Source organism: Streptomyces colonosanans (genome assembly GCF_001866645.1).
In the GTDB taxonomy this organism is placed as follows: domain Bacteria; phylum Actinomycetota; class Actinomycetes; order Streptomycetales; family Streptomycetaceae; genus Streptomyces; species Streptomyces colonosanans.
Genome location: NZ_MLYP01000019.1, coordinates 1 through 41715, shown reverse-complemented (window position 1 = coordinate 41715; position 41715 = coordinate 1). Strand labels below are relative to the sequence as shown.

35 protein-coding genes and 2 pseudogenes are annotated in these 41715 nt (G+C 71.5%); 24 read left to right on the top strand and 13 right to left on the bottom strand.

Going from position 1 to position 41715, the window contains the following annotated elements; genetic code table 11:
• Both BIV24_RS07875 and BIV24_RS07870 read left to right on the top strand, forming a co-directional pair.
• Positions 1-636, top strand: a pseudogene (locus BIV24_RS07875) (hypothetical protein); the annotation flags it as partial.
• A gap of 42 nt (positions 637-678) precedes the next feature.
• Positions 679-1305: an HAD family hydrolase gene (locus tag BIV24_RS07870; RefSeq protein ID WP_079168074.1), complete on the top strand. Its 627-nt coding sequence runs from the start codon at positions 679-681 to the stop codon at positions 1303-1305.
• Between the two features lie 6 nt (positions 1306-1311).
• Here BIV24_RS07870 and BIV24_RS07865 read toward each other — a convergent pair whose 3' ends face one another.
• Complete coding sequence (locus tag BIV24_RS07865; protein ID WP_071365460.1) at positions 1312-1563, bottom strand: hypothetical protein; 252 nt, start codon at positions 1561-1563, stop codon at positions 1312-1314.
• 175 nt (positions 1564-1738) lie between these two features.
• Between BIV24_RS07865 and BIV24_RS35960 the strand changes: the two genes are divergently transcribed.
• Positions 1739-2122 carry a cold-shock protein gene (locus BIV24_RS35960; RefSeq protein ID WP_071365459.1) on the top strand — a complete coding sequence of 128 codons (384 nt, stop codon included), beginning with the start codon at positions 1739-1741 and terminating at the stop codon, positions 2120-2122.
• A 22-nt stretch (positions 2123-2144) separates the two neighbouring features.
• Here the strand turns inward: BIV24_RS35960 and BIV24_RS07855 are convergent, their stop codons facing one another.
• From BIV24_RS07855 to BIV24_RS07840, 4 genes are all read right to left on the bottom strand, one after another.
• The gene (locus tag BIV24_RS07855) at positions 2145-2999 is read right to left on the bottom strand and encodes a 1,4-dihydroxy-6-naphtoate synthase (protein ID WP_071365458.1); all 855 of its coding nucleotides are present in this window, start codon (positions 2997-2999) and stop codon (positions 2145-2147) included.
• Positions 2996-3736 carry a futalosine hydrolase gene (locus tag BIV24_RS07850; RefSeq protein WP_079168073.1) on the bottom strand — a complete coding sequence of 247 codons (741 nt, stop codon included), beginning with the start codon at positions 3734-3736 and terminating at the stop codon, positions 2996-2998. Before BIV24_RS07850 ends, BIV24_RS07855 begins: the two co-directional genes overlap by 4 nt.
• Positions 3706-4173 (bottom strand): DUF2771 domain-containing protein, encoded by a 468-nt coding sequence (locus BIV24_RS07845; RefSeq protein ID WP_071365457.1) that lies wholly within the window; start codon positions 4171-4173, stop codon positions 3706-3708. Before BIV24_RS07845 ends, BIV24_RS07850 begins: the two co-directional genes overlap by 31 nt.
• Positions 4174-4244: 71 nt before the next feature.
• On the bottom strand, positions 4245-5684 hold the full coding sequence (locus BIV24_RS07840; protein ID WP_245766697.1) for an MFS transporter: 1440 nt from the start codon (positions 5682-5684) through the stop codon (positions 4245-4247).
• Between the two features lie 368 nt (positions 5685-6052).
• On the opposite strand from BIV24_RS07840, the gene BIV24_RS07835 reads away from it, so the two are divergent.
• The 4 genes from BIV24_RS07835 to BIV24_RS07820 all read left to right on the top strand — a co-directional run bounded on the left by BIV24_RS07835 (position 6053) and on the right by BIV24_RS07820 (position 12472).
• Positions 6053-6979 carry a DUF3027 domain-containing protein gene (locus tag BIV24_RS07835; protein ID WP_071365456.1) on the top strand — a complete coding sequence of 309 codons (927 nt, stop codon included), beginning with the start codon at positions 6053-6055 and terminating at the stop codon, positions 6977-6979.
• Between the two features lie 134 nt (positions 6980-7113).
• Complete coding sequence (locus BIV24_RS07830; protein WP_071365455.1) at positions 7114-10287, top strand: sacsin N-terminal ATP-binding-like domain-containing protein; 3174 nt, start codon at positions 7114-7116, stop codon at positions 10285-10287.
• Between the two features lie 156 nt (positions 10288-10443).
• Positions 10444-11364 carry a hypothetical protein gene (locus BIV24_RS07825; RefSeq protein ID WP_071365454.1) on the top strand — a complete coding sequence of 307 codons (921 nt, stop codon included), beginning with the start codon at positions 10444-10446 and terminating at the stop codon, positions 11362-11364.
• Positions 11365-11554: 190 nt separating this feature from the next.
• Positions 11555-12472: a hypothetical protein gene (locus tag BIV24_RS07820; protein ID WP_071365453.1), complete on the top strand. Its 918-nt coding sequence runs from the start codon at positions 11555-11557 to the stop codon at positions 12470-12472.
• Positions 12473-12509: 37 nt separating this feature from the next.
• Here the strand turns inward: BIV24_RS07820 and BIV24_RS07815 are convergent, their stop codons facing one another.
• A complete protein-coding gene (locus BIV24_RS07815; RefSeq protein ID WP_071365452.1) occupies positions 12510-14903 on the bottom strand; it encodes an HAD-IC family P-type ATPase in 2394 nt (797 codons plus the stop codon).
• Positions 14904-15021: 118 nt separating this feature from the next.
• Entirely contained in the window at positions 15022-15273 is a 252-nt protein-coding gene (locus tag BIV24_RS07810) for a DUF2530 domain-containing protein (protein WP_071365451.1), read from the bottom strand.
• A gap of 247 nt (positions 15274-15520) precedes the next feature.
• Between BIV24_RS07810 and BIV24_RS07805 the strand changes: the two genes are divergently transcribed.
• Entirely contained in the window at positions 15521-16972 is a 1452-nt protein-coding gene (locus BIV24_RS07805; RefSeq protein ID WP_071365450.1) for an NCS2 family permease, read from the top strand.
• A 36-nt stretch (positions 16973-17008) separates the two neighbouring features.
• On the opposite strand, the pseudogene BIV24_RS34185 reads toward BIV24_RS07805, so the two are convergent.
• A pseudogene (locus BIV24_RS34185) lies at positions 17009-17189 on the bottom strand (ribbon-helix-helix protein, CopG family).
• 196 nt (positions 17190-17385) lie between these two features.
• Here BIV24_RS34185 and BIV24_RS07800 point away from each other — a divergent pair.
• Both BIV24_RS07800 and BIV24_RS07795 read left to right on the top strand, forming a co-directional pair.
• Complete coding sequence (locus tag BIV24_RS07800) at positions 17386-17823, top strand: MarR family winged helix-turn-helix transcriptional regulator (RefSeq protein WP_071365449.1); 438 nt, start codon at positions 17386-17388, stop codon at positions 17821-17823.
• Positions 17824-18189: 366 nt separating this feature from the next.
• The gene (locus BIV24_RS07795) at positions 18190-19458 is read left to right on the top strand and encodes an MFS transporter (protein ID WP_071365464.1); all 1269 of its coding nucleotides are present in this window, start codon (positions 18190-18192) and stop codon (positions 19456-19458) included.
• A gap of 58 nt (positions 19459-19516) precedes the next feature.
• Here BIV24_RS07795 and BIV24_RS07790 read toward each other — a convergent pair whose 3' ends face one another.
• Positions 19517-20032 carry a GNAT family N-acetyltransferase gene (locus BIV24_RS07790; protein WP_071365448.1) on the bottom strand — a complete coding sequence of 172 codons (516 nt, stop codon included), beginning with the start codon at positions 20030-20032 and terminating at the stop codon, positions 19517-19519.
• A 17-nt stretch (positions 20033-20049) separates the two neighbouring features.
• On the opposite strand from BIV24_RS07790, the gene thpR reads away from it, so the two are divergent.
• Positions 20050-20619, top strand: a complete 570-nt coding sequence (thpR, locus tag BIV24_RS07785) for an RNA 2',3'-cyclic phosphodiesterase (protein ID WP_071365447.1) — start codon at positions 20050-20052, stop codon at positions 20617-20619.
• 222 nt (positions 20620-20841) lie between these two features.
• On the opposite strand, the gene BIV24_RS07780 is transcribed toward thpR, so the two are convergent.
• Complete coding sequence (locus BIV24_RS07780; RefSeq protein WP_079168075.1) at positions 20842-21834, bottom strand: aldo/keto reductase; 993 nt, start codon at positions 21832-21834, stop codon at positions 20842-20844.
• Here BIV24_RS07780 and BIV24_RS07775 point away from each other — a divergent pair.
• From BIV24_RS07775 to BIV24_RS07770, 3 genes are all read left to right on the top strand, one after another.
• A complete protein-coding gene (locus tag BIV24_RS07775) occupies positions 21736-23385 on the top strand; it encodes a recombinase family protein (RefSeq protein WP_071365446.1) in 1650 nt (549 codons plus the stop codon). The two genes, BIV24_RS07780 and BIV24_RS07775, sit on opposite strands and share 99 nt — an antisense overlap.
• Before the next feature lie 84 nt (positions 23386-23469).
• The gene (locus BIV24_RS31390) at positions 23470-23595 is read left to right on the top strand and encodes a helix-turn-helix domain-containing protein (RefSeq protein ID WP_079168071.1); all 126 of its coding nucleotides are present in this window, start codon (positions 23470-23472) and stop codon (positions 23593-23595) included.
• A gap of 68 nt (positions 23596-23663) precedes the next feature.
• A complete protein-coding gene (locus BIV24_RS07770; protein WP_071365445.1) occupies positions 23664-24653 on the top strand; it encodes an aldo/keto reductase in 990 nt (329 codons plus the stop codon).
• A 148-nt stretch (positions 24654-24801) separates the two neighbouring features.
• Here BIV24_RS07770 and BIV24_RS07765 read toward each other — a convergent pair whose 3' ends face one another.
• Entirely contained in the window at positions 24802-25485 is a 684-nt protein-coding gene (locus tag BIV24_RS07765) for a GDSL-type esterase/lipase family protein (protein WP_071365444.1), read from the bottom strand.
• 158 nt (positions 25486-25643) lie between these two features.
• On the opposite strand from BIV24_RS07765, the gene BIV24_RS07760 reads away from it, so the two are divergent.
• On the top strand, positions 25644-25823 hold the full coding sequence (locus BIV24_RS07760) for a DUF397 domain-containing protein (protein ID WP_071365462.1): 180 nt from the start codon (positions 25644-25646) through the stop codon (positions 25821-25823).
• Positions 25824-25891: 68 nt separating this feature from the next.
• Here the strand turns inward: BIV24_RS07760 and serC are convergent, their stop codons facing one another.
• Positions 25892-27010, bottom strand: a complete 1119-nt coding sequence (gene serC / locus BIV24_RS07755; RefSeq protein WP_071365443.1) for a phosphoserine transaminase — start codon at positions 27008-27010, stop codon at positions 25892-25894.
• Between the two features lie 173 nt (positions 27011-27183).
• Here serC and BIV24_RS07750 point away from each other — a divergent pair, with 173 nt between their 5' ends.
• Positions 27184-30072 (top strand): FAD-binding and (Fe-S)-binding domain-containing protein, encoded by a 2889-nt coding sequence (locus tag BIV24_RS07750; RefSeq protein WP_071365442.1) that lies wholly within the window; start codon positions 27184-27186, stop codon positions 30070-30072.
• A 73-nt stretch (positions 30073-30145) separates the two neighbouring features.
• Here BIV24_RS07750 and BIV24_RS07745 read toward each other — a convergent pair whose 3' ends face one another.
• Entirely contained in the window at positions 30146-31102 is a 957-nt protein-coding gene (locus BIV24_RS07745; RefSeq protein WP_071365441.1) for an EamA family transporter, read from the bottom strand.
• Between the two features lie 299 nt (positions 31103-31401).
• Between BIV24_RS07745 and BIV24_RS07740 the strand changes: the two genes are divergently transcribed.
• The 8 genes from BIV24_RS07740 to BIV24_RS07705 all read left to right on the top strand — a co-directional run bounded on the left by BIV24_RS07740 (position 31402) and on the right by BIV24_RS07705 (position 41548).
• Positions 31402-32199 (top strand): TIGR03084 family metal-binding protein, encoded by a 798-nt coding sequence (locus tag BIV24_RS07740; RefSeq protein WP_071365440.1) that lies wholly within the window; start codon positions 31402-31404, stop codon positions 32197-32199.
• Positions 32196-33938 (top strand): acyclic terpene utilization AtuA family protein, encoded by a 1743-nt coding sequence (locus BIV24_RS07735; RefSeq protein WP_079168070.1) that lies wholly within the window; start codon positions 32196-32198, stop codon positions 33936-33938. The genes BIV24_RS07740 and BIV24_RS07735 overlap by 4 nt, the downstream gene beginning before the upstream one ends.
• On the top strand, positions 33935-35533 hold the full coding sequence (locus BIV24_RS07730) for an acyl-CoA carboxylase subunit beta (RefSeq protein ID WP_071365438.1): 1599 nt from the start codon (positions 33935-33937) through the stop codon (positions 35531-35533). Before BIV24_RS07735 ends, BIV24_RS07730 begins: the two co-directional genes overlap by 4 nt.
• Before the next feature lie 5 nt (positions 35534-35538).
• Positions 35539-37380: an ATP-binding protein gene (locus tag BIV24_RS07725; RefSeq protein WP_071365437.1), complete on the top strand. Its 1842-nt coding sequence runs from the start codon at positions 35539-35541 to the stop codon at positions 37378-37380.
• A 73-nt stretch (positions 37381-37453) separates the two neighbouring features.
• Positions 37454-38614, top strand: coding sequence for an acyl-CoA dehydrogenase family protein (locus BIV24_RS07720; protein ID WP_071365436.1), 1161 nt, complete (start codon positions 37454-37456; stop codon positions 38612-38614).
• A gap of 47 nt (positions 38615-38661) precedes the next feature.
• A complete protein-coding gene (locus BIV24_RS07715) occupies positions 38662-40227 on the top strand; it encodes a 4-coumarate--CoA ligase family protein (protein ID WP_071365435.1) in 1566 nt (521 codons plus the stop codon).
• The gene (locus BIV24_RS07710) at positions 40224-40961 is read left to right on the top strand and encodes an enoyl-CoA hydratase family protein (protein WP_071365434.1); all 738 of its coding nucleotides are present in this window, start codon (positions 40224-40226) and stop codon (positions 40959-40961) included. Before BIV24_RS07715 ends, BIV24_RS07710 begins: the two co-directional genes overlap by 4 nt.
• On the top strand, positions 40949-41548 hold the full coding sequence (locus tag BIV24_RS07705) for a TetR/AcrR family transcriptional regulator (RefSeq protein WP_071365433.1): 600 nt from the start codon (positions 40949-40951) through the stop codon (positions 41546-41548). The genes BIV24_RS07710 and BIV24_RS07705 overlap by 13 nt, the downstream gene beginning before the upstream one ends.
• The last annotated feature ends 167 nt before the right edge of the window (positions 41549-41715 follow it).

The following is a 41715-nucleotide window of genomic DNA, read 5'->3' as shown; positions in this document are numbered from 1 at the left end:
GACATCTCCCGCAACGCCCCCTCCCCGCCCCACCTGGCCGGTGCGCACGAACTCGGTGACAGCGCCGCCCAGGCCGACTGGTGGCGGGCGGAAGGCGGCCCCGGCGGCGGTCCGTTCGGGGATGGCGTCCCGGGGTTCGTCGGCGGCCTGGAGATCCCCGAGCTGCTGAAACCGCCGCCGGGAGGCACGCCCAAGCCGGGGGACGACCGCAAGGACCCGGATCCGGGACCGGCCGAGGAGACCGCCCCCGCCGCCGAGGAGACCGCCGCCGCCCCGCGCCGTCGTCTGCCCCGCCTCAGCGGCCGGCCCAACCCGCTGCTGCTGCTCGCCGCCCTGCTCCTGGTCGCCGGTGCGGTCCTCGGCACCTGGCTCGCCCTGGGCCTGGGCTGGCTCATCGCGTGGGCGTCCCGCCGACTGACCCCCACCGAGTCCAAGTGGGCGGTCATGGGCATGCCCGGCCTGGCCGCGGCCGCCGGCATCGTCTGGCTCTGGGGCCGCATGGACGGCCGCTGGGGCGACCCGATCGCCCAGGGTCATACGAACGACGCGCTCGCCCAGACCTGGCCGTGGGTCGTCCGCGGAGCCGCCGTCGCGTCCGCCCTGTACCTGGTGTGGCGTTCGCAGCGCGTGAGGTGAGGCACAAGCGATCAGGGCGGGGCCGCAGGCGTGACGGGGACAATGGCCCCTATGACCTCTCGCGCCCTCACCGTCGGCTTCGACCTCGACATGACGCTGATCGACTCCCGGCCCGGCATACGCGCCTGCTACGTGGAGCTCTCCGCACGCACGGGGACCTACATCGACGCCGATCTGGTCATCACCCGGCTCGGGCCGCCGCTGGTGGACGAACTGGTCAACTGGTTCCCGGCCGCGCGGATCGACGCGATGGCCGACCTCTACCGTGAGATGTACCCCGCTATCGCGGTCACCGCGACGCCCGCCATGCCCGGCGCCCGCGAGGCGATCGAGGCCGTGCGGGCGGCCGGTGGGCGCGCGATCGTCGTCACCGCCAAGTACGAGCCCAACGCCAAGCTGCACCTGGAGCACCTCGGCATCGAGCCCGACGCGGTGATCGGCGACCTGTGGGCCGAGCGCAAGGCGGAGGCACTGATCGAGCACGGCGCGGCCGTCTACGTGGGCGACCACACCGGCGACGTCCGAGGCGCCCGCAGGGCCGACGCCTACTCCGTCGCCGTCGCCACCGGCCCCTGCCCCGCCGGTGAACTGAAGGACGCGGGCGCGGACGTCGTTCTCGCCGACCTCACCGAGTTCCCCGCCTGGCTGTCGGCGTACGAGCCCCGGTAGGGCCCGCTACGAGCGGCCGGCGCGCGCCCGCCTGCGGCTCTCCGCGATCGATCTGAGCAGCCCCGCCCCGGCCATCAGGAAACCCACCCCCATGAGCATGCTCAGGCCGAACATGAAGGTGGGAAAAGGCTTCGACCCGAGCAGCAACGGGGCCACGGTGACCATAGTGGCCACCGCTCCGATGAAGAACACGATCACACCGGCACGGATCAGCCAGTCGCCGGACGAAGCGGAATTCGCTTGGGTTTTGTCACGCACCGGACCAGGGTAGTTCCCAGCGCGAGGAACAACTCGGCGACGTCTTGTCACCGGCCCCCGGACCATTAGCCTTGGTACCGGCGGGTCCGTGCGGCCCGCTGTAGTGCTATCCAGAGCAGTTTTCCGAAACACTGCGCAGGCGCAGTGTCCGACGAGTACGAGGACGAGGACAGACGTGCCCACCGGCAAGGTCAAGTGGTTCAACAGCGAGAAAGGCTTCGGCTTTCTCTCCCGCGACGACGGCGGCGACGTCTTCGTCCATTCCTCGGTTCTCCCCGCCGGAGTCGACTCCCTCAAGCCGGGGCAGCGCGTGGAGTTCGGAGTGGTCGCCGGTCAGCGCGGCGACCAGGCACTGTCCGTCACTCTCCTGGAGCCGACCCCCTCGGTCGCGGCGGCGCAGCGCAAGAAGCCGGACGAACTGGCCTCCATCGTCCAGGACCTGACGACCGTCCTGGAGAACATCACCCCGATGCTGGAGAAGGGCCGCTACCCCGACAAGGCCTCCGGCAAGAAGATCGCGGGCCTGCTGCGCGCGGTCGCCGACCAGCTGGACGTCTGACCGCGCGGCACGGACCGGTCGGTCAGGGGAACGCGAGCGCGTTCGGGCCGAGGGGCGGCAGCAGCCCTTCGGCCGCCGCGCGCGTGAGCAGCCCCCGGATCGCGGCGTAGCCGTGCTCGCCCAGGTCGGCCGTGAACTCGTTGACGTACAGCCCGATGTGCTGATCGGCCACCGCCGGGTCCATCTCCTGCGCGTGCTCCATGACGTAGGGGCGCGACACCTCGGGGTCGTCCCAGGCCATCCGTACCGACGTGCGAACGGACTCGGCGAGCAGCGTCAGTGTGTCCGCGCCCAGCGCACGCCTGGCGATGATCGCGCCCAGCGGGATCGGCAGCCCGGTGGTCCGCTCCCAGTGCTCGCCCATGTCGGCGAGCTTGTGCAGGCCGTAGTCCCGGTACGTGAACCGCGCCTCGTGGATGACGAGCCCCGCGTCGACCTTCCCGTCCCGCACGGCCGGCATGATCTCGTGGAACGGCATGACGACGATCTCGCCGACCCCTTTGGGCACGGTGTCCGCGGCCCACAGCCGGAAGAGCAGATACGCCGTCGACGTCTCGCTCGGCACGGCGACCGTCCGGCCCCTGAGCTCGGCTTCCGGCTCCTGGGTGAGCACCAGCGGGCCGCAGCCCCGGCCCAGCGCGCCGCCGCACGGCAGCAGGGCGTACTCGTCGAGGACATGGGGCAGGACGCCGTACGACACCTTCAGCACATCGAACTCGCCGCGCTCGGCCATGCCGTTGGTGATGTCGATGTCGGCGAAGGTGACGTCGAGCGCAGGCGCGCCCGGGACGCGGCCGTGGGCCCAGGCGTCGAAGACGAAGGTGTCGTTCGGGCAGGGGGAGTAGGCGATCTGCAGGGGCTTGCCGGATGCGGTCATGCTGGTTTCCAACCCTCCAATAGGGGCGCGAGCTTCCCGAAGCCCTCGGTGAGGGCCTCCAGGGCGTCGCCGATGCGCCAGGCGGCGCGGTCGCGCGGGCCGACGGGGTTGGAGACGGCGCGGACCTCCACGACGGGGGTGCCGTGCGCCGCGGCCGCCTCGGCGACCCCGAACCCCTCCATCGCCTCGGCGAGCGCGCGCGGATGGCGCCCGCGTAGCTCTTCGGCGCGGGCGGCGCTTCCGGTCACGGTCGAGACGGTGAGCACGGTCCCGGTGCGGGCCCCGGTGGCGACGGCGAGGTCTCGTACGAGTGGCTGCGGCGGCCGGTGATTGACGGTTCCGAAGCCGAGTTCGGTGACCGGCAGGAAGCCGTCCGGGGTCTGCGCGCCCAGGTCGGCGGCGACGATGTCGTCGGCGACGACGAGCGAGCCGACGGGCGCGTCGGGCGCGAAGCCGCCCGCGATACCGGCACACACGACAAGGTCGTACGGGTCACCGCGCAGGGCGGCGGCGGTGAGCGCGCAGGCGGCGGAGGCGGCGGCGAGGGCGGGGCCGACGCCGGCGGCGACGAGGTCGAGGGTGCCGATCCGGCGCAGGGTCACCCCGGGCAGCAGAACCTCGACGGCCGGGGATGCGAACGCCCCGGCCACCGCGTCCCGTTCCACGGGAACCGCGGTGGCTACCAGGACATGCGCGGACGACGTGGTCAGGAGCCCTTCTTGAGCTTGAAGGACCACAGGCCCGTCACCGTGTTCTCGCCCGCCTTGACGGAGACGAGCGTGGAGTTGCCGCTGGCCCCGTACTGCGCGTTGAAGAACACGCTGCCCGGGATCGTGCGGTAGGTCTTGTTGCTGGAGTCGGTCAGCGGCTGACCGTTCATCAGGATCGTCCAGCCCTTGTCCGCGATGTCCGGGTCCACGCCGAAACGGACCGTCGCATCGGGGTCGACCGTGATCGACTTGACGTCCTTGGACTTGAGGCACTTCACCAGCATCTCGGTGCTCACGGTCTTGCCGTCGTTGTAGCAGTCACGCCCGGCCTGAGAGCTCACCGAGTTCGAGCCGACCGTGATGGTCGCCATCGGCGTCGGCTTGTCACAGGCGGACAGCAGGAGAAGTCCGGCGGAAACGGCGCCGAGGACGGCTACGGCGCGACGGGAAGGCAGTGCGGTCATGGCCGAAGGCTATCGGGCACGTCCAGCCCGCTCCCCACGTGGGGTGCGCGACGTGCCGCGCACTCGTGCGATCAGGTGCCGTGCGCCCCGCCGGTCAGGCCATCCGTGGTCCCGCGCCGGGCCGAGGCGAGCAGCCCGCGGACGGTCGACAGCCAGCCCATGGCGACGATCGCCGCGCCCACCGCGAGCCCCAGCACCCCGTTCAGCGGCAGCACGATGCCGATCGCCCCGCCCAGCACCCACGCCATCTGCAGCAGCGTCTCGGAGCGCGCGAACGCGGACGTGCGGACCGCGTCCGGCACGTCCCGCTGGATCAGCGCGTCCAGCGACAACTTGGCGAGGGCCTGCGCGAACCCGGCGACCGCTGCCAGCAACGCCACCAGGAACGTGCCGAAGAAGACCGCCGCGACGATCGCCGCGCCCCCCGCGATCGCCACCACCGTCACGATGAGCACTTCCGGAGCGCGCGCTTTCAGCCAGGCACCGACGGCCGTGCCCAGAGCGTTCCCGACACCGGCCGAGACGCCCGCGATGCCCAGGGACACCGCCGCGCTCTGCCCGGCGAGCGGGTGCACCCGCAGCAAAAAGGCCAGAAAGAAGATCAGGAAGCCGGACAGGCAGCGCAGCGCTGCGTTGGCGGCCAGGGCGTGGGTGACGGCGGGTCCGACCGTGCGCAGTCCGGGCCGCGGCTGGGCTGTCTTGCGGCGCGGCCCGTGCAGGTGCTGGGCGTTCGCGGCGAGCAGCGCGGTGTCCTCGCCCTTGGCGGAGTCGACCTTCGGCGGCAGCGAGAACGACAGGAACGTTCCGGCGGTGAACAGCGCGAAGGCGCCGTACAGCGGCCAGTCCGGGCCGATGGTGTGCAGTCCGGCGCCGATGGGAGCGGCCACGCCGGTCGCGAGCAGGCCGCCGAGGGTGACCCGGGAGTTGGCCTTCACCAGGGAGAAGCGGGGCGGCAGCAGCCGTGGCACCACGGCGCTGCGGATCACCCCATAGGCCTTGGAGGCGACGAGGACACCGAGCGCTGCCGGGTACAGCTCCAGGCTTCCGGTGGCGACCGCCCCGGAGATGACCAGCGCGAGCAGGGCGCGGGCGAGCATGGCGCCAGCCATCGCGGCCCGGCGGCCGTGCGGGAGGCGGTCGAGGAGGGGGCCGATCACGGGCGCGAGGAGTGTGAACGGCGCCATGGTGATGGCGAGGTAGAGCGCCACGCGCCCGCGGGCCTCGTCGGTCGGCACGGAGAAGAAGACGGTGGAGGCGAGGGCGACGGTGATCATGACGTCTCCGGCGCCGTTCACCGCGTGCAGCTCGATCAGCTTGCCGAGGCCGGACTCGCCCGCGCCGTGCGCGTGGGTGGCCCTGCGGATGCCGCTGACCGCCGCGGTGAGGGGTAGGCGCAGGACACGGCCGACCGCGCGGACGGACCCGGCGAACCGGCCCGAACCGCCACCCCGGCCGCGCCCCTCGACCCCATCGATCCCGGGGGTTTCATGGGAAGATCTCGCGGCTGCCACCTCGTCATAGTGCCCCGAGAAGGGCGGGCGTGGTGCGGTTGCCGCGCGTATCGGGCCCAGTGGGGTCATGACGGCGGCTCCGCGCCGCGCCTCGGCGTCGCACCCGGCATGGCGCGGCAAGGACCCCGCTCCGGGCCAGCGCAGCCACTCGGTGTGGGCCCAGGGGTCCGGAGAAGGTAGCGTGCGTAGCGCGCCCTGGCGGTTGTTCTCGGCCGCGCGCCTCTCGTCCATCCCTCAGAATGGATGGGGTAGGTGCGCCCGAGCGCGATCGGGCGCGGACGTCGACGCGGTCCCCCGGTCCGCTCCGTCCGCACCTCCAGCCGAAGAAAGGCGCACCCGTGAGACGGCGTAGGAGAGAAGCGATACCTGTGAGCGCAGCGACAACGCGAAGCCGCACCCCCGACCGCCTGTGCGCCGAGGCGGTCGACCTCGCCCGCGCTGCCGCCGAGGAGGTCGCCTGGCCCGGCGTCGTCGGCGAGCACGTGGGGATGGTTTCGGAGGGTGACCGTGTTGTCACGCACTTCTTCGCCTGCGAGGAGCTGGGGTACCGGGGCTGGCGCTGGGCGGTGACCGTGGCGCGGGCCTCGCGCGCGAGGGTCGTCACGCTCGACGAGACGGTGCTGCTGCCCGGCTCCGACGCGCTGCTCGCGCCGGAGTGGGTGCCGTGGAGCGAACGGCTGCGCCCCGGCGACCTGGGCCCCGGCGACCTGCTGCCGACGGACGCCGAGGATCTGCGGCTGGAGCCCGGGTTCTCCGGCGAGGACGAGCCGCCGCCGAACTCGGCGGTCATCGCGGAGACGGCGGAACCGGCCGAGGCGGAGGACGCGGAGGCGACCGCAAAGGCCCCGGCGGATCTGCCGGGCGTGCCGTCGCGCGGCTCCGTCACGGCGGTGGCCGAGGAGCTGGGTATGCGCCGCGCCCGGGTCCTGTCCCGTTACGGGCTGCATGTCGCGGCCGACCGCTGGGAGGAGGCGTTCGGCCCGAAGACCCCGATGGCGCAGGCAGCGCCGGCCACCTGCGTCAGCTGCGGCTTCCTCGCGCCGATCGGCGGCTCCCTGGGGCAGGCCTTCGGCGTGTGCGCCAACGAGTTCTCCCCGGCGGACGGCCGCATGGTCTCCCTCGCGTACGGCTGCGGAGCCCACTCGGAGGCCGCGGTCATGCCGAAGACGCCGCGGCCCGCCCCGCCGGTGGTCGACGAGACGAAGGTGGAACCGTTCCCGCTGCGGCCCGCCGCGGACTCGGGTTCGGTCCCGGCGGTGCCGGACGAGTCGTCCGCCGAGCTGGGGCACTCGTAGGGCGCCACAGCCCTGGACGACGAGTCCGCTCGGGCCGACGGGCCGCGCACACTGTCCCGGGGACGGCCACCCCGCCAGGCGGTACCTTCGTCCCGCGGTGAGCGGACGCGCGCCGCGAGAGGGAGAGTGAAAGCGTGAGCAAGTTCGTGCGGCCGGCGGCCGAGGGCGCGGACCCGTTCGGAACGGGCCGTCTGCGGCGCGGGGTGCTGGACGCCTGGTCCACCAGCCCGGCCCGGTTCCGCGAGGACGCCAACGCCGAGGAAGACCTCGTACTCGGCGGGTATCGCGACCGGCTGGTCGTCGAGCTCGCGCAGAACGCCGCCGACGCGGCGGCCCGGGCGAAGGTGCCCGGACGGCTCCGGCTCACTCTCCGCGACGGCGTGCTCGTCGCCGCCAACACCGGCGCGCCCCTCGACGCGGTGGGCGTCGAGTCGCTGTCCACCCTGCGGGCCTCCGCCAAGCGTGACACCCACGAACACGCCGTCGGCCGCTTCGGCGTCGGCTTCGCCGCCGTCCTCGCGGTCAGCGACGAACCCGCCGTCGTCGGCCGGCACGGCGGCGTCCGCTGGTCCCTGGCCGAGGCCCGTGAGCTGGCCACCGAGACCGCCCGGCACAGCCCCGGCCTCGGCGACGAGATCCGCCGCCGCGACGGGCACGTACCGCTGCTGCGGCTGCCGTTCGCCGCCGAGGGCACCGCCCCGGACCCGTACGACACCGCCGTGATCCTCCCGCTGCGCGACACCGCCGCCGAGGACCTCGCCGAGCGGCTCCTCGGCGCGGTCGACGACGCGCTCCTGCTGGCCCTGCCCGGTCTCGAGGAGGTCGTCGTCGAGACCGGCGACCGGGCGCCCCGCACCCTGCGCCGCCGCACCGACGGCGCCGACACCGTCATCGAGGACTCCCGGCTCCGCTCGAGCGGGGGGACCCCCACCGGCACCACCCGCTGGCGGACCGTCTCCCGGCACGGCGCCCTCACCCCGGACCTCCTCGCCGACCGCCCGGTCGAGGAGCGGCTGCGTCCTCACTGGTCCGTCACCTGGGCCGCCCCCGTCGACACCGACGGCACCCCGGCCCGGCCGCGTACCGCGCCGGTCGTGCACGCGCCGACCCCCAGCGACGAGGTGCTCGGTGTGCCCGCCCTGCTGATCGCCTCGTTCCCGCTGGACCCGAGCCGCCGTCACGCCGCTCCCGGCCCGCTCACCGACTTCCTGGTCGAGCGTGCCGCCGACGCGTACACCGAACTCCTCGCCGACTGGCACCCGGTGACACCGGGCGTCATCGACCTGGTCCCGGGCCCGCTGGGCAAGGGCGAACTGGACGGCGCCCTGCGCCGGGCCGTCCTCGACCGGCTGCCGCGCACCGCCTTCCTGCCGCCCGCGAACGAGCCCGGCGACGACTCCGAGTTGCCCGAGGCGCTGCGCCCCCGTGACGCCGAGATCGTCGAGGGAGCCGGTGCCGAGACCGTGCGGGTCCTCGCCGAGGTGCTGCCCAGCCTGCTGCCCGCGGGCCTCGAACGCCGGGTGGAGCTGCGGACGCTGGGTGTTGCCCGGGTGCCGCTGACCGAGGCGGTCGACCGGCTCGCGGGTCTGGAGAAGGAGCCCGACTGGTGGTGGCGGCTGTACGACAGCCTGGCCGGGGTCGACCCCGACCGGCTGTCCGGGCTGCCGGTGCCGCTCGCCGGGGATTCCTCCGAGGCGTTCGGCGCGGGGGGAGCGCGTACGACCATCGGTCCCCGGCAGGTCCTGCTGCCGACCTTCGACGGGCCGCCGGTGGCTCCCGACGCCCTCGTCCGGCTGGGCCTGAAGGTCGCCCACCCGGACGCCGTCCACCCGCTCCTGGAGAAGCTCGGCGCTCTGCCTGCCACTCCGCGCGCCGTACTCACCACCCCGCAGGTGCGGGCCGCCGTCGCCGCCTCCCTGGAGGACGAGGGCCCCGGCTGGGACCAGGAGGGCCTGGACGCAGACGAGTTGGCCGACACCGTGCTCGCCCTCGCCCGCGAGGCGGGCCTCGAACCTGGTGACGAGCCCTGGCTCGGCGCCCTCGCCCTGCCCGACGAGGACGGCGAACTCGCGCCCGCCGGTGAACTCGTCCTGCCCGGCAGCCCGTTCGCGAGCGTCATGCGGGAGGGTGAACTCGCCTTCGTGGACGCCGAACTGGCCGAGCGCTGGGGCGGACAGCCGCTGACCGCCTGCGGCGTGCTCGCCGGCTTCGGTCTCGTCCGCGCCACCGACGTCGTCCTCGACCCGGACGAACTGGAGCCCCGCGACTCGGACTTCGCCGAACCCGACGACATCGGGCTGCTGGACGCCGTCGACGTGTGGTGCGAGGACGTCCTGGACCGGCTGCCCGACACTCCGGTACCGCCGGTGGCCACCGAGATCGTGTCCGTGCGCGACCTCGACCTCGTCGACGACGACCGCTGGCCGCAGGCCCTCGCCCTGCTCTCCCAGCCCCCGCTGCGCGACGCGCTCACCCAGCCCGTGCGGATCCTGCTGCCGGACGGCACCCACGAGGTCGTACGGCCGTACACCGCCTGGTGGTTGCGCGGCCACCCCGTCCTCGGTGGCCGCCGTCCCGCCGGCCTGCGCGCCGCCGGCGGCGACCCGCTGCTGCACGGCCTGTACGAGGAGGCCGACGCCGCCGGGTTCGACGACGAGCAGGTGCTGCGGGCCCTCGGCGTACGGACCTCGGTCGCCGCGCTCCTCGACGAGCCCGGTGGCGCCGCCGAGCTGCTCGAGCGGCTCGGCGACCCGCAACGTCACGTCTCCGCCGCCCAGTTGCACGCCCTCTACAGCGCGCTGGCCGACCTCGACCCGGAGCAGGTGACCCTGCCGGACGAGCTGCGCGCGGTCGTCGACGGCCGGGTGACCGTCGTGGACGCGGCCGATGCCGTGGTCGTCGACTCCCCGGACCTGCTGCCCTTCACCGAGGGCGTTCCGCTGCTGCCGGTCCGCCCCGCGCGGGCCGCCGACCTCGCCGAGCTGTTCCAGGTGCGGCGGCTGAGCGAGTCGGTGACGGGCGAGGTGACCTCCGAGGGAGTCGAGCACGATGTACCGGAGTCGGTACGGGTCCTGCTCGGACCGGTGACCCCGGCGTCGTACACCGAACACGAGGAACTCGTCGTCGACGGTGTGGAGATCGACTGGCGGCTCACGCCGGACGGTGTGCTGCATGCCGCCACCCTGGAGGGCGTCGCGGCGGGGCTCGCCTGGGCGACGGGCCAGTGGCCGCGCCGCTTCGAAGTCGCCGCCCTGCTGGAGGACCCGTCCCGCACGGAGGAACTGGCCCGGGACCGCTGGTTCGACTGAACGTCGGATTCCGCGAAACAACATCCGATAGTCGTACAACTCTTCATTTCCGCGACGGGTCTGTCTCTGTAGAGCCCACGGGTTCTACAGAGACAGACGGGCACGCGGTAGCCGATATGTCGCCTCGCGTGCCCCTTCCGAACTGGGGGAACACCTATGCGTATTCGTGCCACTGTGGCTGCCGTCTCCGGCGCCCTGGCCCTTTCCGCCTTCGCCGTCCCGGCCGCGCAGGCCGACGGTCACGCGTCCTTCCGCGCGGACGTCGCCAAGGTCCGCGAGGCCGCCTCGGCCGCGCACGGCAAGACCGCGTTCGGCGCTTCCGCCGCGACCCCCGGCGTGCCGTACCAGCTGAACGTCACCTTCTCCAACCTCAAGATCGGCAAGGCGTACAAGGTCGGCACGACCAACCGCGTGATGATCCCGGTGTCGTACACCCTGACGCACGGCGCGGACGTCGACACCGCCGCTTCCGACTTCCTCAGCGGCCCGTACATCTACAAGGGCTCCTTCGACGACCCGAGCAATGCGATCATCAGCGACGACCCCGCCACCTGCGCCGCCACCTCGGCGACCACCGCCACCTGCAAGGGCAACATCGGCCTCTACCCGGCCCGCGGCGAGCTGGTCAATGCGGACGCAGGCTCCTGGAAGGCCGGCGCCCTCGCCGTCCAGTGGAACGGCCAACTGGACAAGGACACCCCGGACATGTCCAAGGTCGGCTTCGCCGACAAGGGCGGCCTCGGCTCCACGCTCATCCAGCGCTACTCCCGGCTGACCGTGGACGCGTCGCCGGAGCCGGTGAAGAAGGGCGGGACCCTCACGGTGACGGGCAAGCTGACCCGCGCCAACTGGGAGACCCGGAAGTACGCGGGCTACGGCCTCCAGTCGGTGCAGCTGCAGTTCTGCAAGAAGGGCAGCCACACCTACACCACGCTCAAGACCATCAAGAGCGGCAGCACCGGAAACCTGAAGACCACGGTCAAGGCGACCGGGAGCGGCTACTACCGCTACGTCTTCGCAGGCGCCTCGACCACCCCGGCGGTCGCGTCCACGGCTGACTACGTCGCCGTCAAGTGAGGTGACGTAGTCGTCCTGCGGTTCCCGTGCCCGCCCGGGCGCGGGAACCCGCACCTAAGGCGAAAAGATCAGCGCTCCGTGCAACCACTCCCCCGCATTCACAGTCTCATCACATGAGTCAACAGACTCCGCAGACACTTCGGGCCCATGTGAAGTCGACCGTGGGCCCCTCCAGCGTGGGGGAACACCTATGCGTATTCGTGCCACTGTGGCTGCCGTCTCCGGCGCCCTGGCCCTTTCCGCCTTCGCCGTCCCGGCCGCGCAGGCCGACGGTCACGCGTCCTTCCGCGCGGACGTCGCCAAGGTCCGCGAGGCCGCCTCGGCCGCGCACGGCAAGACCGCGTTCAGCGCCGCCGCCGACCCCGGCACGCCGTACGACCTGAACGTCACCTTCTCCAACCTCAAGATAGGCAAGGCCTACAAGGTCGGCACGACCAACAACGTGGCGATCCCGGTCTCGTACACCCTGACGCACGGTGCTGACGTCAACATCAAGGCGTCCGACTTCGAAACCGAGGCGTACCTCTACAAGGGCTCCTTCGACAACCCGAGCAACATCCTCTTCAGCGACAAGGGCGCCACCTGCACCGCCACCTCGTCGACCGTGGCCACCTGCAAGGGCAACGTCGACGTTCACCCGGCCTACCACGAACTGGACAACGCGGAAGCGGGCACCTGGAGGGCCGGCGCCCTCGCCCTCGCCTGGAACGGCGAGCAGACCAAGAGCGCACCGGACTTCTCCAAGGTCGGCTTCGCCGACAAGGGCGGCCTCGGCTCCACGCTCATCCAGCGCAACTCCCAGCTGACGGTCGACGCGGCTCCCGAGCCGGTGAAGAAGGGCGGCACCCTCACGGTGACGGGCAAGCTGACCCGCGCCAACTGGGAGACCCGGAAGTACGCGGGCTACGGCCTCCAGTCGGTGCAGCTGCAGTTCTGCAAGAAGGGCAGCCACACCTACACCACGCTCAAGACCATCAAGACCAGCAGCACCGGAAACCTGAAGACCACGGTCAAGGCGACCGGGAGCGGCTACTACCGCTACGTCTTCGCGGGCACCTCGACCACCCCAGCGGTCAAGGCCGCGGCTGACTACGTCGTCGTGAAGTAACCGCGCGAAGCACCCCCCCGGAGGGGGGTGCTTTCCCTCAGGCGGGGAAGCGGCGGTCGACCCACTTCCACAGGAACTCCAGGACGGCCGCCGCCACCGCCGCGATGCCCACCGCGACCCACGGGATCGTCACCCCGACCAGCTTCAGTGCGAAGAAGTTCTGCAGCGACGGCACGGCCAGGACGAACAGGAACGCCACGCCCATCGCGGTCACCAGCCCGACCCGCCACCAGGTGTAGGGCCGGGCGATGATCGCCAGCACCCACAACGAGATCAGGAACAGGGTGAGGGTGGCCGCGCTGGTCTGCGCCTCCAGTGCACCCGGGCCCGAGTAGTGGCGGCGGGCGATCAGATACGTGACGAAGGTGGCGGCCCCCGCCACGACCCCGCCCGGGATCGAGTACCGCATCACCCGCCGTACGAAGTGGGGTTTCGCGCGTTCCTTGTTGGGGGCCAGCGCCAGGAAGAAGGCCGGGACGCCGATCGTCAGGGTCGACAGCAGCGTCAGGTGCCGGGGCAGGAACGGGTACTCCACCTGCGAGACCACGACCAGGAGCGCCAGCAGCACCGAGTACACGGTCTTCACCAGGAAGAGCGTGGCGACCCGGGTGATGTTCCCGATCACCCGCCGACCCTCGCCGACCACCGACGGCAGCGTCGCGAAGCTGTTGTCGAGCAGCACGATCTGGGCCACCGCGCGGGTCGCCTCCGAGCCCGAACCCATCGAGACACCGATGTCGGCGTCCTTGAGGGCGAGCACGTCGTTCACGCCGTCGCCGGTCATCGCGACCGTGTGCCCGCGTGACTGCAGCGCGCCCACCATGTCCCGCTTCTGCTGGGGGGTGACCCGCCCGAACACGGTGCCCTTGTCCAGCGACTTCGCCATCTCCGCCTGATTGGAGGGCAACCGGCGGGCGTCCAGGACCTCGCCGGACAGGCCCAGCTTCCCGGCCACCGCGCCCACCGACACCGCGTTGTCGCCGGAGATCACCTTGGCGCGCACGTTCTGCTCGGCGAAGTAGCGCAGCGTGTCGGCGGCGTCCGGGCGCAGCCGCTGTTCCAGGACGACGAGGGCGGTGGGCCGGGCGCCGTCCTTGACCTTGGAGTCGTCCAGGTCGCGGGTGGCGCGGGCCAGCAGCAGCACGCGCAGCCCCTGCTCGTTGAGCCGCCCGGTTTCGGCCAGGGCCGGGTCGTCGGGTCCCAGCAGGACGTCCGGGGCGCCGAGCAGCCAGGTACTGGACTCGCCGTCGCCCTCGCTGAAGGAGGCGCCGCTGTACTTCCGGGCGGAGGAGAAGGGCAGCGCCTCGGTGCAGCGCCAGTCCTCGCTGTCCGGGTAGGCGTCGATGATCGCCTGGAGGGAGGCGTTGGGACGCGGGTCCGATTCGCCGAGCGCGCCGAGGACCTTGCGTACGTACGTCTCGTCGGCGCCCTGCAGCGTCCGCAGCTCGCTGACGTCCATGCCGCCCTCGGTGAGCGTGCCCGTCTTGTCCAGGCAGACGGTGTCGACGCGGGCGAGCCCCTCGATGGCGGGCAGCTCCTGGACGAGGACCTGCCGGCGGCCCAGCCGTATGACGCCGATGGCGAAGGCCACGGAGGTCAGCAGGACGAGTCCCTCGGGGACCATCGGCACGATGCCGCCGACCGTCCGGGCGACCGAGTCCTTGAAGCCGTGCTGCTTGGCCACCAGCTGGCTGATGACCAGGCCCAGCGCGGTCGGGATCATCATCCACGTCACGTACTTGAGGATCGTGGAGATACCGGTGCGCAGCTCGGAGTCGACGAGGGTGAAGCGGCTCGCCTCCTCGGCCAACTGGGCTGCGTACGCCTGTCGGCCCACCTTGGTGGCCCGGAACGCCCCGCCGCCGGCGACCACGAAGCTGCCCGACATGACGGGGTCGCCGGCCTGTTTGACGACGGGGTCGGCCTCACCGGTCAGCAGCGACTCGTCGATCTCCAGTCCGTCGGCCTCGACGCACACGCCGTCGACCACGACCTTGTCGCCGGGGCCGATCTCGATGATGTCGTCCAGCACGATCTCGGACGTACCGATCTCGGCGGCCACCCCGTCCCGGCGCACCATCGGCCGCACCTCGCCGATCACCGCGAGCGAGTCCAGGGTCTTCTTGGCGCGCCACTCCTGGATGATGCCGATCCCGGTGTTGGCGATGATCACGTACCCGAACAGGCTGTCCTGGAACGGCGCCACGAACAGCATGATCAGCCAGAGCGCACCGATGATCGCGTTGAAGCGGGTGAAGACGTTCGCCCGGACGATCTCGCCAAGGGACCGGCTGCTGCGGACGGGTACGTCATTGATCTGGCCACGCGCAACCCGCTCGGCCACCTCGGCTGCGGACAGTCCCCGCGTCGGCTCCGGCACGGGGGCGGGGTGCACGGGATCGAGCTCGGCGCCCGCGTCGATGTGCTTCATGCATTCGACGGTACGTGGCGATATGGGCCTTCACCCGTCGAGGGTCCCAAAGATCCGACCAGGGAAGGAGCAGGTCTCGTGCGGTGGTGGTACGCGGGAGCGCGAGCGTCGGCTGTGTCTACTGCGCGGCGGCGGCCCGCTTGATCGCGGCGTCGCGCCTGCGCACGTACCAGATGCCGATGCAGCCGAGGCCGGCGCCCGCCAGGCAGGTCCACAGCCACCAGGCGTGTCCGTGGGTGTCGAACCAGCCGTAGAACGGGAGCTGGACCAGGAAGAGGACGAACCAGAGGATCGTGCCGCCGGTGATGGTGGCGACCACGGGGCCCTCAAGGGGCTCCGGCGCCTCGTGCTTGGGGGTCCACTTCGTCATGCGGCCAGCTTACGAGGAGGGCGCAGCTGCGAGGAGCCGACCCCGGACGACCCGTGCGTGCCAAGGGTCTACGCGCGGAGATAGCGATCTCGGCCTCATATGTTCATACTGAAACCGTTTGAGTCTGGCCACCTTTGTTCGTACGAAACCACCAAGAGAGGCATGGGGGACCTCGTCCGGTGTAGTCGACGGTGAGATTCGATCGCGTTTTGAAGGTCCCCTGAAGATCCCCCGATTGAGGTCTCGCATGCCCACCTCGGCCCCCGCCAAGGTCCCCGCCCAGGATCAGCCGGGCACCCCGTCCCCGTCCGGTGCCTTCGACCGCTTCTTCAAGATCTCCGAGCGGGGCAGCACCCTGTCCCGCGAGATCCGGGGCGGCTTCGCCACCTTCTTCGCGATGGCCTACATCATCGTGCTGAACCCGATCATCCTCGGCAGCGCGAAGGACATGTACGGGCATCAGCTCGACCACGGTCAGCTGGTCACGGCGACCGTCGTGACGGCCGCCTTCACCACGCTGCTCATGGGTGTGATCGGCAACGTCCCGATCGCCCTCGCGGCCGGCCTCGGCGTGAACACGGTCGTCGCTCTCCAGCTTGCTCCGCGCATGTCCTGGCCGGACGCGATGGGCATGGTCGTCCTTGCCGGTTTCGTGGTGATGCTGCTGGTCGCCACCGGCCTGCGTGAGCGCGTGATGAACGCCGTGCCGCTCGGGCTGCGCAAGGGCATCTCGATCGGTATCGGCCTGTTCATCATGCTGATCGGTCTCGTGGACTCCGGCTTCGTCAGCCGCATCCCGGACGTCGCGCACACCACGGTTCCGCTCCAGCTCGGCGGCGACGGCCACCTCGTCGGCTGGCCGGTCCTGATCTTCGTTCTCGGTGTACTGCTGACCTTCGGGCTGATCGTCCGCAAGGTGCCGGGCGCGATCCTGATCTCCATCGTCGGGATGACCGTCCTCGCGCTGATCATCAACTCGGTCGCCAAGATCCCGTCCTGGGGCCTGACCGTCCCGAAGTGGCCGGGCAACCCGGTCGCCACCCCCGACTTCGGCCTGCTCGGCAAGGTCAGCCTGTTCGGCGGTTTCGACAAGGTCGGCGTGCTGACCGGGATCCTCTTCGTCTTCACGGTCCTGCTGTCGTGCTTCTTCGACGCGATGGGCACGATCATGGGCGTCAGTGACGAGGCCAAGCTGACCAACGCCCAGGGCGAGATGCCCGGTATGAACAAGGTCCTGTTCGTGGACGGCGTCGCGGTCGCGCTGGGCGGTGCCAGCTCCTCCTCGGCCACCACCTGCTTCGTGGAGTCCACGGCGGGCGTCGGCGAGGGTGCGCGTACCGGCTTCGCGAACATCGTCACGGGCGCCCTGTTCACGGTGGCGCTCTTCCTCACCCCGGTCGCCACCATGGTCCCGTCCCAGGCGGCCACCCCGGCGCTGGTGGCGGTCGGCTTCCTGATCCTGTCCAACTCCATCAAGGAGATCGACTGGGCGGACCACACGATCGCGATCCCGGCCTTCGTGACGATGCTGATGATGCCGTTCACCTACTCGATCACCAATGGCATCGGCATGGGCTTCATCACCTTCGTGGTGCTGCGCCTGGCGGCGGGACGGGGCCGTGAGGTCCCGGTCGCGATGTATGCGGTGTCGGCGGTCTTCGCCTTCTACTACCTGATGCCGGCCCTGGGTCTGACCTGATCCCCAGGGGGTGCCCGCCCGGCCCGTGCCGCGGTGTCAGGTGACCCCGTAGAACTTCTCTCTCCTCGACGGCGGCCTGGAACCGCTCGTCGAAGTCATCCCGAATGAGCGTCCGGACGGCATAGTCCTGGACGCTCATTCCTCTTTTGGCGGCATGGAGCCGGAGGCGGTCGAGCAGCTCCCGGTCCAGTCGCACGCTGAGCACGCTGGTCCCCATGGGTACGAGGGTTGCCAGACCCGGGCGGGCGGCACGTCGCGATCCGGCACTGGATCACTCATTCGGGTGCGGCGCGTGGCTCGGGAGTTTCGCTCGCGAGACATGGGCGCGGGCCCGGAGCGAAGTGGCGGGAGTCACCCGCGGAACCGCCCGGCAAAGTGGTCCTTAGAGAAAGTAATGAGTTATGCTAAAGAGCATGGCTGACCTCACCCATGGCGACGACGCTGCCGCCGTGAACGCCCTGCACTCCGCCGTGATGCGCCTGGCGCGCCGTATCAAGCACCAGCGGGTCGACGAGTCGCTGAGCCCGACCGAGATGTCGGTGCTCGGCACCCTGTCCCGCTGCGGCTCCGCCACGCCGGGCGAGCTCGCCCGCAAGGAGCACGTCCAGCCGCCGTCGATGACCCGCATCGTGGCGCTGCTGGAGAGCAAGGGGCTGGTCCGCCTGGAGTCACACCCCGACGACCGGCGCCAGAAGGTGGTCACGCAGACCGAGCAGGCCGAGGCGATGCTCGAGGAGAGCCGTCGCAAGCGGAACGCATGGCTGGCCGCGCTGGTCGAGGGTCTGGACGAGGACGAGTGGGCGAAGCTCCGCGCCGCCGCCCCCGTGCTCGAGAAGCTCGCGCATCTGTGACGGGGGCGCAGCCGTGGCAGAGGCGCACCCGGTCCGGGTACCGCGGCCACGGATGCGCCCCGGTGACAGGCGCGCACCGCGAGGGAGCGGGCCCGCGCCGGATGCGTACTGCCACGGGGCGCGGCCGTGGCGGACGCTCGCTGTGACAGACGCGGCCCCCACCCGCATACCTACGAAGCCGTCATCGCAAGGAGGCGAATTTCTTTGAGTACGGGATCCGGAGCAGCTTCCGCCCCCGCACCAGCCACCCACAACTCCCTGTCCGCCCACAAGACCTCCGCGGCTGTCCGCGGCCCCGAATCCGCCGCACCCGAAACCGCCGCATCCGCCGAGCCCGTCGTGCGGACCGAGCCCCGCAAGTCCTCGATGTTCAGCTCGCTGCGCATCCGGAACTACCGGCTCTTCTTCATCGGCCAGGTCGTCTCCAACACTGGCACCTGGATGCAGCGCATAGCCCAGGACTGGCTGGTGCTGAGCCTGACCGGCTCCTCCACCGCCGTCGGTGTCACCACGGCGCTGCAGTTCCTTCCGATGCTGCTCTTCGGCCTGTACGGCGGTGTGCTCGTCGACCGTCTTCCCAAGCGCCCGGCCCTGCTGGTCACGCAGTCGGCGATGGGCGCCACGGGTCTGGTCCTCGCCTTCCTGACCCTCTCCGGTCACGTCCAGGTCTGGCACGTCTATGTGGCCGCCTTCGCCGTCGGACTCGCCACGGTCGTCGACAACCCGGCCCGCCAGTCCTTCGTCTCCGAGATGGTCGGTCCCGGTCAGCTGCAGAACGCGGTCAGCCTGAACTCGGCGAACTTCCAGTCCGCCCGCCTGGTCGGTCCCGCGGTGGCGGGCCTCCTGATCACCGGCGTCGGCACGGGCTGGGCGTTCCTGCTCAACGGGCTGTCCTTCCTTGCCCCCATCGTCGGCCTGATGCTGATGCGCGCCCGCGAGCTGCACGTCGTGGAGCGCGCACCGCGCGGCAAGGGCCAGCTCCGCGAGGGCCTGCGGTATGTCGCCGGGCGCCCGGAGCTGATCTGGCCGATCGTCCTGGTCGGCTTCATCGGCACGTTCGGCTTCAACTTCCCCGTGTGGCTGTCGGCGTACGCGGAGGACGTCTTCCACGCGGGAGCCGGCGCGTACAGCCTCTTCAACACGCTGATGGCGGTCGGCTCGGTGGCCGGCGCACTGCTCGCCGCTCGCCGTGGCACGGCCCGGCTGCGCGTGCTGATCGTGGCGGCGGTCGCCTTCGGCGTGCTGGAGATCGTGGCGGCCGCGGCCCCGGAGCTGTGGCTGTTCTCGCTGCTGATGATCCCGATCGGGGTCTTCGGCCTGACGGTGAACGTCACCGCGAACACCGCCGTCCAGATGGGCACGGATCCGGCGATGCGCGGCCGGGTCATGGCCCTGTTCATGATGGTCTTCGTGGGCGGTACGCCGCTGGGGGCGCCCCTGGTCGGCTGGGCCACGGACGCGTACGGCGCCCGGGTCGGCTTCGCCCTGGGCGGTCTGATCTCGGCCGCCGCGGCCGTGACCATCGGCCTGATCCTGGCCCGGTCCGGCGGCCTCCGCCTGGCGGTGGGCTGGCACCAGGGGCATCCGCGGGTGCGGTTCGTCCCGCGGGAGCGGCCTGTGGCCGTGCCGGTGTGACCGGAGGGGCTGATAGCGGCCGAGGGGGCGCCGTGGGTGGCCGCCCCCTCGCGCGGTGTCACACGCGGCGCGCCAGCACCTGCCCCGGCCACCGGTCCTCGCCGTAGGTGAAGGCCTCCGTCCGGGTGAAGCCGCTGCGCTCGTAGTAGGCGACGAGCTTGCCGTCGTCGCCCGCGTAGCAGTCCACGCGCAGCAGCGAGAAGCCCGCGCGCCGGGTCTCCTCGGCGGCGTGGGCGAGCAGTGCGCTGCCGACTCCGCGGCCCGTGAAGCGGTGGTCGGCGGCGAGCAGATGGATGTAGCGCTCGGGTTCGTCCAAGGGGGCGATGTAGTCGCCGGGACCCTCGGAGAGGGTGAGCGTGCCCGCGGGGAAGCCGTCGATCTCCGCGATCCAGGGGTCGCCCGCCTTCACAAGCCGGTGCACCACCTCCGCGGCCCGTGGCCGCTGAGACCAGTGCTGGGTCCCCCACTGCCGGGTGCGCCCCTGTGAGACCAGCCAGTCGACCGCGCCGTCGAGCAGGCCGAGAATGACGGGAATGTCCTCTGTGCTCCCTTTGCGTATTCGCGTGATCTCCATGCGGTCATGATGGGGTCATGAGACTCTTCGCCGCGGTGGTTCCCCCCAGTTCCGCTCTCAGTGAACTGGAGCCGGTGGTGCGCGGGCTGGAGGGGCTGCCCGGGGCGGAGAGGCTGCGCTGGACGGGGCGGCCGGGCTGGCACTTCACGCTCGCCTTCTACGGCGAGGTGGCCGAGGACGTCGTCCCCGACCTGTCGGAGCGGCTGGCGCGGGCGGCCCGGCGCACCGAGTCGTTTCGCCTGGCCCTGTACGGCGGCGGGCGTTTCGGGGGCCGGACGCTGTGGGTGGGTGCGACCGGGGACGTGGGCGTGATGCGGCTGCTCGCCGACCGCGTGGAGTCCGCGGCGCGGAAGGCGGGCGTGGAGATGGAGGAGCACCGCCCCTACCGTCCGCATCTGACCCTGGCCCGCAGCCGGCGTCTCGCGGACTTCCGGCCGTATGTCGCTGCGCTGGCGGCGTTCGCCGGGGGCGAGTGGACGGTCGGTGAGCTGTGCCTGATCCGCAGCCGGCTGCCGGGGTCGGGGGTGCCGGGGGAGCAGCCCCGGTACGAGACGGTGGAGCGATGGGGGCTCGGCGCGGGCGGATGACAAGGGCCGGTTAGTCTCGATGTGTGGACCCGAAGACCCGTAACCGGATCATGGCCGGTGTGCTTGTGCTGATGTTCGTGGTGGTGGCGCTGTCGGCGGCCGTCGGAAAGTAGCGAGCCGCACTGCCGGGCGAAGACCGCTCGGTCGTCCCGGAGACTCTGGAGCCCCGGCCGACGACCGAGCGGCGACACCGCTCCTAAGGCGGCGCACACCCCTGGCCGGCTACCAGGCGAAGGCCTCCGGCGAGGGGCCCGGTCCCGGGAAGATCTCTTCGAGGGAGGCCAGGACCTCCTCCGAAAGCTCCAACTCGACCGCGCGGAGCGCCGACTCCAGTTGCTCCGCGGTGCGCGGGCCGACGATGGGGCCGGTGACGCCGGGGCGGGTCAGCAGCCAGGCGAGGGCGGTCTCGCCGGGGTGGAGCCGGTGCTTGTCGAGCAGGTCTTCGTAGGCCTGGATCTGTGTGCGGAAGGCGGGGTCGGTGAGCGCCTCGGCGGCCCGCCCGGACGTCCGGCGCGCGCCCTCGACCTCCTTCTTGATGACCCCGCCCAGCAGCCCACCGTGCAAGGGCGACCAAGGGATCACGCCGAGCCCGTAGTCGCGCGCGGCCGGGATGACCTCCATCTCGGCACGGCGCTCGGCCAGGTTGTAGAGGCACTGCTCGCTGACGAGCCCGTAGGAGCCGCGCCTGGCGGCGGTCTCATTGGCCTGGGCGATCTTGTACCCGGGGAAGTTGCTGGAGCCCGCGTAGAGGATCTTCCCCTGCTGCACCAGTACGTCGATGGCCTGCCAGATCTCCTCGAAGGGAGTGCTCCGGTCGATGTGGTGGAACTGGTACAGGTCGATGTGGTCGGTCCGCAGCCGCTTGAGACTGGCGTCGACCGCCCGTCGGATGTTGACCGCGGAGAGCTTGTCGTGGTTGGGCCAGGCGTCGCCGTGCGGGGCCATGTTGGCGTACACCTTGGTGGCGAGCACGACCTTGTCGCGCCGGTCGCCACCCTTGGCGAACCAGTTGCCGATGTTGCTCTCGGTACGGCCCTTGTTCTCGTCCCAGCCGTACACGTTGGCGGTATCCAACCTTGTGCGCGATGCGTTACACAGGGGAGAGGGAGAACGAGCATGGCGAGAGTTCTGGGTGTGGTCCGTCTGTCGAGGGTGTCGGACGAGACCACATCGCCGGAGCGTCAGCGTCGGTCCATCCAGCGATGGGCCGATCAGGAGGGGCACGTCGTCGTGGGGTGGGTCGAGGACATCGACGTGTCCGGCGGGGTCGAGCCGTGGAAGCGTCCGGAGTTCGGCAAGTGGCTTCCCTCGACCGTCGGGAAGGAGGTCAGTGCGATCGAGCACCGGATCGCGGTGGAGGAGTCGCGCGCCGACGAGTACGACATCATCTGCGTGCTGAAGATCGACCGTCTCTCGCGGCGCGTGCTCCACGTGCACACCCTCCTGGAGTGGTGCGAGAAGAACGGCAAGGAGGTCGCGACCGTCGAGGACGGGATCAACCTCAACACGCAGATGGGGAAGCTCCTCCTCAGCCTGATCGCGTCCTTCGCGGAAGGGGAGCTCGAAGCCATCAAGGCGCGGGCCAAGTCCTCGTACAACCACCTCGTGAAGGAGGGGCGCTGGCGCGGCGGCCGCACTCCGTACGGCTACCGGGAGGAGAAACAGGAGACCGGCGACGGATGGAAGCTCGTCCCGGACGACTACGGGACCGACACTGCCGGCACGCTCCGTGAGATCGTCCGCCGTCTCCTCACAGGCGAGTCGGCGAACAGCATCGCGCAGTGGCTCAACGAGGACGTGTCGAAGACCCCGACGTCACTCGACGCCCAGATGATCCGTAGCGGCAAGACCCCGAAGGGCAGCCGCTGGACCGCCGCGAACACGGCCAAGGTCGTACGTTCCCGCTGCATCCTGGGGCAGATGGAGGTGTCCGAGGAGGTGATGGTCGACGGGAAGAAGACGACACGACGCCGGGTCGTCCGGGACGCGGACGGTCAGCCCCTTCAGCGCGCGGAGCCTCTGATCACGCACGAGGAGTGGGAGCTGGCCAACAAGAAGCTGGACGAGAACACCAGCAAGCGCAACGGCAACCGCAAGGGTGGGTCGCCCTTGCTCCGGGTCGCGTTCTGCACATGTGGGGAGCCGGCGTATCTCGGCCCTGGCCGTAACTGGCCCTACTACCGCTGCGCCTCCCGTACCACGCACAAGCCGTGTCCGACCGGAAGCAAGGGCATCGCGGCGCACACGCTGGAGGACGCCGTGGGAAAGGCGTTCCTCCTCGCTGCCGGGGACGTCGAGATCGTCCGGAAGGTCTTCCGGCCGGGCGTGGACTACACGCGCGACATTGAGGAAGTGAACCGCGCCCTGTCGGACCTGAGAGAGGACCGCGAGGCGGGCCTCTACTCCAGTGAGCTGGGCAAGCAGGAGTACCGGGAGGCGTACAAGCGGTTGGACGCGCGACGCGAACAGCTCATCGCGCAGCCCACGCGCCCGGACACCTGGGAGGAGATCCCGACAGGAGAGACCTACCGGGAACGGTGGAGCACGTTGTCGACCCAGCACGAAAAGGGCAAGGAGCTTCGCGCCGCAGGGGTCAAGGCCGTCATCCACGCCGAGCCGCTCCGGGGGATGACCGTCGCGCAACTCATGTCCGCCGAAGGCCATGACGGGATGTGGCAGCACCCCGTCGGACGGGTTCAGGTTCTGATCCCGATGGACTTCAAGCAGCGTGTACGCAACATGGCGGCGGTCCGCAGCAAAGACTGACGAGGGGTGAGAGAGAGTGAGGTGGCCCTGCGCCGGGGCCCTCTCGGCCTTTGTAAGCTGCCTGCCAGGTCGTCGCCCGCTGTCATGAACGACGACATAGTCACGGTCGCCCGCGCCAGACGGGCCAAGGGCGAGAGCGTCAACGCCATCGCCAGGGCCCAGGGCGTCTCACGCGCCACGCTGTACCGGCACATCGGCGAGGGCGCCTGAGGCAGGCGTACCCGCCGCCCGCCGGACGTCTTGCGCGGAGTGGACTCGAAGGGGTTCGCTTGGCGTCCATGGAATACACGCAGCTGGGACGTACCGGACTCAAGGTCAGTCGCATCGTGCTCGGCACGATGAACTTCGGGCCTCAGACGGATGAAGCCACCAGCCACACCATCATGGATGCGGCGCTCGATGCGGGGCTGAATTTCGTTGACACTGCAAATGTGTACGGGTGGGGCGAGAACAAGGGGCGCACCGAGGAGATCGTCGGTACCTGGTTCGCCAAGGGCGGCGGGCGTCGTGACAAGGCGGTCCTGGCCACCAAGGTCTACGGGAACATGGGCGCCGACGGACCGGCCTGGCCCAACCATGACCGGCTCAGCGCCGTGAACATCCGCCGCGCCGTGGACGCTTCCCTCAAGCGGCTCCAGACCGACTACATCGACGTCTACCAGTTCCATCACATCGACCGGTCGACGCCGTTCGAGGAGATATGGCAGGCGATCGACGTCCTGATCCAACAAGGGAAGATCCTGTACGCCGGTTCCTCGAACTTCCCCGGTTACAAGATCGCCCAGGCAAACGAGATCGCGAAGACACACGGCCGGGTCGGGCTCGTCAGCGAGCAGTGCCTGTACAACCTCGCCGAGCGCCGCGCCGAGATGGAGGTCATCCCTGCCGCGCAGGACTACGGCCTCGGCGTCATCCCGTGGTCGCCGCTGCACGGCGGGCTGCTCGGCGGAGTCCTCAAGAAGGAGGCCACGGAGGGGCGCCGGGCGAGTGGACGGGCCGCCGACGCCCTCAAGGACGCCCGCACGCGCGAGCAGATCCAGGCGTACGAGAACCTGCTCGACAAGCACGGCATCGAACCGGGCGAGGCCGCCCTGGCCTGGCTGCTCACCCGTCCCGGCGTGACAGGACCGATCGTCGGCCCGCGCACGCAGGAGCAGCTTGACTCGGCGCTGCGCGCCCTCGACCTGGACCTGGGCGCGGAGCTTCTTGCGGCTCTCGACGAGATCTTCCCGGGGCCGGGACCGTCCCCCGAAGCTTTCGCATGGTGAAGTAACAAATCTGCATGTGGACCGCTGCCTCCTGCTCTGCGTGCAGGGCGAGTTGGGGGTGGCGGTCGGCGCTCTCCGTGGTGCCGCACGCGAGTGTGGCCGCGCAGTACAACGATACGCACGGTGACCAGGTCACGCCGGAGATCGGTCAGCTTGTTCCGGCCGCGTACGGCTGTCCGAATCCCCATGCCTGGTGCATCGCCTCCGCGTACGCCGCCGCGATCTTGTGTTCGCCGCTCGCGTTCGGGTGTGTGCCGTCGTAGGTGTCGCGGTGGATGTCGTACGACGGCGGGGGCGAGGCCAGCAGCAGCGGGGAGCGGGGCTCGTCGAGGTCGGCGACGGTCTTTGCGAGGAGGTCGTTGAAGAGCGCCACCTGCGCCGCGAACAGCTCGTCCGCCTCGGCCCGGATGTTCGGGATCACCGGCAGCACCACCATGTGGATGCGCGGATCGGCCGACCTCGCCTGTGTCACGAACGCCCGTACGTTCTCCGCCGTCTGCTCCGCGTTCGTGTAGAAGCCCAGGTCGATCAGACCCAGCGAGACCAGCAGCACGTCCGCCCGCGACTTCCGCACGGCCTCGGCGATCAGCGGCGCCATGTGCATCCAGCCCTCGCCCCAGCCCGCCAGATGGGCGCGCGGGAAGTCCGGCTCGGCGTAGGCGTACGACGTCGGCGCGTCCGCCACCTTGTCGTACAGCGTGTCGCGCGGGCCGACGAGGGTGAACGGGCCGTCGTGCGCCTGGCACAGGTGCCGCCACAGTCGGTAGCGCCAGGTGTGTTCACCCGCGCTGCCGATCGTCATGGAGTCACCTACGGGCATGAACCTGAGCATCCGCTCATGATGGACGATCGCGCGTGCGCGTGGAGCGTGGGGTCGGCCACGCGCGCCCGGGCGGGGGCTCAGAGGGGAGGACGGTGCCGGCGGGCGGCGTCGACGGGGGTGGTGTACCGGCTGGTTCAGCGCGGGCGTCCTGGCCGGTTACGCACATCGTGACCGAGGATGTAAGCCACTTGTGGAAGTCCTCGTGCTCGGGGCAGGAGAACGCCTGTGCCGAGGTCGCCGACACGGCTCCCGGTGGCCGAGCCGTCCGCGACAGCAAGCAGCGGCACGGCCCTCTCCTCACCGTCTCCCGCGAGAGTGGGCAGGCCTTTCTCCGCCAGTTCGCGTAGGCATCGCACGCAACAGCGAAGGGCGCCCGGTGAGCACCGGGCGCCCTTCGTCGTCGTGGTCGAAACGACTACAGCTTCTCGATCACGTAGTCGATGCACTTCGTCAGCGCCTCGACGTCCGCCGGGTCGATCGCCGGGAACATCGCGATGCGCAGCTGGTTGCGGCCGAGCTTGCGGTACGGCTCGGTGTCGACGATGCCGTTGGTGCGCAGGGCCTTGGCGACGGCGGCGGCGTCGATCTCGTCGGCGAAGTCGATCGTGCCGATGACCTGGGAGCGCTTGGCCGGGTCGGCAACGAACGGGGTGGCGTACTTGGACTCCTCCGCCCAGGTGTACAGGCGGGTCGAGGAGTCCTTGGTGCGGGCCGTGGACCAGGCGAGGCCGCCCTGGCCGTTCAGCCACTCCAGCTGCTCGTTGAGGAGGAACAGGGTGGCCAGGGCCGGGGTGTTGTACGTCTGGTTCTTGCGGGAGTTGTCGATCGCCGTCGGCAGGCTGAAGAACTCCGGGATGTGCCGGCCGGAGGCGTGGACGCGCTCGGCGCGCTCGATGGCGGCGGGGGAGAACACGCCGATCCACAGGCCGCCGTCGGAGGCGAAGGACTTCTGCGGGGCGAAGTAGTAGACGTCCGTCTCGGCGATGTCGACCGGGAGGCCGCCGGCGCCCGAGGTGGCGTCCACCAGGACCAGGGAGCCCTCGTCGGCGCCGGGCACCCGCTTGATGGGCATGGCCACGCCCGTCGACGTCTCGTTGTGCGTGAAGGCGTAGACGTCGACGCCCGCCTCGGCCGCGGCCTCGGGGTGCGTGCCGGGGTCGCTGGCGATGACCGTGGGCTCGGCCAGCCATGGGGCGAGCTTCGCGGCCTTGGCGAACTTGGAGGAGAACTCGCCGAAGGTGAGGTGCTGCGACTTGTTCTCGATCAGGCCGTGGGTCGCAATGTCCCAGAACGCGGTGGAACCGCCGTTGCCGAGGACGACCTCGTAGCCGTCGGGGAGCTGGAAGAGCTCGCGGATACCCTCGCGCACCTTGCCGACCAGGTTCTTGACCGGGGCCTGGCGGTGGGACGTGCCGAGCAGGGAGCTACCGGTGGCGGCGAGGGCGTTCAGCGCCTCCGTCCGCACCTTGGAGGGACCCGCGCCGAAACGACCATCCGCGGGCTTGATGTCAGCAGGAATCTGGATATCAGCCACGAGCCGGAGCGTATCCCCTCGGCGAAACCGGCCGGGATCTTGTCCGTCGGATGAGACGACGCGCGTCGCCCGGTGGACCTGTGGGGACCTACAAGGATCTGTGAGGAGAGAGGAGGACCTACGAGGTCATCGCCGCCTTCGTCACTGTCAGTGGTCGGATGCATGCTTGAGTCATGACAGATCGTTCGGAGCAGGGGGCGGAGCCGGCGGCGCGACTGCGCCGTGCCGTCCGGGGCGACGTGGACTTCGGCGCCGCCTCCCGGGCGCTGCACACCATGGACGCCTCCAACTACCGGCGCGTGCCGCTCGGCGTGGTGGCCCCCCGGGACGCGGAGGACGTGGCGGCCACGCTGGAGGCGTGCCGTGCGCTCGGGGTACCGGTCGTCGCGCGCGGCGGCGGCACGTCGATCGCCGGGCAGGCGACGGGCACGGGCGTGGTGCTCGACTTCACCCGGTACATGAACCGGATCCTGTCCCTGGACCCCGAGACACGCACGGCGGTGGTGCAGCCGGGCGTGGTCCTGGACCGCCTCCAGGAGGCCTCCGCCCCGTACGGCCTGCGCTTCGGCCCCGACCCCTCCACACACGCCCGCTGCACGCTGGGCGGAATGATCGGCAACAACGCCTGCGGCTCCCACTCGGTGGCCTGGGGCACCACCGCGGACAGCGTGCGCGAGCTGTCGGTGCTCACCGCGCGCGGCGAGGCGCTGACCCTGGGCCGCCACTGGCAGGGCGCCCCCGACGGACTGCGCACCCTGGTGGAGGGAGAGCTGGCGCTCCTGCGCACGGGGTACCCCGCCCTCCCGCGCCGCATCTCCGGGTACGCGCTGGACGCGCTGCTGCCGGAGAAGGGCGCGGATGTGGCCCGTGCCTTCTGCGGCTCCGAGGGCACGCTGGGCGTTCTGACGGAGGCGGTCGTCGGCCTGGTCGAGGCACCCCGCGCGACTGCGCTCGCCGTGCTGGCGTACGCCGACGAGAGCGCGGCGGCCCAGGCGGCGGCGGGACTGCTTGCGTACGGCCCGCTGACGGTGGAGGGGATGGCCGCCGACCTGGTGCCGTCGTCGGCGGGGTTGCCGCGTGGCGGGGCGTGGCTGTTCGTGGAGGCGGGCGGCGCGAGCGAGGCGGAGGCCCGCGCCCGTGCGGAGGAGATCGTCCGGGCGGCGGACGTGACGGACGCCGCGGTGGTCACCGACCCGGCCGGGCAGCGTGCGCTGTGGCGGTTGCGCGAGGACGCGAGCGGTACGGCGACCCGGATGTCGGACGGCAGCGAGGCGTGGCCGGGCTGGGAGGACTGCGCGGTGCCCCCGGCCCGGCTGGGCGAGTATCTGCGGGACTTCCGACGGCTGCTCGCCGACCACGGTCTGCGCGGCACGCCGTACGGCCACTTCGGGGACGGCTGCATCCACGTCCGTATCGACTTCGACCTGCTGACCGAGGCGGGCATCGCCCGCTTTCGCCGCTTCTCACAGGACCTCGCGGACCTGGTCGTCTCCCACGGCGGCTCGCTCTCTGGGGAGCACGGCGACGGCCAGGCGCGGGCGGAACTGCTGCCGAGGATGTACGGGCCGGACCTGGTCGCCCTCTTCGAACGCGCCAAGGACGTCTGGGACCCGGACGGCCTGCTCAACCCGGGGATGCTGGTACGCCCGGCCCGGCTGGACGAGAACCTGCGGTTCGCGGTGCTGCCGCGCGAACCGGTGGACGTCGCCTTCGGCTATCCGGCGGACGGCGGCGACTTCTCGGCGGCGGTGCGACGCTGCGTGGGCGTCGCCAAGTGCCGTACGACGACGGTGTCCGGCGCGGGCGTGATGTGCCCGTCGTACCGGGCGACCGGCGAGGAGGAGCACTCCACGCGCGGGCGCGCCCGGCTGCTGCACGAGATGCTGGCGGGCGAGGTGATCACCGACGGCTGGCGGTCGACGGAGGTCAGGGACGCACTCGACCTGTGCCTGTCCTGCAAGGGCTGCCGCACGGACTGCCCGGTCGGCGTCGACATGGCCACCTACAAGGCGGAGTTCCTGCACCACCACTACGCGGGGCGGTCTCGTCCGGCCGCGCACTACGCGATGGGGTGGCTGCCGGTGTGGCTGGGGGCGGTCGCACGCACGCGCACGGCGCCGGTGGTCAACGCCTTGGCGTCCGTGGGGCCGTTGGCGGCGCTCGGCAAGCGGCTGGGCGGGATCGCGCCCGAGCGGGAGCTTCCGCGTCTGGCGGAGGAGACGTTCACCCGGTGGTGGAGACGGGAGTCCGCCGGACGGGGACGAGGGAATGCCGGCTCGCGGGTCGTCGTGTGGCCCGACACCTTCACGGAGCACCTGTCGCCGTCCGTGGGCAGGGCGGCCGTACGCGTGCTGGAGGCGGCGGGGCTCGGGGTGGTCCTGCCGCCGACGGCGGTCAGGAGAGCGGGGCGGGACGGCGGTGTGTGGCCGGCGGCCCGCCGCGGCCGGGTCTGCTGCGGCCTGACGTACGTCTCAACGGGCCAGCTGGACCGCGCCCGCGCCGTTCAGCGCCGGACGCTCGACCTGATGGAACCGGTGCTGGCGGCCGGTCTCCCGGTGGTCGTCCTCGAACCGAGCTGTGCGGCCGCGCTCCGCACGGACCTGCCGGAACTGCTGCACGACGATCCGCGCGCGGCTCGGCTGGCGGCGGCCGTGGTGACGTTCGCCGAGGCCCTGGAGCGGTACGCCCCGCACTGGACGCCGCCGTGGGTGGACCGCCCGGCGGTCGGCCAGACCCACTGCCACCAGCACGCGGTACTCGGCGAGGAACCCGACCGCCGACTGCGCGCGGCGGCGGGCCTGACCGGCGAGCTGACCGGCGGCTGCTGCGGCCTCGCGGGCAACTTCGGCTTCGAGAAGGGCCACTACGGGGTCTCGACGGCATGCGCGGAGGACCGGCTGCTCCCGGATGTGCGCGAGGCGCCGCAGGACGCGGTCGTTCTGGCGGACGGCTTCTCCTGCCGCACCCAGCTGGAGCAACTGGCGGGGCAGAGGGCGCGGCACCTGGCGGAGGTGCTGGCGGAAGGCCTGGACGAGGGGAAGGAGGGGCGACCGGCGCGGTGAACTCCCGCGCGGACGAGGTGGCGGCACCGAAGGAGGCACGCCCTTGGCGCTCGGGGACCGGCGAACGATCCCCCTATGCCTCCGGTTCCGCCGTCCTCGCCCGGCCCCGGCCCACCTGCGTCCGCACCGCCCCCATGCTGGCCGCGATGACCAGGGCGATGGCGAGCACCTGGATCGCGCTCAGGGACTGGCCGAGGATCAGGAAGCCCGCGGCCGACGCGAGCGCCGGCTCCAGGCTCATCAGGACTGCGAAGGTGGAGGCGGGCATACGGCGCAGGGCCAGGAGCTCCAGGGTGTACGGGAGGACCGAGGAGAGCACCGCCACCCCCGCGCCCAGCCCGACCGTCGCCGGTACGAGCAGCTTCGAGCCCGATTCGGTGATTCCCAGCGGCACGAACAGCACCGCCGCGACCGCCATCGCCAACGCGAGCCCGTCGGCCTGCGGGAAACGCCGTCCCGTACGGGCACTGAAGACGATGTACGCCGCCCACATCGCGCCCGCGGAGATCGCGAAGGCGACGCCCACCGGGTCCAGGTCGTCGAAGCCCCCACCGCCCAGCAGGAAGACACCGGCCAGGGCGAGGCCCGCCCAGAGGAGGTTCATCGCACGGCGAGAGGCGAGGACGGAGAGGGCGAGCGGGCCGAGGACTTCCAGGGTGACGGCGGGGCCCAGCGGAATGCGGGCCACGGCCTCGTAGAAGAGGCCGTTCATCGCGCCCATGGTGATACCGAAGACGACGACCGTGCCCCAGTCGGTGCGCGAGTGCCCGCGCAGCCGGGGCCGGCAGACCAGGAGCAGTACGACGGCCGCCACGACGAGCCGCAGCGTCACCACGCCGAGCGCGCCGGCCCGCGGCATCAGGGTCACCGCGAGCGCCCCGCCGAACTGCACGGAGACGCCTCCGGCGAGCACCAGCCCCACGGGCCCGAGGGAACCCAGGCGGCTCGGTCCACCGCCCGTTGCGGGCGAGGGGGTCGTCGCCGTCGCGACCGGGGCCGGGGTGGAGGGGGTGGTGCTGGGGGTGTTCACGGGGCCTTCCAGGGGACTCAGGGTTCGGTTCGTTCAGTGTGATGCACCTGGCGGTCCACGGTAGTGGACTTGAGTCAGGTGCGTGAACCCATGATGCGCCTGTACACGCCGGTCGCGTACCGCACGGGGGTTCCCGCGGGCGCCGTGCCGGTTCTGTGAGGGCCGCCGTAAGCCGCACCGGAGCCGCCTCCCGACGGTCCGGCCGACGACGACCGAAAATCAATGCAAGCACGCTTGCTTGTTTCTGTGTCTGCTGCCATGCTCCCACGCACACCGTCGTGCCCCGAGGGGAGCGCATTGTGTCCGACGCGTCATCCGTGATCGACGATCTGGCCCGGGAGAGTGAGGAACTCGACCGGTTGGTGGCCGAGTTGGGGGAGGGCCGGTGGGCGCTCGCCACGCCCGCACCGGGCTGGACCATCGCCCACCAGATCGCGCACCTGGCCTGGACGGACCGGGGCGCCCTGCTGGCCGTCACCGACGCGGAGGCCTTCGCGGTGGAGGCGGAGAAGGCGCTCGCGTCCCTCGGCACCTGGGTCGACGAGGCCGCGCGGGAGGGGGCCGCGCTGCCGCCCGCCCAGTTGCTCGCGGGGTGGCGGGAGGGGCGCGCCGCCCTGGACCGCGCGCTGCGCGCCGCGCCCTCCGGCACCCGCTTCCCCTGGTACGGGCCGCCCATGTCCGCCGCGTCCATGGCCACCGGACGACTGATGGAGACCTGGGCGCACGGGCAGGACGTCGCCGACACGCTCGGTGTGGTGCGCACCCCCACCGACCGGCTGCGGCATGTGGCCCGTATCGGGGTCCGGGCGCGTGACTTCGCCTTCGGGGTACGGGGGGCGATCGCGCCCACGGAGGAGTTCCGGGTCGAGCTGGTCGCACCCGCGGGGAACGACGTCTGGACGTACGGGCCGCGGGACGCCGCCCAGCGGGTGACCGGCCCCGCCCTGGATTTCTGCCTGTTGGTCACCCAGCGTGCGAACCGGGCCGACCTCGCGCTGCGGGCCCAGGGACCGGACGCGGACCGCTGGCTGGACATCGCCCAGGCCTTCGCGGGCCTGCCGGGGGCGGGGAGGCCTCCGCAGGGAGGCGCGCGATGACCCCGCGCGCGCCCCTCCGCATAGGCAACGCCTCCGGCTTCTACGGCGACCGCTTCGACGCGCTGCGCGAGATGCTCACCGGCGGCCCCCTCGACGTCCTCACCGGCGACTACCTCGCCGAACTGACGATGCTCATCCTCGGCCGTGACCGCCTGAAGAACCCCGCCGGCGGGTACGCGCGCACCTTCCTGGCCCAGCTGGAGGAGTGCCTGGGCCTCGCCCACGAGCGGGGCGTGCGGATCGTGACGAACGCCGGGGGGCTCAACCCGGCCGGACTGGCCGACGCGGTACGGGAGTTGGCCGACCGCCTGGGGATTCCCGTCCGTGTGGCCCATGTGGAGGGCGACGACCTCACCGTCCTCAACCCGGGGGCCCTTGCCGCCCATGCCTATCTCGGCGGCCACGGCATCGCGCTCTGCCTGCGCGAGGGCGCCGACATCGTGGTCACCGGGCGGGTGACGGACGCCGCGCTCGTCACCGGACCCGCCGCCGCCCACTTCGGCTGGGAAGCCGAGGACTACGACCGGCTGGCGGGCGCGGTGGTCGCCGGGCACGTCCTGGAGTGCGGGACGCAGGCCACCGGCGGCAACTACGCGTTCTTCACCGAGCACCCGCCCGGGCTGCGGGCCCGCCCCGGCTTCCCGCTGGCCGAACTCCACGACGACGGCAGCAGCGTCATCACCAAGCACGACGGCACCGGCGGTGTCGTGGACATCGGCACGGTCACCGCGCAGCTCCTGTACGAGACGACCGGTGCCCGGTACGCGGGCCCCGACGTCACCGCCCGCCTGGACACGGTCCATCTCACCGAGGAGGGGTCCGACCGGGTGCGGATCGAGGGCGTGCGCGGCGAGGCGCCGCCCCCGGCCCTCAAGGCCGGTCTCAGCCGCCTCGGCGGCTTCCGCAACGAGGTCGCCTTCGTGCTGACCGGGCTGGACATCGACGCCAAGGCCGCACTCGTCCGGGCCCAGCTGGAGGCGGCCCTGGATGCGGCCGAGTCTCGCCCCGCGGACGTGCGCTGGGAGCTGGCCCGCACCGACCACCCCGACGCGCCGACCGAGGAGACCGCGAGCGCCCTGCTCCGGCTGGTCGTACGCGACCGGGCCCAGGAGCCGGTGGGCCGGGCGCTCAGCGGAGCCGCGGTCGAGCTGGCGCTGGCCAGCTACCCCGGCTTCCATCTGCTCGCCCCACCGGGCAAGGGCGTGCCGTACGGGGTCTTCGAAGCGGTCCAGGTCGACCGTGACACCGTGGACCATCGGGCGGTACTCCACAACGGGCGACGGATCCCCGTGCCCTCGGCCCCCGGCACCCTCGTACTGGAGGACCTGCCGGAGCCGCCCCTGCCCCGCCCCCTGCCCGCGGGACCCACCCGGCGTGCCCCCCTCGGTCTCGTCGCCGGCGCCCGCAGCGGGGACAAGGGCGGGAACGCCAACGTCGGGGTCTGGGTGCGTACGGACGACGCCTGGCGCTGGCTCGCCCACGCCCTCACCGTCGAGCGTCTGCGGGAACTGCTGCCGGAGACCGCCGGCCTGACCGTCGTACGCCATGTCCTGCCGAACCTGCGCGCCCTGAACTTCGTCGTCGAAGGCATCCTCGGCGAGGGCGTCGCCGCTGGGGCCCGCTTCGACCCGCAGGCCAAGGGCCTCGGCGAATGGCTGCGCGCCCGCCACCTGGAGATACCGGAGGCCCTCCTGTCGACCGCAGCCCGCACGTCCGAGATCCCGGAGGCCCGCCCGTGACGGTCCTCTCCACGTCCGTGGACGTCGACGACCCCGGCTACCGGGAGAACCGCGACGCCATGCTCGCCGAACTCGCCGCACTGGACGCCGAGCACGCCAAGGCGCTGGCGGGCGGCGGTGAGAAGTACGTCGCACGGCACCGCAAGCGCGGCAAGCTGCTCGCCCGCGAGCGCATCGAACTCCTCCTCGACCCCGACACGCCCTTCCTGGAACTGTCCCCGCTCGCCGCCTGGGGCAGCGACTACACGGTCGGCGCCTCCCTCGTCACCGGCATCGGTGTCGTCGAGGGTGTCGAGTGCCTGATCACCGCCAACGACCCGACGGTGCGGGGCGGCGCCAGCAACCCGTGGAGCCTGAAGAAGGCCCTGCGCGCCAACGACATCGCGCTCGCCAACCGGCTGCCGTGCATCAGCCTCGTCGAGTCGGGCGGCGCCGATCTGCCGTCCCAGAAGGAGATCTTCATCCCGGGCGGGGCCATCTTCCGCGACCTCACACGGCTGTCCGCCGCCGGGATCCCCACCGTCGCGGTCGTCTTCGGGAACTCGACGGCCGGAGGCGCCTACGTCCCCGGCATGTCCGACCACGTGATCATGGTCAAAGAGCGGGCCAAGGTCTTCCTCGGCGGACCGCCCCTGGTGAAGATGGCCACCGGCGAGGAGAGCGACGACGAATCCCTCGGCGGCGCCGAGATGCACGCGCGCGTGTCGGGCCTCGCGGACTACTTCGCCGCCGACGAACAGGACGCCCTGCGCCAGGCGCGACGGGTGGTCGCCCGCCTCAACCACCGCAAGGCGTACGCCGATCCGGGCCAGGCGGTCCCGCCCTTGTACGACGAGGAGGAACTCCTCGGGATCGTCCCCGGCGACCTGAAGGTGCCCTTCGACCCGCGCGAGGTCATCTCCCGCATCGTCGACGCCTCCGACTTCGACGAGTTCAAGCCGCTGTACGGGACGAGCCTGTGCACCGGTTGGGCCACCCTGCACGGCTATCCGGTCGGGGTTTTGGCCAACGCCCGCGGGGTGCTCTTCAGCGAGGAGTCCCAGAAGGCCGCGCAGTTCATCCAGCTCGCCAACCAACGCGACATCCCGCTGCTGTTCCTGCACAACACCACCGGCTACATGGTCGGCAGCAGGTACGAACAGGGCGGCATCATCAAGCACGGCGCGATGATGATCAACGCGGTGTCCAACAGCCGGGTCCCGCACCTGTCCGTGCTCATGGGCGCCTCGTACGGGGCCGGGCACTACGGCATGTGCGGGCGAGCATACGACCCGCGCTTCCTGTTCGCCTGGCCCAGCGCCAAATCGGCCGTCATGGGACCGCAACAGCTCGCCGGCGTCCTCTCGATCGTCGCCCGCCAGTCGGCGGCCGCGAAGGGGCAGTCCTACGACGAGGACGCGGACGCCGCCCTGCGCGCCATGGTGGAGCAGCAGATCGAGTCCGAGTCCCTGCCGATGTTCCTGTCCGGGCGGCTGTACGACGACGGGGTCATCGACCCGCGCGACACCCGCACCGTCCTCGGCCTGTGCCTGTCCGCGATCCACACCGCGCCCTACGAGGGCGTGCGTGGCGGGTTCGGCGTCTTCCGGATGTGAGGCCCGTGATTACTACCGTTCTGGTGGCGAACCGCGGCGAGATCGCCTGCCGCATTGTCCGCACCTGCCGCGAGCTGGGCATCCGCACCGTCGCCGTGCACTCGGACGCCGACGGGAACGCGCTCCACGCGCGCATGGCCGATGCGGCGGTACGACTGCCGGGGGCGGCCCCCGCGGACACCTATCTGCGCGGCGACCCGATCGTGCGGGCGGCCCTGGCCGCCGGCGCCGACGCCGTGCACCCCGGGTACGGCTTCCTGTCCGAGAACGCCGACTTCGCGCGTGCCGTGCGGGAGGCGGGCCTGGTGTGGATCGGGCCGCCACCGGAGGCGATCGAGGCGATGGCCTCCAAGACCCGCGCGAAGAAGCTGATGGGCCTGGAGCCGCTGGCCACCGTCACGGCCGACGACCTGCCCGTGCTGGTCAAGGCGGCGGCGGGCGGTGGCGGACGCGGGATGCGGATCGTCAGGGAGCTGGCCGCCCTGGACGCCGAACTGACCGCCGCGCGCGCCGAGGCGCTCAGCGCCTTCGGTGACGACGAGGTCTTCGTCGAGCCGTATGTGGAGGGCGGTCGCCACATCGAGGTGCAGATCCTCGCCGACACACACGGCACGGTGTGGGCGCTCGGCACCCGCGACTGCTCCCTCCAGCGCCGCCACCAGAAGGTGATCGAGGAGGCCCCGGCGCCGGACCTGACGGCCGAACTCACCGCCTCCCTGGGCGCGATGGCCGTACGGGCCGCCCGTGCCGTCGACTACGTGGGCGCCGGCACGGTGGAGTTCCTGGTCGCGGACGGCCGCGCCCACTTCCTGGAGATGAACACCCGGCTGCAGGTGGAACACCCGGTCACGGAAGCGGTGTTCGGGATCGACCTGGTGGCCCTCCAGATCCGGGTGGCGGAGGGTGCGGCCCTGGACGACGAGCCTCCCCGCGCGCGGGGCCACGCGATCGAGGCCCGGCTCTACGCCGAGGACCCGGCGCGCGACTGGGCTCCGCAGACCGGCACACTGCACCGCCTCGCCGTACCGGATGTCCGTGTGGACGCCGGGTACGCGGACGGCGACACGATCGGCGTCCACTACGACCCCCTGATCGCCAAGGCCGTCGCCCACGCCCCGACCCGCGCCGAGGCGGTCCGCAGGCTGGCCGCCGCCCTGGAGCGGGCCCGGATCCATGGCCCGGTGACCAACCGGGACCTGCTCGTACGGTCCCTGCACCACGAGGAGTTCACGACGGCCCGGATGGACACCGGCTTCTACGACCGCCACCTGTCCGAGCTGACCGAACCCGCCCCCGACCCGTACGCACCCCTGGCCGCCGCCCTCGCCGACGCGCACGGCCGGTCGCGGTTCGGCGGCTGGCGCAACCTGCCCTCCCAGCCGCAGATCAGGCGGTACCTCATGGCGGGCGAGGAGCGCGAGGTCCGCTACCGGCACACCCGTACGGGCCTGGCGGCGGACGGGGTGCGCGTGGTGCACGCCGAAGCGCGCCTCGTCGTCCTCGAAGTCGACGGCGTGCAACGGAGGTTCGAGGTGGCTCGATATGGCGACCGGGTCCACGTCGGGCCGACCGCCCTCACCGCCCTGCCCCGCTTCCCCGAACCCACCGCCGACCACGCCCCGGGCTCTCTGCTCGCACCGATGCCGGGAACGGTCGTACGGGTGGCGGAGGGCCTTGCCGTCGGAGCCGCCGTACGGGCCGGAGAGCCCCTGCTGTGGCTGGAGGCGATGAAGATGGAGCACACGATCACGGCGCCCGCCGCCGGGACGTTGACGGCCCTGCACGCCACCCCCGGCCGACAGGTCGAGGTGGGGGCCCTGCTGGCAGTGGTGCACAGCCCCGAGTAGCAACGCGCACCCCCTTCGCCACGCGGGTCGGCCGCGCGAGCGATCACAGACCACTCGAACCCGGGAGACCGACATGAGCCCCGTCATCGAGACCGACGAACACCAGGCTCTCCGCTCGGCCGTGGCCGCACTCGGCAAGCGCTACGGCCGCAACTACCTCACCTCGGTCATCGCCGAGAACCGCCACCCCACCGAACTCTGGGCCGAAGCAGCCAAGTTGGGCTACCTCGGGGTGAACCTGCCCGAGGAGTACGGAGGCGGAGGCGGCGGCATTGCCGAACTGTCCATGGTTCTGGAGGAGTTGGGGGCCGCAGGCTGTCCTCTTCTCATGCTCGTCGTGTCACCGGCGATCTGCGGTACGGTCATCGCCCGCTTCGGCACGCCCGCACAGAAACAGCGGTGGCTGCCGGGCCTCGCGGACGGCACCCGCACCATGGCCTTCGGCATCACCGAACCCGACGCCGGCTCCAACTCCCACCGCATCACCACCACCGCCCGCCGGGACGGCGACTGCTGGATCCTGAGCGGCCGCAAGGTGTTCATCTCCGGTGTCGACATCGCCGACGCGACCCTGATCGTCGGCCGCACCGAGGACGCCCGCACCGGGAGGCTCAAGCCCTGCCTGTTCGTCGTCCCCCGGGACACACCCGGCTTCGGGCGGCGGCAGATCGACATGGAACTGGCCGGTGCGGAGAAGCAGTTCGAGCTGACCCTGGACGGGGTGCGGCTGCCCGCCGACGCGCTCGTCGGCGACGAGGACGCGGGGCTGCTCCAGCTGTTCGCCGGCCTCAACCCCGAGCGCGTGATGACCGCCGCCTTCGCGATCGGCATGGGCCGCTACGCGCTGTCCCGGGCCGTCGAGTACGCGCGCGACCGTACCGTCTTCAAGCAGCCCATCGGCGCCCACCAGGCGATCGCGCACCCTCTCGCACAGGCCCACATCGACCTCGAACTGGCCCGCCTGATGATGCAGAAGGCCGCCTGCCTGTACGACTCCGGGGACGACATCGCCGCCGGGGAGGCCGCCAACATGGCCAAGTACACCGCCGGAGAGGCCTGTGTGAAGGCCGTGGACCAGGCCGTGCACACCCTCGGCGGCAACGGCCTCACCCGGGAGTTCGGGCTCGCCTCCCTCATCACGGCCTCGCGCGTGGCCCGTATCGCGCCGGTGAGCCGGGAGATGATCCTCAACTACGTCTCCCACCAGACCCTGGGCCTGCCGAAGTCCTACTGACCTCGGCAACCGCACCGCAGCCGTAGCGAGTCGTACGAGGAGGAACCGTGTTCCGAAGCCAGTACGCAGACGTCCCGGCCGTCGAACGCCCCATCCACGAGGCGGTCCTGGGCCGGGCCGCCGAGTTCGGTGAGCTGCCCGCCCTGATCGACGGGGTGGACGGCACCACCCTCACGTACACGCAACTCGACCGGTTCCACCGGGGGCTGGCCGCCGCCTTCGCCGAGGCGGGCGTGCGCAAGGGCGACGTGCTCGCCCTGCACAGCCCCAACACGATCGCCTACCCGATCGCGTTCTACGGTGCCACGCGTGCGGGCGCGTCGGTCACGACCGTGCACCCGCTCGCCACGGCGGACGAGATCGCGCGGCAGCTGCGCGACTCGGACGCCCGCTGGATCGTCACCGTGTCACCGTTCCTGGAGGCGGCGCGTACGGCCGCCGAAAGCGCGGGCGGCATACGGGAGATCTTCGTGTGCGACAGAGCGCCCGGTCACCGCTCCCTGCTCGACATGCTGGCCACGACCGCGCCCGGACCCGAGGTCGGCATCGACCCCGCTCAGGACATCGCGGCCCTCCCGTATTCGTCGGGGACCACGGGCACTCCCAAGGGTGTGATGCTCACCCACCGCTCGATCGCCACGAACCTCGCCCAGCTCGAACCCCTGGTGCCGGCCGGCCCCGGCGAACGTATCCTCGCCGTCCTGCCGTTCTTCCATATCTACGGGCTGACCGCCCTGATGAACGCGCCCCTCAGGCAGGGCGCCACGGTCGTCGTGCTGCCCCGCTTCGACCTGGAGACGTTCCTGGCCGCCGTCGAGAAGCACCGCATCACCAGGCTGTACGTCGCCCCGCCGATCGTCCTCGCCCTCGCCAAGCATCCCGCCGTCGACGGGTACGACCTGTCGTCCCTGCAGCACATCACCTCGGCCGCCGCACCCCTGGACGCCGAACTGGCGGCGGCCTGTTCACGGCGGCTCGGGCTGCCACCGGTCGGCCAGGCCTACGGCATGACGGAACTGTCGCCCGGCTCGCACGTCGTCCCCCTGGGCGCCCAGAACCCGCCCCCGGGGACCGTCGGCAGGCTCATCGCGGGCACCGAGATGCGCATCCTCTCCCTCGACGACCCAGGCAAGGACCTCGGCGTCGGCGAGACCGGCGAGATCGCCATCCGCGGCCCCCAGGTGATGAAGGGCTACCTGGGACGGCCCGAGGCGACCGACGTGCTGATCGACCAGGACGGCTGGCTGCGCACCGGGGACGTCGGCCGCATCGACGCCGACGGCTGGCTGTTCGTCGTCGACCGCGTCAAGGAACTCATCAAGTACAAGGGCTTCCAGGTGGCCCCCGCCGAACTGGAGGCCCTCCTGCTGACCCACCCGCAGATCGCGGACGCCGCCGTCATCGGCGTCTACGACGACGACCACAGCGAGGTCCCGCACGCCTTCGTGGTGCGGGGGCCGGACGCGGACGACCTCGACGAAGGGGAGGTCATGAGGTACGTCGCCGAACGCGTCTCCCCCTACAAGCGCATCCGGAACGTCACCTTCACCGACGGGGTGCCGCGGGCCGCCTCCGGGAAGATCCTCCGCCGACAGCTCAGGGCACGGCCATGACCGGCCTCGTACACACCGCGCACGACCGCGGCATCACCACCCTCACCCTCGACTCGCCCGGCAACCGCAACGCCCTGTCGGCCACGCTCGTCACCGGCCTCGCCGACGCGTTGACCCGCTGCGCCACGGACCGCGACACCCGCGCCGTCGTCCTCACCCACACCGGGAACACCTTCTGCGCGGGCGCCGACCTGCGGGATCCCCCGGACCCGGAAGCACTGGTGGGGCTGCTGCGGCAGATCGTCGAGCTGCCCAAGCCCGTCGTCGCCCGGGTGCGGGGGCATGTGCGGGCGGGCGGTCTCGGCCTGCTGGGCGCCTGTGACCTCGCCGCCGCCTCCACCGACGCCACCTTCGCCTTCACGGAGGTACGCATCGGTGTCGCCCCCGCCGTCATCTCCCTGCCCCTGCTGCCGCGTACCGACCCCCGCGCCCTCGCCCGCTACTACCTCACCGGTGAGCGCTTCGACGCCGCCGAGGCCGTACGCACCGGGCTGCTCACGGCCGCGGACGACGACGTCGACGCGGTGCTCGCGCCCGTGCTCGACGGGCTGCGCCGGGCCTCACCCCAGGGGCTGGCCGAGACCAAACGACTGCTCACCGCTACTGTGCTGGAGACCTTCGACCGGGACGCGGCCGGCCTGACCGCGCTCTCGGCCCGGCTGTTCTCCTCCCCGCAGGCCCGCGAGGGGATGACGGCCTTCCTCGAACGACGGGACCCCGCATGGGTGGTGTGAGCACGGTCGAACGCGTTCCCAAGCAGGACCGCAGCCGGGCGACCCGGCAGCGGCTCCTGGAGGCCGCCGTGGCCTGCCTCGCCGAACACGGCTGGGCGGGCTCCACGGTCTCGGTCGTCGCCGAACGCGCCGGGGTCTCCCGGGGCGCCGCCCAACACCACTTCCCCACCCGCGAGGACCTGTTCACAGCGGCCGTCGAGTATGTCGCCGAGGAGCGCTCCACGGCGATACGGGCGCTGTTCCCGCGGGGCGCCGCCGACCGCCGGGCGGTCGTCGCGGCCCTCGTCGACCTCTACACCGGGCCGTTGTTCCGCGCGGCCCTGCATCTGTGGGTCGCCGCCTCGAACGAGGACCAGCTGCGCCCGCGGGTGACGGAACTGGAGGCCCGCGTCGGCCGCGAGACCCATCGCATCGCCGTCGACCTCCTCGGCGCCGACGAGTCCCGGCCGGGCGTGCGCGAGACGGTCCAGGGCCTGCTGGACATGGCCCGCGGCCTGGGCCTGGCGAACCTCCTCACCGACGACGCCGGCCGCCGGCAGCCGGTGGTGGCGCAGTGGGCGGCGCTGCTGGAGCAGACGCTGGACTGAGGCAGGGGGCACTGCTGCCCCCTGCCTGCCGGGGCGCTAGTGCCGCAACAGGCAACGTTTGCCCCGTCGCGACGCCCGGCACGCCTCCCCCAAGCTCTTCGAGCAGGGGGTACCCCCACTCGCCGCACCGACCGAAAGCCCAAGTACGTCCAGTACGAGGGCTTCCG

Bases quoted from the DNA above. Each gene is read 5' to 3' on its own strand.
- BIV24_RS07800 (WP_071365449.1), top strand. From the start codon at position 17,386: ATGGCTGACCTCACCCATGGCGACGACGCTGCCGCCGTGAACGCCCTG.
- BIV24_RS07720 (WP_071365436.1), top strand. From the start codon at position 37,454: ATGAGCCCCGTCATCGAGACCGACGAACACCAGGCTCTCCGCTCGGCC.
- BIV24_RS07820 (WP_071365453.1), top strand. From the start codon at position 11,555: ATGCGTATTCGTGCCACTGTGGCTGCCGTCTCCGGCGCCCTGGCCCTT.
- BIV24_RS07770 (WP_071365445.1), top strand. From the start codon at position 23,664: ATGGAATACACGCAGCTGGGACGTACCGGACTCAAGGTCAGTCGCATC.
- BIV24_RS07750 (WP_071365442.1), top strand. From the start codon at position 27,184: ATGACAGATCGTTCGGAGCAGGGGGCGGAGCCGGCGGCGCGACTGCGC.
- BIV24_RS07710 (WP_071365434.1), top strand. From the start codon at position 40,224: ATGACCGGCCTCGTACACACCGCGCACGACCGCGGCATCACCACCCTC.
- BIV24_RS07790 (WP_071365448.1), bottom strand. From the start codon at position 20,032: ATGGAGATCACGCGAATACGCAAAGGGAGCACAGAGGACATTCCCGTC.
- BIV24_RS07825 (WP_071365454.1), top strand. From the start codon at position 10,444: ATGCGTATTCGTGCCACTGTGGCTGCCGTCTCCGGCGCCCTGGCCCTT.
- BIV24_RS07795 (WP_071365464.1), top strand. From the start codon at position 18,190: ATGTTCAGCTCGCTGCGCATCCGGAACTACCGGCTCTTCTTCATCGGC.
- thpR (WP_071365447.1), top strand. From the start codon at position 20,050: ATGAGACTCTTCGCCGCGGTGGTTCCCCCCAGTTCCGCTCTCAGTGAA.
- BIV24_RS07810 (WP_071365451.1), bottom strand. From the start codon at position 15,273: ATGACGAAGTGGACCCCCAAGCACGAGGCGCCGGAGCCCCTTGAGGGC.
- BIV24_RS07775 (WP_071365446.1), top strand. From the start codon at position 21,736: ATGGCGAGAGTTCTGGGTGTGGTCCGTCTGTCGAGGGTGTCGGACGAG.
- BIV24_RS07870 (WP_079168074.1), top strand. From the start codon at position 679: ATGGCCCCTATGACCTCTCGCGCCCTCACCGTCGGCTTCGACCTCGAC.
- BIV24_RS07845 (WP_071365457.1), bottom strand. From the start codon at position 4,173: ATGACCGCACTGCCTTCCCGTCGCGCCGTAGCCGTCCTCGGCGCCGTT.
- BIV24_RS07815 (WP_071365452.1), bottom strand. From the start codon at position 14,903: ATGAAGCACATCGACGCGGGCGCCGAGCTCGATCCCGTGCACCCCGCC.
- BIV24_RS07765 (WP_071365444.1), bottom strand. From the start codon at position 25,485: ATGCTCAGGTTCATGCCCGTAGGTGACTCCATGACGATCGGCAGCGCG.
- BIV24_RS07735 (WP_079168070.1), top strand. From the start codon at position 32,196: ATGACCCCGCGCGCGCCCCTCCGCATAGGCAACGCCTCCGGCTTCTAC.
- BIV24_RS07705 (WP_071365433.1), top strand. From the start codon at position 40,949: ATGGGTGGTGTGAGCACGGTCGAACGCGTTCCCAAGCAGGACCGCAGC.
- BIV24_RS31390 (WP_079168071.1), top strand. From the start codon at position 23,470: ATGAACGACGACATAGTCACGGTCGCCCGCGCCAGACGGGCCAAGGGC.
- BIV24_RS07855 (WP_071365458.1), bottom strand. From the start codon at position 2,999: ATGACCGCATCCGGCAAGCCCCTGCAGATCGCCTACTCCCCCTGCCCG.
- BIV24_RS07805 (WP_071365450.1), top strand. From the start codon at position 15,521: ATGCCCACCTCGGCCCCCGCCAAGGTCCCCGCCCAGGATCAGCCGGGC.